A 57,671-nucleotide genomic window follows, 5' to 3' on the forward strand; every position below is an offset into this window, starting at 1 on the left:
GGTTTAATTAAAGATCATTTGCTACTTTTTCTACTTAATCCCACCATATATATGGTAGATTATCAACAACTTATTGAAAGAATTAAAAAATACAAGATCCCTTGGCGACCAGGACGTACCTTCCCTAAACCCAGACAGAAAAGTTCCCGACGAAAATTTCCTACTCATAAACGATCTGGATTGTAAACAGTCCTTAAGTTGACAGCATTGAGCGGACGCTGCGTTGGCAGGTAAAGCCCTGTTTGGGTACTATCACAAACCTGAACAAGTATCAATTTGCCCCAACGCAACGGACGTTGCTTTCATTTTAGGTCCGAACGGACGTTCGAACCAGCGTCTTTCTTTTTAAAACCTTCATTTCCAGATAAGATATCGGACACGATAAGGGCTTGTCCCTGTCCAGTTTCCCAACACAAACGTTTGTGATATTCCGAACCCTGTAGGGGCGACTGGCGGTCGCCCCTACAGGGTTCGGAACGCGAATGATCGGGTGTATCAGACAACCGTTTCGGATGTATCCTATGCCGTGCCTGTAGGGGCGATCTGCCAATCGCCCCTACAGAGGGTTGGTATAATTCCAATCATTCGGATGACAAACAGGCAATCACATCACCCTTATTCAAATCAAAACATATGGACAATCAGCCTGGTATTACTGCACAACACTGTTTACTCCCCAGAACTATAACTCACTACTGATCTCCTAAGCGCTTTTTCTCATCCGGAGTTTCTGTTTTACGGGAGGCACCTGCTTTCAGGCTTTTACCAAACCGATAGCTTACAGCCAGCGTAACACTTCGGGTATCCCATTTGCGATTACTATACCCAGTCACACCTGTCAGATTGCGGAAGTCCTGACGATCTACTCTCGAATAAAAGAGGTCCCGGATATTTACTTTCACAACGCCCTTATCTTTCCAGATTTTTTTACCAACACCCAGGTGTGTATACCAGCTGGCACCCTGTATGTATTGCCTGTAGATCTGTGGAGTCACATACTCTGTAATTACCTCAGCAGTCCATCCTTTCCGAAAACTGAATTGACTGACAGCCGTAGCACTCCAGTTGCTCCCTTTCATGTGTAGTTTGTCGGTATCTAAGACAGAGCGTAAAGAAGTATAGGTATAGGTGATCACAGGATTGACTGTCCACCACTGGGTCAGATTCCAGGTTCCATCCGCTGAAAACCCAATAATCTCCTGCTGCCCCAGGTTGGCAGGCTGACGATAAAACACATTCTCTTTTACCAGAATAGTTTCCTGAGCAATGTCTCTTGACTTTGTATAAAAAGGGCTCAGCGTCAATCTGTTTTTATACACATAGGAAAACTCAAGGTTCTGGGAAATCTGTGGCTTTAAAAACGGATTCCCCTGCCTGTATGTATAGTTATCCAGAGGCATGGCAAACGGATTCAGTATCGAGTATTCAGGTCTGTCAATTCGCCTCCCATACGAAAAATGCAACCAATGCTCTTTTTGCGAATCCAATGTATAGGATACATATACTGTCGGAAACACATTCAGATACGACCGTTCAAAAGACGAAGAGGTAACAGACTGCTGCTTGCCACTAGAAAGCGTATTCTCTACCCGGACACCTGATAGCAGAGACAATCTTCTATAAGTTAGCGAATAACTCAGATACAGTGCATGAATAGTTTCCTGATAAGTAAACCGGTTAGACAAATCGCTAAGCTGAGGGTTATCTCCGGTATAAGTAGCCAGGCTATTCACATGCGTAAAACTGGACTTATACCCCACTCCCAGTTTAGACCCATTGCGGAATGGATGTATATAATCTGTTTTTAGCGCATAAATGGCAATGCTATAAGGTAAATCTCCTGTGAAAGTCTCCAGTTTCGGATTATATCCATAGGCAGCACTGCTATTTGAAAAGTTATATCCCTGTCTGTAGGTAATATAATCCGCATCAGCTGTTAGCTCCCGGCCAGTGGTATCATATACATGCCGGAAGCTCAGGGTAACATTCGTGTTGTTGGTTAGGGTATTAGCACGATTATCTGATTTTACAAGAGTATATCCACTGGTTCGGTTGTATACCTGCGTATTTATCAGTGTTGTTTTCTCCAGCATATCCCGGTAGAGGTGGCTGGCAGAAATCCCCCAGGTGGTTTTAGGGGAAGCGTAGAAGTCCACTCCCAGCTTTCCGAACACCCGATGATTAGGGTTGCTGACAGACATATTTTGTGTGGCAGAAGCCAGGGAGTTAGCTTCATTTGCCTGATAGATTCGTTCACTGGTACTAACAGACAGTCCTGTACCATTGTAGTTAGACACATTCCCATATACATTTATCTTTTGAATACGAAAGTTGGCATTTAGGCTTTGTGAGATACGGGAACGTTTTCCACGTATATTTTCAGAAAGAATAGTGCCATTAAATCCCATTCTGTCATTCTTCTTTAGCCGTATATTGATAATACCTCCATTGCCAGCTGCTTCATAGCCGGCAGGCGGATTGGGAATAATCTCAATCTTATCCAATATATTGGCAGGTAAAGACTTCAGATAGTTTGCCAGATCGTTTCCCTGCAAATAGAGTGGTTTATTGTCTACAAATACAGATACATTCTGCTTTCCTTTTACACTCAGATTATCATTCACAACCTGTACCCCCGGTGACTGTTCCAGCATTTCCCAGGCATTTGTGCCCGCATTGGAAAGAATAGCATCTACATGAATCACCGTTCGGTCAATCTGCCGTTCTACTGCCTGTTTCTGGGCTGTTACACTTATTTCCCTTAAACCAATTACCTCTGTCTTTAGCTGTATATGGACATAAGAAGCCGTTTTGGATGAAACCGATACAGGCTCCGTATATCTTTGGAACCCTACACCTGAAGCCTGTAAAACGTAATTTCCTTCCTGAATATACAAAAACTCAAATCTCCCCTCCACAGTAGTAAGGGTAGACTTTACACTACTTGAATCAAGTATTTTCCGCAAAGCGATGGTGATAGAAGGCTGCTTCTCTCCCGCCTCGTTGGTAACCGTCCCTGTAATAGCACCTTCCTGAGCCAGTAAGGGTAGAAAGCCAGTACCAAGCAACAATAACAGCATTATCAACCTTGTCTGTACTTTTACATGTATAAAAACACAGGTTGCTACAAAACACAGGTTTCCAGATAGAACGCGGAGAAAAGGATGTATCATGACGTAGGATTTGTTATCTGGCACAAATCAATACGATAAAAACAGTCCGTTTTTTTATTTTAGCCCAACTACCCGAAACGCCCCCAATAGTACCTTTACACCACTCATTTAGTCATACACCACGAAAAACCTGCCGAAAACAAGCCAAATACCGCTGTCTATCGAAATACCATACCACACTATCCATTTATGATTAATTTGCCTTTTGACAGAGTTATCTTTTGACACAGTATACTATTCATACTCTTTTTGCTGTCCTTATCCTTTTCTCTGTCCTTCTGAAAGGAACTTGTGACAAATAGAGCTGCGTTCGGTTTCTGAAATATTCTTCCCCAGGTTGGTGTTATCACCAACCTGAATGGTGGGAAAGTGGTTGTTGGTGATAACACCAACAACGGGCACAAAAAACAAACTCCAGTCGGAAAGGCCGCCGGTCTTGTCACTCCTGTCCCGACAACAGCGGGAAGAGCCTTACAGGAAGACAGAGAAGAGGTATTTCTTCAAGAGGGCGAAATGTGAAGTGGACAAAGGAGAGAAAACACGCCTTCCAGAAGGAAAAAAGGATAAGAGAGCGGAAAGCGAAAGTAGAACAGCCAGGAAGAGTTAAAAGTTAATACGACTATTACAACTAAGTCATACACTACAAAGAGAGGTGTAACAAAGAGAGTTATGATAACTTCAATCGCGGCAGGTGGTATAGGTGCGCTGGCAATCTTTTCTCCGCGAGGTTGGCCTTTGGCCTGCGGGCGGGAGGATCGGAGAAAAGTGTCCTTTTTGGGGTACTTTTTTGGACAAGCAAAAAAGTACCATGGTAGGAAGAGTGATGTATTGAGGATAAAAACCTTTTTGGGCAAGAAAAGAAAGTGGCATGGCAGGAAGAGTAATGAAAAGAACAACAAACCAATTTAGGAAAGACAAGCAAAAAGTGACAAGGCGTGAGGACACGCAAAAACGCTGGACTATGAGAAACTACCGTAGAAAGCAAGCAAAAAAGTAAGACACATAATGAAACAACCCTTCTACATAGCTAACAACCGCCCACTCACCCATATCCTCTTCTGGATAGCCTACCTCCTGGTATACACAGGCGTCCACGCTGATGGAGAAGATTTTTTTCTAACCTACTTTCAGATCGAGTTACAAAAGCTCCCACCCGCTATACTGGTAGCCTACATCAATATGTATCTCCTGTTCCCGTTGTTCTTTATACAAAGGAAATATGTGGCCTACAGCCTATGGGCAGTTGTGTTATTATTTATAGCCTCCGTAGTTGGCCGTGCACTCATTGAAAGAGTCATCGAACCCCTCTTCTATGCTGATACAACCGTGGTTGAAGAGATTTTCATAGGATATCTTCTACTCAAAAGTATGTTGTGGTTTCTGAGTCCCATATTGTTATTTACACTTGTGCTTAAAGTATTCAGGCAGTGGGTTGATCAGGAACAGTACAATCAGGAAATGGCCAAAGAAAAACTGGCAACAGAGCTAAATTTCTTAAAAGCGCAGGTTCAACCCCATTTCCTGTTCAACACACTCAACAACCTCTATGCATTGACTCTCCAAGCTTCACCTGTCGCCCCAAGAGTTGTGCTAAAGCTTTCCGAGTTGATGAGTTATATGCTGTACGATTCTCAGTCAGACACTCTTCTGCTAAGCAAAGAAATTTCCCATATACAGAATTACATAGAACTGGAAAAACTTCGTTATACCAGTCGGCTGGACCTTTCGCTGAATGTGTCTGGCGATATACATGACAAACGGATTGCCCCACTCCTGCTCATTCCCTTTGTGGAGAATGCATTTAAGCATGGTGTCAGCAACGAGACAAATCAGATCTGGGTTACTATCGATATAAAAGTAAAGGACAACTGGCTAAGTGTAAAAGTAGAAAACAGTCATACAGGTGATGAAGTGGTAAGTTCTCTTTCCAATAACCATAATGGGTTGGGTTTGCAGAATATTGCCCGCAGACTAAAACTTCTGTATCCTAACGACCATGAACTGGTTATAAAAAAAGAGACAGATCGCTATCTTGTTGATTTAAAAATTAAAATAAGTTAACCGACATGGCAATCCATAAGATAAAATGCCTGATTGTAGACGATGAACCACTGGCTATAGACATTCTGGAGCGATACATAAGCCAACTCGATACACTATCCCTTCAGGGAAAATGTGATAATGCCATAGATGCATTAATATTCCTGCAGAAAAACAAGATCGACCTGCTCTTTCTTGATATTCAGATGCCTAAGCTATCAGGTCTGGATTTCCTGAAAACCCTGTCAAACCGGCCCAGGATCATCTTCACCACAGCCTTTCGCGAATATGCACTGGAAGGATTCGATATGAACGCACTGGATTATCTGCTGAAACCTATTTCGTTCGAACGGTTCCTGATTGCCATTAATAAATACCACACCCTGTATGATCCATCTGCTCAGTTGCCGGCCATGATCCAGTCAGCAGGCAACGATATGTTTGCAGAGGCTTTTATCTATCTAAAGGCCGACAAAAAGATGGTAAAGGTGTTTCTGAAAGATATTGTCTACATAGAAAGCCTGAAAGATTATGTAAAAGTGAAAACACAGGATCAGGAGATTATTACCTATCAGCGCATAACCTATCTGGAAGAAAAGCTACCTGACGATAAATTCCTCCGCATCCATCGTTCGTTCATTATTTCTCTGGCTAAAATAAAATCCTTTAACAGTACCCATATAGAGGTTGGAGATTGGGAATTACCGATTGGACGCCAGTACAAAGCTGAGGTTATGAAAACACTGGGGGTTATGTAATGCCCCTTAAATAAAAAAGCCTGCATGAGTACACATGCAGGCAGGTGGTTTCGCTGAATGATTACAGCATGTATTAATAGGCCTTTGGCATCAAGAAAGCAAGAACAATATAAACCAGCAAAGGTGAACCAAAGCCGAAAAAGAATGCCAGTACAAACAACACCCGAACCAATACCGGGTCCATGTTGATATATTCACCTAAGCCACCACACACACCTAAAAATACACTGTTGGCAAACGAACGTCTGAGAGTCTTTTCCATTGTTTTAGTTAAAGTTTAGTTACCGGAATTTCCATGGTAATATCCTGTTCATTATGGTACTTCTCTATGACATACCCACCGGGTTTTACTTTTTGTTCGGCGGCAAATTCATACAACTGAGCTTTGACCTTGTCTGGAGCAGGTGCTACCATGTAATGGGCTTTTATTTCTGCCCGTATTACATTACTTGATGGGAATTTCCGAAAAAGGTAACCTTTCGGTAAAACAATAGTTGTATCCGATACCAGTACTCCTACCCAAACTTCCAGTTTTCCTTTGGCTTCTTCAGGTATACTATAATAGACAGCAGCCAGTGTACCAGGAAGTTTTTGGGTGGTATGCAGATCTTTAATTTCTGAGAAGATAGTCATTAAAGTATCACTGGTAGCCCCTCCCTTAAATAATTTTCCGGCTACAATATATTCCGGAGCTTGTGCAGTTGAGATTTCCGGTTTGGAAAAACCTCCCATGATCGAAAACGCAATAGAGCCTACGAGTAACGCAACAACTACAATGATTCCTAATTTACGGGTCATACGTTCTTACTAAATATCTATATTGCCAGTCCTGATGTTTTATGAGCATCCGGCTTCTGGTAACTATCAACTATCTATTCTATTTTCCCCAGGTATCAGGGCTTTGACGCCATGAAGCAAGAGAAATTTTGTCTGCTTCGGTAATAATATTCAGATTTGATGCTTCTGTAAGCAGATAGGCATAATCACTAAGAGTCAACAACTCAACATTCTTCTCTGCAAAGTTCTCTTTTGCCACTGCAAATCCATAGGTAAAGATGGCCGCCATACCCAATACCTCTGCTCCTGCCTCACGTAAGGCATCCACCACTTTTAAGGAACTTCCTCCTGTAGAAATCAGGTCTTCGATTACTACTACTTTCTGTCCTTCAGACACTTTGCCTTCTATCATATTGCCCATACCATGTTCTTTGGGTTTGGAGCGAACATACAGAAAAGGCAATTCAAGTACATCAGCTACCAGAGCCCCCTGTGGAATACCGGCAGTAGCGACACCTGCAATGGCTTCTACGCCTGGAAATGTCTGACGAATCCGCTCTGCCAAAGCATTTTTAATATAAGTTCTGACAGCAGGATAAGACAATGCCAGACGGTTATCACAATAAATAGGAGATTTCCATCCGGAACTCCAGGTAAAAGGATCTGAAGGACGTAAACGGATCGCGCCTACTTCCAGCAGAGACGCTGCCACTTGCCGGGCAATGGTTTCGGTTGTATCTTGAATCATCATGCGGCGAAATTAAGAAAAAGTTACCAGTAGTTCGTTAACACTTTATTTTAGTTCTCGTTTCATCACACGGGTTACTGTAAGTCAGGTTTCAGGTATTAATCCCAGAGTAAGACAGGTAATTATACCCATAACGTCCTATCTTACTTAGTAGTTAACTGTTCGAATAATCTCTATACAAACCACTTGCACCTGATTCTCAGACATTTTCAAACCCACCTTTGTGTACCCTGGCACACTTTTCTATGTATATCCTCCTAAAACCGAAATTTGTTTTTTGTGGTTTTGTTAAAAATATGTTTCTTTTGTATCATCATTATTGTAAACCATACAGTTCTGCATCCTCATGAACCTCTTTGTTAACGACAAGCATGTGAAAGTAATCAACATGGATACCTTCGCAGCAAGTCAATCGGGCTACAATTACATTATTGACGGACAAACCCTTGAGGTTACGGCAGCAGAACTGGTAGGAGATGTGGCAGTAGTCAATCCCTCCGTTGTTTTGCTTTACAGGCTCTTTGCGTTATTACGGGACAAAAAATTAAAAAAACTAAATACACTTGTATTAGCTTCACCTGACAAAAAAATTCTGACTGATGTGATCAAAGGTCAGTACAAGATCGTGGAAGCAGCAGGTGGCGTAGTTCAGAAAGATGACAAGATACTAATGATTTTCCGTCTGGGAGCCTGGGACCTTCCTAAAGGCAAGATGGATAAAGGAGAGTCGTTTAAAGAGACTGCTCTGCGTGAGGTAGAGGAGGAATGCAATGTGAAAGTACAACTCGAACACAAGATATGTACTACATGGCACACCTATACCCAAAACGGTAATCGGATATTAAAACAAACCAAATGGTATGCCATGACCAATCTGGATGATAGCCGTGTAGCTCCCCAGAAAGAGGAAGGCATTGAACAGATTGTGTGGGTACGTGAGGCACAGGCAATGGAGCTGGCAGCTTCTTCTTACCGGTCTATCCAGTTTGTGTGTCGCAGGTTTTATGAAAAAAAGCGGGAAAAGATGCTTCTTGACTTTTAAAGAATATATTCAGTTAAGTTCTAAAAATTAAACAGAGCCTGCACTTTTACAAGAATGCAGGCTCTTTTTTGTTTTTCAACTTTGCTGTTTTTCAGTTCCTATTGGCTCAGTTTGTTTGCAACATTTACAGATCACCCTTCTATTTTCTCAGATTCTTTTACTTCTCAACTTGAGAGATCTTACTTCCTGAGTTTGCCTATTGTCCCTTTCATTATTCTTCCACTGGCTTCTTCATTTTTGCTTGTCCGTATCCAAAGTTGATCTATAGTCCAAAACCTATCTCTTCTTATCGCCCTGTCACTTTTTTTGCTTGCCCAAAAATAGGGGCACCAAATGAGAATTTGGTGAGCCAGATTGGTGTGTTAGTAAAAAAGGCACTTTTCTCCGATCCTTCCCCCCACAAGGCCAAAGGCCAACCTCGCGGAGAAAAGAAGCCCTACGCACCTACACTTCCTTTCGCGATTGAAGGCATCATAATTCTCTTTTTACCAACTAAGATACCTCCTCTGTCCTCCTGAAAGGATCTCGTGACAAGACCGGCGGCCTTTCCGACTGGAGAGAAGTATTTTTCTCAAAACCAAACGCGGCTCGATTTGTCACGAGTTCCTTTCAGGAGGACAAAAAGGTAATGATGTTTCTTTCAGGAAGACAGGAAGGGAACAATGATCCTTTCAGGACGAGTTTTCTATGTACTTCTCCCTTCAGTTAACAGCATCGAGCGGACAATTCAAAACGGGCATTGGTATACACCTATGTCAGAGGCTTTCTTTACAGATACCATTTCCAGAATAGTTATAGGATAATACTTACCCCACCCAGTTTCTTGATGTTAGTAAATTCACTACTATGCTTCTGTAGCGGTAAAAAAGACGGTAAAGTTTCTTTACTTATAGTAAAAAATCAACTGTATATTATACTTTTCCAATAAATCGATTCTATATATCTCTGCTTAGGCTACCGTTTACAGAGCGCAGCCATATCCTATAAACACACAAACACCAAAACAACATCTTATTCCGACATTACACACATTAGTAGAATTATATATCTTATTTAATAAAATTTATGATATATAATTTGCATTAATCAATAATACTTAGTTTATTTACTCAACAAGAATTCATTTTTAGTTTACGATTTACGAACAGCTTAATGCCGCAAACAAGCTTTCTAAGTCGGATATGCCTGTGCAATGGCGTGGGTAGAACTTGTACTTTTTTCATTACTGGTTTATTTCCTTTTTCATTTACAAACACACTATCTGCCCTCTTTTTCAAGAGGGATTGGGTATGCTTTATCTATTTAAAAACCAACTGTACAATCTTTATGAAACACAAACTCTACAAACTATCTCTCATCTGTCTTTTTGCATTGCTTTGGCATAGTGCGGCTGTTGCACAAAGCAAAACAGTTACCGGAAAAGTTACCGACAAGGCTGAACCACTGGTAGGTGTAACGGTGGTAGTAAAAGGCACTACCACGGGTACTGTCACTAACGAAAAGGGAGCCTTTTCGATCAAGGTTCCAGGCGATGATGCAATACTGATTTTCTCCTCGGTGGGCTATACCGCACAGGAAGTAGCCGTAGGCTCCAAATCAGAGATCGATGTTAGTCTGCTTAGTGACGGACTCGAACTCAGTGAAATCACGGTAGTAGGGTCACGGAACGCCAACAGGACTCAGTTGGAATCTGTAGCCCCGGTGGATATTATTTCCGTCAACCAGATGGCACAAAGCATGCCTCAACCGGATTTAAGTCAGATGCTCAAGCAGGTAGCCCCGTCTTTTAACGCCCTGCAACAGGTAGGTGGCGATCTGGACTCTCACGTAACTCCGGTACAGTTACGCAATCAGCCACCCAATCAAACTTTGTTATTATTAAATGGTAAAAGACGGCATGTATCCTCTCTTTTACAATTGTATAACCGTACAGGTCCGTCTACCTCTGCCGACCTGATGACAATTCCTACCCTGGCCGTTGAAAAAGTAGAAATCCTGCGGGATGGAGCGGCAGCACAATATGGATCTGATGCCATTGCAGGTGTAATGAACATTAACCTCAGAAAATCGGTCAATGAGCTATCAGCCAGCTACTATACATCCATTTACAAAGAAGGTGACGGAGTAACTCACCAGCTTATGGCTAACTATGGCCTGCCATTGGGTAAAAACGGAGGATTCATTAACATGACAGGTGAAATTACTTCCAGAGGAAGCACCACCCGTACTCCGGATGGAGGATATGATGGTGTTGTGTATGGTGATGATTATCTGAACAACCGCTTCAAAGATGCCAATGGACAATCCATTATTACCAATCCGGAAATTATTGCCAACCCTACCAATTCTGCCCTGCTTACAGATGATGGTTTAATGGAAGCACGTGGATTAACCCGTAAAAACTTCCAGATGATCAACGGTCTTAGCAAAATGACTAATTCTTCGCTGTTCTTCAATGCCGGTGTTCCATTAAGTGATAAGAGTCGTTTTTATGCTTTTGGTGGAATCAACTACCGCAATACATTAAGTGGTTGCTACTATCGTTTTCCTCGTCAGACAGACCGGGTAATTTATGAAGTATATCCCAATGGCTTCCTGCCTCAACTGACCTCTATTATTACCGACAAATCTGTTACAGCAGGTATTCAAGGGAAGCTGGGTGTGTTTGATGTAGATTTCAGCAACACATTTGGTAGCAGTAAATTCCGGTATGGCATGGTTAACACCCTCAACGCTTCCTATGGTCCTGAGTCACCAACTACCATGCGCCTGGGTGATAACATCTTTACGCAAAACACTACCAGCTTAGCCTTCTCGCATTATTTCAACAATCCGTTTGGCAGTGAGATCAAAGGTATTAACCTGGCGTTTGGTGCAGAGATGCGTATCGAAAACTTCCAGATCACCCCAGGTCAGGTTGAGTCATACACCAAAGGCACGTATGGTACCTTCACTTCGCCTTCCGACAATTACAACTATACCCAAAGCATAAATCCGGATGCTAAAAATGCCGATGGATCTGATATCATCCTACCCTACAGAGGCTATGTGTATGACTTCAACAACTACTCTCCCAACTGCCAGTGTTTCAGAGGATTTACTCCACAGCAGCAGGCAGATGCGTATCGTAACGTAGCAGCGGGCTACATAGATGTGGAAGCGGATTTAAGCCATAAATTTACGATCTCCGGTGCAGCTCGCTTTGAAAATTATAGTGACTTTGGAAGTGTAATCACAGGAAAAATCGCAGCTCGTTATTCTATCCTGGCGAATGTTCACTTGCGTGGATCTGCCAGCACAGGCTTCCGTGCACCAAGCTTACACGAACTGTATTATGCTCAGACATCTACCGTATTTACACCAGAAGGTGTACCCTTTGACGTAGGCTTCTTTACCAACCAGAGTTCAGCAGCCAAAGCATTGGGTATTCCTCAGTTAAAAGAAGAAAACTCTAAAAACGTAAGCTTTGGTATTGCCTTCGAACCTATGCAGGGCTTTGAGATCACAGCGGATGCTTACTGGTTCAGGGTAACTGACAAAATTATCCTGACGGGCAACTTTGATGGACCATCCGTAGGTGGAAACTTTAAAAATGTGATTGGAGCAGGTGCAGCTCAGTTCTTCACCAATGGTGCCGATGTGGAGTCCAAAGGATTGGATCTGGTAGCGAACTACACCAGAACACTTGGAAACTCCAAGTTAATTCTTTCTCTGGCGGCCAACTGGAATAAAGTTGAATTTGTAGCAGTACATCCGGCTAAATTAAAGCTTGGCCCGGATGCCACTCTGACCCCAGAGCAAATATCTGATCTGTATCTGAGTCGTTCTGTAAGAGGCAACTATGAGGAAGGCAATCCTCGTCAGAAATACATTTTGTCAGCCACCTTTATGCCTAAAAAATGGACGTTCATGGCTCGTACTATATACTATGGCTCAGTATGGTCGCGTAGTGCGTATGCAGATGAAACCACAGGCCAATACTATGATTATAAGCTGGACGGACGTGCTACAGTGGATCTGAGTGTAGGCTATACAATATTCAAAGGTCTGAATCTGTCTGTTGGTGGTGAAAATATCTTTGATGTATATCCAACTCGTATCCTTCCTGCCCTGACGGACAGTAATCGCTTTGGGTATGAAAACTATCAGATGGGCTTTCAGGGGGCTTATTATTATGCACGTCTTGGATTCAAATTCTAAAACAGTTTGAGGGATTGAATAGATTGTATTACGCTCAAACACCATGGATATGTTATATCCATGGTGTTTTTTATTGGAGAGTTATTTTACAAGGTAATAGTCTGCTTTCAGCAAAAGCATTTTTCTATTTTTCAGCTAATTTTTGAAGCTTCACTTCAGCTTCCAGCAAATACGAACGACATGCATTAATCAACTGAGTGGCTTCTTCAAAAAGACCAACTGAATCATCAAAAGGCTGATTGCCTTCCTGTAGCAGAGATTGGATGTCGCGAATGCGCGTGAGAGATTTTTCGAGATTAAAGGTATCGGAGGAATTCACAAACAAAGAATAAATAAGTATAACATAGCTTTGTTACAAATATAACTGCATAAAGGCCAGATCCAGCCATTTGTCAAATTTATATCCCACTTCTTTTAGCCGTCCCGTTTCCTGAAAGCCAAGTTTCCGATGCAGTTCACAACTGACTGCATTTTCTGCATCAATACCGGCAATCATGGTATGAAATCCTTGCTTACGGGCAGCCTCTATTAAGGCTTCCAATAACAGTTTCCCCACTCCTTTTCCTCTGGATTCTTCAGAAACATAGATGGAATGCTCTACACTGAAACGATAGCCTTCCCAAGGTCTGAAAATCCCATAGCTACCAAATCCTATTACTTTTCCATTGTAATCAGCCACTAGTACAGGCATGTTATCGGCGTGTTTCTTGTCAAACCAGGCTTGCTGAACTTCCAGCGACCGAGGTTGATAATCATACACAGCAGTCGTATGTGCTATAGCATGGTTGATAATAGCAAGAATAGCAGGTACATCGTCCGATGTAGCATCGCGTATAGTGGGTTCCATTCTGTATGGTTTTTAAAGATCAGGATGTTTGCAGTGACCTAGTAATCCGGGTCACTGCAAAAGTATAAAACTTTTGGATGTTTTGTGGAAAGGCAATTTAGAGAAGTGAGACAATTGTTGCGTTGTCATTCAATTGGAAAAGTACTAATCAGGTAGCTTCAAATAATGGGAAAGCTGATTAGCTCTCATATAGGCAATCCACTTATCTTCAAACTCGTCAGGCAAGGTTAGCTCACCTCTTTGCAGATCTTGTTCATAAATTATGTTTGAAAAGGCTTGCCGACGAGTGATATAATCATGATAGGTACTTGTATTGCCATCTCCATCGTTACTATCAAATGTATCTATAGATAACCACTGCTTTTTTTCTACCCATTCTTTCCCTTTTAAACTTGCAATAAGCTTTAATCTAAAAATTATTCGTTCTCTAATCCATATAGTAAAGTGCCTTTCCGCATCCAATAACACATCACTTGCTTCAAATATAATTACTTCGGGATCTTCATTCTCTGATTTGATAAGAGTAAATGAATCCGCATAACTTCTATACTTAATAGCAAGAAATAGATCATAATTAATAAGATCAAAATTTCTTTCGATTAATTCATCATTTGCTCTCTTACAATCACTGACAGTAAGTTTGTCTCCGTCAAATAGTATATGAGACATACTATTCCCGAAGTACTGAAGCCATACACTGTAAGCTATAGGTAAAGGTTTTCCAATGGCAGATTGAAGCAAATCAATTTGAATGCTTGAAGACCCTTCAGGGTTTGTCTCAAAATCAATAGCTATCAAATATTCACGTATTTTAAGAAAATACGCTTCGTATAATTCTCTCCTCATTCCAAATTATAATCTCATCTATAATACAGAGTGGAATAAATGTTAATTCAAACGTTTAATATGATCACTTCACTATCGACGTCACACGGCCATCCTGTAAGACGGTTTCAATCTCATCTCCCTTCTGTAATTCCTCAGAAGAAAGTATCTTCTTGCCATCCTTCAGTGTAATGGAATATCCCTGGGTCAGGAAGGCTTTGGGATTTTGTATCTGAAGTTGGGCTTCAAGTAAATCCAGCTGGCTTTTGTTGTTTTGTAACAAGCGACTCATCTGCCACCCTAACCGTTCAGTAAAGTCATCCAGAAACTGTTCACTTTCATTCAGTTGCTTTTGCAATAGTTCCAGAAAATAGATCTTGGTACTATCCAGTGCATTCAGTAATTCAGCCCGGTCGGGTGTGGTGAGTTCGGCAGCCGCTGTAGGTGTAGCAGCTCGTACATCGGCTACAAAATCGAGAATGGTAAAATCAGTTTCGTGTCCAATGGCTGACACTACAGGAATAGCCGAATCAAAAATGGTTCGGGCAAGACGTTCATCATTAAACCCCCACAAGTCTTCTGTAGACCCCCCACCCCTAGCAATAATTATCACATCCAGATCAGGCTCTTCCTGAAGTCGCCGAAAAGCCCGGATCACAGACTCGGCTGCTAAGTCGCCCTGAACCAGAGAGGGAGACAGTATCACCTCAACACAGGGATAACGACGTTCAAATACCCGCAACATGTCTTGTATCACCGCTCCGGTTGGCGAAGTCACTATACCTATTTTCTGCGGAAAGGCAGGCAAGGGCTTTTTATGCTCCCGCTCAAACAACCCTTCCTCTTTGAGTTTTTCTTTGAGCAATAAAAACTGTTGAAATAAGTCGCCAATTCCTGCATCCCGGATACTCGTTACCTGCATCTGGTATTGACCACGCGATACATAGACAGTCACATCACCCTCTACCACCAGTTTGGCTCCTGCTTTGAGCAAAGGTCGTATCAGTGGACTAATCTGCCCGCGAAACATCACGCAGGAAATTTGCGACTCTTCATCTTTCAGGGTAAAATAGGCATGTCCGGAAGAGTGGATTGTCAGGTTGGAGACTTCTCCTTTTACTGAAATCTGTTGTAAGTCCGGATCTTCTTCCAAAATGGCTTTAATCACATGAGTCAGGTCACTGACCGAAAGTATGTCATTCACGATGATATATCTCGAAAATAAAAATTTAGAATAAATAATTCAAAGCAAGCTTGTACAAGTAGCGACTGAGGATACTTATCACTAGTTAAGCTTCTGTCAATTCAGAATCGGAAGTGGATTTTTGTTCGGTTAAACTGCGATGAGCATTGCCCCAGTCAGACATCGCGCCCAGCATAGGTTTCATGGTATTCCCTAACTCAGTGATCTCATATTCTACCCTTGGCGGAACTTCGGCATATACTACTCTGCGCACTATCCCATCCTGCTCCAGTTCACGCAGTTGAGCCACGAGCATTCGCTCAGAAATCCCTTCTATCGATTTTTTCAACTCACTGTAACGCATAGTACCATACACCAGCCGACACAAAATGGCTGGCTTCCATCTGCCACCGATTACCCGTAAAGAAACCGCCATACCGCACGTGTCTATAATGCGTTTTTCATTCAAAGCGTTGGTTGAGTTCTCTTTTCTCATTTCTTACTTTTTTGTTAGTACCTAACAATTTGTTGCTTACTAGCAAAGGTAACGTAATGCGCTTACGTTTGTATCATGAGTTGAAAATAAATAAAAATCATCATGAAAAAGTTAGCAAACAAAATAGCATTAGTAACTGGCGGAAGCCGTGGAATAGGGGCTGCAATTGTACGTCGTTTAGCGGCCGAAGGAGCAAGTGTAGCTTTTACATATAGTCAGTCAGCAGAGAAAGCCCAAACCATAGCCAATGAAATCAATGCTGCCGGTGGTCATGCCATCGCCATAGGAGCAGATAGTGCCCGATCAGCCGATATTATCCAGGCAGTAAGCCAAACTGTTGCTGAATTTGGAGGCCTTGATATATTGGTGAATAATGCGGGTATTTACATTGGTAAAGACTTTCACCAGCATACTATTGATGAATACGATCAGATAATGGATGTAAATGTAAAAGCGGTGTATGTAGCCACATTGGAAGCTGTAAAACACCTGAAAACCGGTGGACGAATCATCACCATAGGAAGTAACATGGCCGATAACGCTATAGGAACGCAAACCACACTCTATACGATGAGTAAATCAGCCTTACAAGGTTTTACCCGTGGACTGGCACGTGATCTAGGCCCAAAAGGGATTACTGTCACACTGGTGCAGCCAGGTCCAACCAATACAGATATGAACCCAGCAGATACTGAGCACGCCGACTATGCACGCAGCCGGATGGCTCTGCCCAAGTATGGTACAGTGGAAGATGTGGCAGGCCTGGTAACATTTTTGGCAAGTGAAGAGGGGAAACAAATCACGGGCTCATGGGTAACTATTGATGGCGGCTTTAATGCCTGATTAGTTACCAGAGATTTATCTCACACTTACAGGTAACATACGCTCTTTATAGTTTATTTTTACCTGTAAGTGCTAGCTAGCACAAGTGGCTACTTTTGCGTTGTGCTCAACTGTATAGAATTACAAAATCTCCGTTAATTATGATATATTGAACATAATTAACGGAGATCTATAGAAATTTCAATAAGGCATTACTTAGTTATCAGAATCTTTCTCAAAGTTTTCTTTCGCCTCTTCAAAGCCTCTATCGAGTTCATCTACAGCTCTTCGGATACCTGCCTTCATATCCTGCCAGGCATTTCCCGAGGATCTGCGTAATTTCTCAATATCTCTGTTTAATTCATCCCGTTTTACTTCCAGTGCTGCGATCTCTGCTTTTACTTTTCTGTCAGCTTTCTTACCCTGTCTATCGATCTTTGCTTCTAACTCGTCAATTTCATTATCCAGTTCCCGGGATCTATCTTGCATCTTTGCCACAAATTCATCTTTGTTTTCCTCCAGTTTATCACCAACAGAATCTGTTTTTCCTTCTATTTTATTAGCCAGATCTTTGGCATCTTCCTGAATCGCTTCTCCAGTTTCTTCCAAAGCTCTTTCTGTACGTGTTTTGTCTCTGTCCTCATTACAGGAAAGCAATAATCCGGACACAAGTGTTATGCATGTAGCATATTTCAGATAAGCAACCAATGTTTTCATATCGGTATAATGTATAAGTGTATAGTGTACTATGTATGCAAAGTGTGTATGCTGAATACAACGTATAATACAGCAGTATGGTTACAAATGTAAAAATTCTATGCCTTTCCTGCCCATTCGTTTACTTCAGAGAGCAATTTCCACAATTTACGAACTTCTCATTACCCAGATAGGTTATGATAGTAGATAGTTTTGGGGATCTTTCTGGTATCGTATAAAGGCTAGACCTCCACTTCTATATACAAAATGCTTTATCTTATGAATGCTATACATACAGTAAGTGCTGAAATACAAAAGAAATCCATCGATGGACGTTTGCTTGCCAAATATGCCCAGCTTGAAGAAAATGATATTGTGGTAGATCTGACTAGTAGCACGGATACTAATATAGCTATTTTCAAAGATAGTGTAGCTCCTTATGGCAAAGTAATCGGAATTATACCAATAACGGTATTTGCCACAACAAATGTCACAACCCGAACAACTGGCTTCGTAAGTATCGAATTTCGCCAGGGGAATGCAGAAGAATTGCCACTAACCGGATCTTCTGCGCATGTTATTACCAACAGTCAGGTACTGAATCTAACACATAACGCTGAAAAAGTCTTCTCTGAAATCTTTAGGATACTGAAACCAGGGGGTAGATCGGCTATTACAGCGATTATTCAATATGCAGCTTTGTCTGATTATCTGGCAGCGATTGAGAAGCTGGGATTTGAAAATATACAGGTCAAGCAGCAACAGGCTGTTTCTCTTACAGACTTGACGTTGAATGGATATTTGTCTGAACAGGAAATAGTGGCTATTCCAAAAGAAACAACAGATTTACTCTATCTTACTGTCTATGCAGAAAAGCCGGGTAATGGAATGGGTGTACAGTCTTGTGTTTGTTCATAAGAGGTTTTATCTAACAAAGGCTTTAATTTGTTAGTAAAGATGGATTGTCAACATTGCTGATCTAGATTCTGGACTATCTTTCTATCTGCAGTATTGTAGCGATCACGCTGCCTAAGTTTTATTAGATTCCCTTGTATTATTCTGCTTGTGGCATGGTACTTTTTTGCTTCCTATGTCTCATATTTCTCCAAAGATCCCTCTCCCTGCCATGTCACTTTCTTTGCTTGCCCAAAGAAAGTAACCAAAGAAAAGGCACTTTTCTCCGATCCTTCTGCCCACAGGCCAAAGGCCAACCTCGCGGAGAAAAGAAACCCTACACACCTACACGACCACTCACGATTGAAGTTAATTTCGCTCTCTTTGTGTAGCACCTATCCTCTTGAAAGAAACCCGTGACCTATGGATTTGGAGAATATTTTTCTCTCCGAACCCAAACGCGGCACAATTTGTCACAAGTTCCTTTCAGGAGGACAAAATGGGGAGTAGTCATTCTTCAGAAGAGACAAGGAGATCAAATTATTTGAGAATGATAAAACATATAGACAGGGATGAATAAGAGGAAGAGATTCTTCTGTTTACAGTATTGATCACATCCTACTTGTTACTTTGTTAGATTAAGTTTTCTTGCGGTGACTTTAAGAATTATCTACCTTGCATTGACTCTATATCTCTTTGACAATGAATAGATACGCCGCTTTCATTTTTCTATTATTAGTTACTCCTATATTTGGTCAGATACGACTGCCCCGACTCATTAGTGACGGACTTGTTTTACAACGGGATAAACCTGTAAAACTTTGGGGCTGGGCATCTGCGGGTGAAACTATCACTCTTACCTTTAAAGGTAAATCCTACCCAACCAAAGCTGATCAAACGGGCAACTGGCAGATTCAGCTTCCAGCCCAATCTGCGGGTGGTCCCTTTGAGATGGTATTCAAAGGAAGTAACGAGGTAAAGATTCAAGATGTGCTGTTTGGGGATGTATGGATTTGTTCCGGACAATCGAATATGGAACTGCCCATGGAGCGGGTAAAAGAAAAGTACAGCTCAATTATTCAGACAGCAAACCAGCCAACCATCCGGCAGTTTCTGGTACCTGATAAATATGATTTCAAAAAAACGCATACAGATCTGGAATCTGGTTCCTGGGTTACAGCTACACCACAAAATGTACTCTCATTTTCGGCTGTAGCCTATTTTTTTGCCAGAGAACTACAAACTTATCACAATGTTCCTATTGGCTTGGTCAATTCCGCTTTAGGAGGCTCTCCCGTAGAAGCCTGGATAAGTGAAGATGCCTTAAAACCATTTCCGAAAGCGTATGAGGAATTACAAAAGTTTAAAAATGACAGCCTTATTCAGGCAATTGAAGCCAGCGACAGATCCAGAACGGCTGCCTGGTATCAGTCACTCAATCAAACAGACATGGGTATTACCAGTCAACCACGCTGGACAGCCCCTGAACTAAATGACAGTGACTGGGCAGAGATGTCAATTCCTGGCTATTGGGCAGATGGGCCAATGGGAAAAAAGAATGGAGCAGTATGGTTTCGCAAAACAATCACAATACCCTCTTCGTTTGTGGGCAAACCTGTCAAACTATGGATGGGACGCATTGTAGATCAGGATTCTGTGTTTGTCAACGGGCAGTTTGTAGGTACAACTGGCTATCAATATCCTCCCCGCCGGTATGAGATCAAACCAGGAATTCTGAAAGAAGGTCAGAATACTATTGTAGTTCGTGTTATCAACAATGCAGACAGGGGTGGGTTTATTCCTGACAAACCATACTACCTGGCAGTTGGAGCAGACACGATTGACTTGAAAGGCACCTGGAAATACAAATTGGGAACATCTATACCTCCCCTGCAAAGTCAGACATTTATCCGATGGAAGCCTGCCGGATTATACAACAACATGATAGCCCCCTTACTAAACCTCTCCATCAAAGGGGTGATCTGGTATCAGGGTGAAGCCAATGCCAATGCACCTCAGGAATATGCCCAAACGTTTCCTGCAATGATCAAAAACTGGAGAGACAAATGGCATCAGGGCGACTTCCCCTTTCTATTTGTACAACTCGCGAATTTCATGGAAGAAAAACCTACTCCACAGGAAAGCAACTGGGCCAAACTCAGACAATCTCAGGATCAGACGTTATCACTCCCCAATACAGGCATGGCAGTTACCATAGACCTGGGTGAGTGGAATGATATTCATCCATTAAACAAACAGGATGTGGGTAAGCGACTGGCCTTACAGGCCCGAAAAATAGCGTATGGAGAGAAAAATCTGGTAGCTTCCGGCCCCACAGCAAAACAGGCTATATTTAAACCAAATCAGGTTACAATTACTTTTCAACATACAGGTAATGGATTACTTACCAGAAAGAATGCTAAGCTGAATGGGTTTGCTATTTCCAGCGATGGAAAAAACTTTGTGTGGGCAGACGCGGAGATAAAAGGCAATACTGTGGTAGTATCTAATAAGACGATAAGCAACCCAACCATAGTTCGCTATGCATGGGCAGACAATCCGGCAACTGCCAATCTGATTAACAAAGAAGGATTGCCAGCTACTCCGTTTGAACTAAAAAAGAAATGAACACAATGTAGGCAGGCAACATACTGTTATATATTTTCGCAACCGTCTTTATAATTTTATTTCATTCTATTCTTCTATCACTGTTTTATGACAGATTTATTATCTACCTCTCTGGGAAGACTTCGTGTAATCGGATTTATAGAGGGTGTATCCTTTCTTGTGATCTTATTTGTTACCATGCCATTGAAATATATATTTCATATGCCGGAAGCCAACAAAATATGTGGTATGGCCCACGGACTTCTCTTCATTGCATATGTGATTCTGGTCATTATGGTTGCAATTGAACACAGATGGAATTTCCGAAAAACAGGACTGGCACTGGTGGCTTCTATTATTCCGTTTGGTACCTTCTGGGCTGATGCGAAATTATTTCGCAAGGAAGACTAGTCCTGAATACAAATCATTCTTAATTTCAACTGTGCGTTTATGTCTGATTGACCTTTACATTTATTGGTTCAGCTTTCTTCCTTTCTTTCCGTAAATTCCCTAACTTTCTTTTACTTGTGGCATGGTACTTTTTTGCTTGTCCAAAAAAGTACCCCAAAAAGGACACTTTTCTCTGATCCTTCTGCCCGCAGGCCAAGAGCCAACCTCGCGGAGAAAAGATTGCCTACGCACCTGCACCACCATTCACGATTGAAGGCTTCTTTGTTCTCTTTGGGACATTTGTTATTACTTTCTCCATGACAGTTTTCACTCAAATTCATGTTGGTGCATTGTAAGCGAATACCTATCATTCACTTTTCAAATTATTGAGGTATATAAAGTTACAAATACTGGTATATAGCAGACAAATAGATAGAAACACGTTGCCCATTATGCATCTTATGAAAAGACGAAAGCTTATGTATCTGGCAGGAGTTGGGATTCTGGGTGGCTTATATACCTGGCAGGTTGAGCCATTCTGGCTGGAGTTTGTAAAACTGAAAATGCCTGTCCGCAATTTACCTGATAACCTGATTGGTAAAACCGTCATGCAGATCAGTGACATTCATATAGGCAAAAGGTTTGATCATCGTTTTGTGATTGATTCTTTTCAGAAGGCACAGGCATTTAATCCTGACTTTGTTGTATATACAGGCGACTATGTAAGCACACACAAAGACCAGGTTCTTTATCAGGAATTAAGCGAGGTACTTACACATTGTGTAAAAGGAAAACATGGTACAGTGGGCATTCTTGGTAATCACGATTATGGAAAAAACTGGTCTCAGCAAAATGTAGCTGATAACATTTCAGAAATGCTGGAACAGAATGGTGTATATGTTTTGAGGAATGCACAAACAGAAACTGCTGGTCTTACCTTTATCGGCATTGATGATTACTGGGGCCTTAACTTTCACCCCAAACATGCAATGAAAGAGTATGATAACACCAAGCCTACCATAGTATTATGTCATAACCCGGATGTATGTGATCTGGATGTATGGAATAACTATGCAGGCTGGATTTTATCCGGCCATACACATGGAGGTCAATGTAAACCACCCTTTTTACCTCCCCCTGTCATACCTGTAAAAAACAAAAAATATACAGCTGGCAAAATCGAACTAGGTAATGACCGAATAGTATACATTAACAGAGCTTTGGGCAACTTAAGGCAGATCCGGTTTAATGTACGCCCTGAGATTACCTTATTTGAACTGGAAAGAGCCTAAACTAAAAGACCAGCCCACTAACAAAACAGCCGACTTCAATGAAGTCGGCTGTTTTGTTAGTATATTTTCGCACCTGTCAAGGTACATTTCGGAGATTCCTATTACAATGCATTTATCTTACATATTAATACCAAAGTGCGCCTGATCGGCTATCCATTGCTCAAGTAAGGCAAAGGCATGCTGAAAAGCCGCCGCTTCCGCATCAAGCCGAGTGTGGAAACCTTCACCACTGAGTTCGTCTACACTTTCAGAGGAAATCTGGTAGTTGCGGTTGCGGTCCTGCGCCAGATGATAGCTGTAGGTCACTTGCTTGTTCTGGAGTACTCCTGTAATGTTGACCACAATTCCTCTGTATACAAAAAAGTCGTAGAGCATATTACTATAGCGTCTGTCAACACCCCGCATGGATTCAACCATCCTGACCCGGTCGCCATCTGGATGAGCCTGTAACCAACGTAAGAAGCGATTGTAAGCTGTTACATATTGCTCTGGCATCTTCAGGAAAAGGTGATAGGCAGACCTGTAACTATTGTGATATTCATCATGAGATTGAGACAGCGGATCGGAATAGGACATGGTTTCAAAAGGAATTTACACAAACAATGAATTAAACTACAAGACACCTTTGCAAAATGCATAAGAGCATTTTTAATGCTATCACAGATTAACCTTGGGGGTACTTCAATGACACCTGTTTAAATGCATTAAAACTCACCTAATGCTGTCTGAAAGACTTTACAAGCAATAGCCAATGCTATTTACACCAGGCCTTAAAAATACAAAACAAACCCCGATCCGTCAAGTTTATTTTTATAATCTTTAATCGCTCAACTCATATTTTGCCAGAGTATTTTCTCCAATAAAAAACTTTAAAGGTGCTTATTTAAAGAGCTTTTTTGAATACTCCTATAATTATCAGCATTTCAGCCACTTATAAACTAATTAGAAAACAACTAACAAAGCTACTTGCCAGGATCTTTATTTTATACTATTTCTAACAACCATCTATTTGCTTTTCTCCACAGCCAGAGGTCTCACCTCGTTCAGCAAGGATAACAGCATCTTTCCTGGCTCTTCCAATGGAATCAGGTGGGCAGAATTTTCAAACCAGATCCCTTTTTTAATAGGTGCTTTTACTTGTTGCAACCAGTGTTGTGTAGGTTCTGAAGGGGTTGTATAATCATGTCTGCCCATAAACATAAACACAGGAACAGGAAAGGCCTTAACAGGTTTAAAGTCGACCTTTAAGAATTCGGGCAATATTTTTTCCAGTGTAAAGAGACTTCCCTTATCAATAGATGTAATATCACTTCTCGAATAATCAGGGGAAAGATAAGGTGCATTAAAGTAATAGTCTGAGGTATTTCTGTAAGCAGACAGCCCACCATAATATTGAGGCCACTTTCGGGCAATAATAATTCGCTCTCTTGTGATCGGCTGATTACCAGGATAGGGAGCAATAGACTGTAACTCTTTCAATGCGACTTCATTATGCAGCCGGCTAGCTTCCTTTACAGCAAATTCATAGCTAACCCGTTCATTGTCTACAGTATTTATTACCTGCCCTACACCAACATAGGCATAAAACAGATCGGGTCTTTTCAAGGCAGCATGCATAGAGACAATCGTGCCCCAACTATGTCCCATCAGAATCACCTTTTTCTTTTTGTATTTTTTTGTAATAAACTCAGCCAGCTCGATGGCATCCTTTACATACTGACTAATGGTGATAGTCTGACCTAGTGAGAGTGTATCATTGGAGATAAACGTTCTTCCGGATGCTCGTTGGTCATAGTTAACGACTGTAAAATACTCTTCTACAGGTCGTTGAAACATCCACATCACAGGTGACATAGGAGAAGCAGGTCCTCCATGTACAAACAACAGAATCGGATTGTCTTTATTTTGTCCACGCACATATACCCATTGCTTTACCCCTCCAATGCTTACCGGATAGGTTTCCTGAATGCCATTGGGAGCAACAATAGAATCCAGATCCCGGATAATAGATCTTGCTTTAAAGTAAGCATCATCCGATGGATTACCTTGTCCAAAGGAATAGACTACACTAAAAAAAATAGCTACTATTAAGAATGGTATTTTCATACAGATATGTTTAGGATATCTTCTTATACAGAGTGATGAAGTACATTTCACACCATAAAACTAGAAAAGAGTCATATATTTGGAAGAATCAAAGCAGGATAAAATGATTTCTATTAAAATAATAGAAAAAGAAGATAGTCATAAAGATCTCCAACTAGAAATCGGAGACTTTAAACAAATAGCAGACTCATACTATTTTTTCCTTGACGATACTACTGAAACAACATACAATGAAACCACATTACGCATACTTATTGAGAAATTAATAAAATCCTGGAAAGAATCTCTAAGTAAACTTCAAACAGGAGACAAAACATATATTCCATTTGATTTTTCTGATCAGTATATAGGTTGTATACAATGTATTCTTGCACCGACAGATAGATTATTAATCAGATATGGGGTTACTACAAAGTTCACAGGTTCAGGAATAAACCCAAGCCAGATGCATCTGTTTTCACTAAATGAATCTGACTTTACGGCTATCACAGAAACGTTTCACTACTCATTGTCTGATCTTTTACAATACCCTATTCTGAGTATAGCATAGGCTTTAAAAGCATCTTGTCACTGAGTATGAATCAGTTAAAATATCCCTATTTGTAACCTACTCTCATTAATTACGTATAGGCACAGGTCGAATATCTTACCATTTTCCTGTGCCTGTAGAAATACCCATTTCAGAAAAGTATATTCCTTATATGTATAGTGTAAAACGGTAGATAAATTACACCTTGCTAACCCTATGAGTATCAATAAAAATTGACTACCCTTGATGTTGCAATACAATAATAAAATAGTAATTTCGGCCCTGAATTTTTATACTTTCTACCAACCTGATCGTTTTTACTCATTATTTAAGTCATTGTTTCCGTATTTCACCTGATGAAACACAAGTTTTCTATTGCCAGACAGTTACTGGCTTCTCTTTTTCTTTTTACCTCTTTTTCCATTCTGTTTATAGCCTGTAGTCAATCCAAATCACAGGATAAGACTACATCAACGGATACTACGGCTCAGGTAGCTAAAGTAGATTCGGTTGCTACAACAGATAGCAGTGCTGAAAAAGCAGTAACTTATCCCCCACTTGATACAGCGCTGTATAGCCAGAAAGTCGCCTTTCTGTCACGGGCAGATACAACTGAATACTGGCCGGTAAAAGCTCCTTATCCAAGAGCAGGTGCCATTCTGCCATTCTCACGTATCGTGGCTTATTATGGTAACCTATACTCCAAACAAATGGGTATTCTGGGAGAATATCCTGAAGAGGAAATGCTGAGACGTCTGAAAGAAGATGTAAAGAAATGGGAAAAGGCAGATCCTGAAACCCCTGTAATTCCAGCTCTTCATTACATTGCAGTTACAGCACAGGGATTACCTCAGAAAGATAATACTTACCGTTTACGGATGCCTCATCATCAAATAGATAAGGTAATTGAAATGGCTAAAAAAGTAAATGCCATTGTATTTCTGGATATTCAGGTAGGTTTCAGCAAGGTTCAGGATGAAGTACCCAAACTGGAAAAATACCTGAGCATGCCCAATGTACACCTGGGTATCGATCCGGAGTTCTCCATGAAAGGAGACAAACGTCCTGGTAAAGAAATTGGGACATTCGATGCAGCCGATATCAACTATGTAACAGAGTATCTTGGTAAACTGGTAAAAGACAACAATATTCCTCCAAAGATTCTGGTAGTACACCGGTTTGTAAAACCGATGATCACTAACTATAAAAAGATTAAAACATCTCCAGAAGTACAGATTGTCATGCACATGGACGGCTGGGGACCGCCTGCGAAAAAACGCAACTCGTACCGGATCGCGATTACACATGAACCTGTACAATTTGCCGGATTTAAAATATTTTACGGCAATGATACCAAACGGGTAAATCAACCACGGGTTATGTCGCCAGAAGAGATGCTGACCCTGTATCCACAACCAATATATATTCAGTATCAGTAATAGTTCTCAAAATGCCTTTTCAAAGTATGAAAAGGCATTTTGTTTTATAGGCGTTTTGCAAAACAACAGCAACAATCATCTTTCTGGCTGATTTCTATTGGTAGTTACATATACTAAGTAATAAGAAAGTTTAGTAGCTTGTATTTTTCAAAAACAGGCTCTATGCAGACACACTCAGAGAGTACACTTCATCATCCAAAAACCTTTTTTACCCGCATCCAGGATTATCTGGGTGAATTTGTATTTGGAGGTATTGATGGCAGTGTAACTACCTTCGCTGTTGTAGCAGGTGCTACAGGCGCTAATCTCTCTTCTTCTGTAGTGATCATTCTTGGGTTTGCCAATTTGTTTGCAGATGGATTTTCTATGTCTGTAGGCAGCTATCTTTCTGCCAAGTCAGAACGGGACAATTACGAAAAACAGAAACGGATTGAATATTGGGAAGTAGATCATATGCCAGAACGCGAAAAAGAAGAAATTCGGGAGATTTTTGCTGGTAAAGGTTTTGAAGGTGAAACCTTAGAACAAATTGTCCACGTCATCACATCGGACCGCGACCGATGGGTGGATATCATGATGAAAGAAGAACTGGAGATGATTCCCAGCACAAAGTCTCCCCTTATAATGGCACTGGTCACATTCGTATCTTTTCTGATGGTAGGATTTATTCCCGTGCTTCCCTATATACTGGACTATATCACTCCGTTAAACAGAAATAATCTTTTTACTATATCCTGTGTACTTACCACGGCTGCCTTTGCCCTAATCGGATTTTTAAAAACCTATGTAACGGAAACCAGTCGATGGAAAGGTATCGCAGAAACAGTTTTATTAGGCATTTCTGCAGCACTGGTAGCCTACTATGTAGGAGATTTTCTAGAGAAGATTGTAGCTGAGTAACCACTGTAATTACATATTTACATTAACACAGTTTGTTCACTAATAGGTAACTATGTAAAAGTTACTTCTGTGAAAACAAATCTATTCATTGTGTGCCTTATTTGGTTTTGCCAGTTTGCCCCTGCCCAACAGCCCACTGTTGCAGTTCCGCAGACACTGGACTCACTACAATGGTTTCTGCGTACTCAACCTATGGATACACTGTATGCGATTGCCATGAAAGACTGCAGTTTCCAATATATTATCAAAGGTGAATACGACCGGGCTGATTCTTTATGTCAGAAATTAGTCTCATTACAAAGTCAATTAAAAACATATGTACCACTGGAATATTGTATTTCATTTCTGAAAGGAACTATTGCATACCACAAAGGAGACTATTCACTCACACTTAGCTACTTTCTGAAAGCATGGGAATCTATCCGGAAAAATCCATCTAAATTTAAGGTTAAGGTAAAGATAGCAGCATTGGGAAATCTGGCTCTCGCCTACAAAAAGGTAGGTGATCTGGATATGTCAATGAAATATAGTCTGGAATCTATTCAGCTTCAGGAGAAATATAATCAGGAAATTGCCAGCGAATACCAAAATATAGGCAATATTCTTGCCCATTCTAAGCAATATAATCGAGCTATCCTCTACTATCGGAAAGCACTGGCCATTGGAAAAGAACAGAAAAACCTAACAAGCATTGCGATTACAGAAAATCTGCTCGGGAATTTATATGACAATACGGGCAAAACAGACACTGCTATTTACTATTATAAAAGTGGATTGCAGTATGCAGAACAAGCCGAATACAGATTACTACAAACAGATCTTTTGGTAAACCTGGGATTAGTATATACAAGAAAAAAACAATACAAGTTGGCAGAGTCTTATCTGAAAAGAGGAGAAAATCTGTCACGAGAACTGGAATCCCCTGGTGCGTTGCGAGTTAATTTACACAATCAGGGTGAAATGTACAGAGAATTACAAAAATTCGATCTGGCAGAAAAATACTATCTGGAAGCACTGGAACTAGCTAAAAAGACACAGGATCAGGATGATTTGTATACATCTAACATGGCATTAGCTGAACTCTATGTAGACACAGATAACTACAAGAAAGCCTATCCATTTTTTAAGGCAGCATCTGTTGCTAAAGATTCTATATTTCAGGCTCAACTTACAGGCAAAACTCAACAATTGCTGGCGAAATATGAAGCAGATAAACGCCAGCAGGAGATTGCTTTACTAAATGAAAAAAATCGTTCGCAATCACTGGAACTAGCCGTACAACGTCGCAATGTATTTTTGCTGATTGCAGGCCTGTTGATGAGTGGCATAGTGGGAACAGTAGGGTATCGACGTTATCAACTTCGCAAACGACTGGAAATGGAGCAAATACGGAATCGTATTGCAGCAGATTTTCATGATGAACTGGGAGCCAATCTGAGTAGCATTGCTCTTTATAGTGATTTGTTAGTAAAAAATGCTGCCAAAGAAAAAGAACAGACTCTGCCTATTCTGGAAAATATCAGTCACCAGGCACACGGCAGTATCTCGTCTATCAATGACCTGATCTGGACTATCAAACCGGACAACGATATTCTGGAACGTACAATCGTGCGTATGAAGGAATTTGCGATTCCATTATTGGAAGCACGTAATGTACGTTGTGTTTTTCTTGCGGATGATTCGCTCTCTCAGGCACAGCTAAGTATGAACATGCGTAAGTTTCTCTATCTGATCTTTAAAGAGGCCATCAACAATGCTAGTAAATATGCTCAGGCAACAGCTATTACGATCCAGTTACAGGAAATCCGTGGCACTATTGTTCTGGAGATACAGGATGATGGAATAGGCTTTGATCCGAAAATAATCAAACGTGGAAATGGCCTGAATAACATGAAAACCAGGGCAAAAGAACTCAGTGGTCAACTCACTATTAATACCGCTCCCGGACAAGGAACCCAGATTATACTTTCTTTCAAGCCTTAATATATTTACCAGATACAAAACAAAAAACAGGTTTCTTTATTTATATAACGTATTTTTATCTTTTCTTAGATTACAAAACACATTTTCCAAAGCCTGTTCAATTAAGTACCCACCATGAAAAATGCCCCATTGAGAGTTGCCATTGCAGAAGATAATCATTCATACAGAGAAGGACTGGTATTTATGCTTCAACTCTCTGACAATTTTGAGTGTGTGGGCAATTATTCTTCTGGTGCGGACCTGCTTAGAGACTTACCACATATTCAACCGCAGGTAATTCTGATGGATATTGAAATGCCGCACATGGATGGTATTACCTGTACACAAAAAATAAAGGCACTGCCAGCCTTTCAACATGTTCATATAGTGATACTAAGCATTTTGGAGGAGAATGACAAAGTTCTGGAAGCTATTGTAGCAGGAGCCTCAGGCTATCTGCTCAAAGGTGAAAAGCCAGAAAATATCCTGATTGCTCTCCAGCAAGTATACAATGGGGGTTCGTTTATGAGTGCCAATATTGCCCGTAAAGTACTCTCACTGATTCGTCTTTCCCACCAAATTCCTGCTGAAAAAATAGAACTGAATGAACGGGAAACGCAGGTACTCAACGGCCTGGTAGAAGGATTAAGCTACAAAATGATTGGGGATAAGTATGCCATGGCGATAGATACAGTACGTGGATATATTAAACGCATCTATGAAAAGCTACAGGTTCATTCCCGCTCAGAAGCCGTAGCCAAAGCATTGAAAAACAAATTGGTCTAGCCACCTGTAGTATACTGGTTTGCCATGACAACTATATGTGTATAAGCTTTTATTTTACTACGGTTCCTTAAGTAAAATACTCCATTGCAATAGCACTTCTTTATAAAAGAATAAAGGGAACATAGAAAGAGATTTACCCCTTACTATATTCCCCACTCAGACGGATAAAAAATAGTTAGTTACCAGAACATTATCTATCAAAGAAAATCGAAACGTCCAAAAAATAGCAAACCCAGTAAAGATAAAGCATAAACTACTTTTAGTCTCCCAGCAACCAATGCCTAATTGTTTTCTAACAATGGAATCAAGTGCTCCCATTCGAGCTGTCTGGCAAAGTCAAGCGCCGTTTTACCGCTGTGGGTTCTGGTATGCACATCAGCTCCAGACTGTAACAACACCTCAACAGAAGTTCGGTTACCGGCAACGGTCTCTCTATGCAAAAGAGTATAGCCACTTTCATCTTTATGTGAAATCTCCTGAGGATATTGCTTCAGAAAGTCCATCAGTTTATCTTTCATATTGACGCTCATGGGATGTTCTACCAGATTTTCAGGGTGGCCTTTTTGTCCGGAAACTACTTCAATATCATTATAGTCGCCAAAATCCAAACCCCAAGCCTCATCATGCTCTTTTAATTCTTCAGGCAGCATCCGGGAACGCATTAGTTGGATAGTAAATCCACCATATGTCTTTCCATTGGAGGCGAACAGCCAATCGCTTACCTGACCTAAGGGAACATCAATAAAATCACCATTTTTTACATTGGTAAGTAGATCCGGATCATTAATTAACGTACCAGTGACTGTATCCCCATCAAATCCTATGTCATTAATCCACATATATTCCACAATAGGTTCCTCTCTACTCACCTCCTGCATAAATGCAATTTTCACACATGCCAGATCTAGAGCAGGCACAATTCTGCGAAACTCCCAGTTAAGCTCTCTCCAGAAATATTTGAATGTTTGCTGTGCTTTTTCAAAAGCCTTGATCATTTCAGGATCATTACCACTAGCATAAATAATGTTGTTTTCAATCATGTTGCGTTTATTATAGTTCTGATATTACCCAATTGGGTGATCTTTGGATCATTTCGGTTTGCTTTAAAAGTAAATTTTATTCGTGATATACCTATACTCATACGATTATTTTTCCTTCCTATAACCTGATTATAATTCACTAGTAATATAGCCTCTATTCTATTGCTTTCTAAAACAGATACTTAACTACACATTAACTAAAAGACAACTTTTTTCAAGCATCAATTACACATATTCATGTCTTGAATGGCCTCCATACCCATTCTACCTTTGTCCTGTTGCCTGATTAATGTATCAGATGCAATAATTCCAAACACAATCACTCATACTATCTTTTCACTCAATGATCTTCAATCCGCTTATGAAACTATTGTCAAAAGTATTTACCGTATGTTTTGCTTTTTGCCTATTAACAGCCTGCGATACGGTAGTAGAAGTATCGCCAGGTAAGGACCTGGATACGGATAAGCTAGCAGATCTGATCGAACAACGTCTCAAAGGAAATTGTGTAGGCTATCAGTTCACTATTGGCTTTAGAGGAGAGAACAAAGTTATGCGGGCAGGCGGTGATGCCCGACTTGCTCCTGATGCTAATCCAAGAGCTATGCTGATTACAGATCGATATACTCTGGCAAGTGTAAGCAAAAATATAACAGCTACAGCTCTTATGCAGCTACTGGCCGCCAAAGGGCTTACCCTGGATACCAAACTAGCACCTTATCTGCCTGCTCACTGGAAGGTATCTGCTTCCTTACAAACAGTTACATTCCGACAATTGCTTACACATACATCCAATCTCTATGATACCCAAACAGATTACCAAACATTGAAAAATTTTGCTGATACAGCAACACGGAATTCCCCTACAGGCTATCGTAATGTAAACTATGCATTGTTGCGGTTTGCTATTGTACAGCTTTCAGGTAAAACAGTCACCAGCCTTCCTAACAATGCTACTTCCAGTCAGCGACAACAAGTAGAGGCCAAACAGTCACAGGAATATGGAGACAACTATGTAGCTTATTGTCAGGAAAACATCTTTGGAAAAATAGGTTCCTATCCTAATGTCAACTGCAAACAGTTACCGGATAGTGATAATCCAGGTCTATGTTATCAATTTCCCAAAGATGGTAAAAGTGGCGAACCCTGGTTTGACTTCACTACCATGGCAGGGAGTCAGGGCTGGTATATGACATCAGCTCAACTGGCTAGTTATTTTGGGAAACTTATGTACTCAACTCAGTTATTGCCATCAGCCACCACGACTCAAATGAGGACAGAAAGCATGGGCTTCTTTTCAAGTCAAACACCAAAAGGATTAGCCTGTTATTATCATAATGGTTATTATCCAGGTCAGGGATATGGCAACAAAGGAGAATTAAATACCATTATGATTGGCTATGATAATGGTATCCAGATTGCGCTTATCATTAATTCACAATATACTAATCCAACCTTCAGCAATAACTATGGATTGGCTCTTCATGATGCCATAGATACCTGGAACAAATAATTACTATCAATACAACATAATTTTAACAGGCTCATTCTTAGTCAGCTATAGACTCAGAATGAGCCTAATCTTTTGTCATAAACTGTCTTAGTTTGTTAATCTGGTAAATATGAGAAACCCTCCTGTCCAAAAGATTATAATACCAGACAAACAGCGAAAAGCTAAAGGCTATCAACAAATCAATGGCAACTTCTCCAAAGCTGATGTTTAACCGCAGGATTTTCGGAATAGAAGCCAATACCCCCATCACGAACGCGCTTACCCAGATAACCAGTGAAGAAACCGTAAAAGACTTTCTGTTAGATAAGGTTAAATATTTATCAAGTATCATGGAGTCAATGATGCTTCCTGTGAAATTATAAAGTTGACCCTGTTGCTTGCTCCTAAAGTATCGGTTACAGGCGTAAGCGATTTGCCAAGTAATTTCTTATAGTGGATTTCCGTTTTTTGTTGATTGTTGCCGACCTCCAGTATTTCAACAGCTAAAAGGTCGCCGGGAATATTAGCCCCAAACCAATGCTTGTCAGATTGTTGTTTCCATGTTACCAAGGTAAACTTTTCGCCCGGGCTTGGCTTTTTCAAATGTTGCATAGCAGATCGATATGCTATTTCATTTCCGTAAAGAAGTGACGTGGTACTATCGTGACGATTCAACATAGTAGTTATCACCTTCAGGTTTTTTCCAGCTATATCAAATGTTTCCGGAATAGACGCTTTTGTGTTAATCAGTTCCTCTTTTTGCTTAGTAGGTCCGCAGGAAAAAAGAAATAGCACAACTATACATAGTGTTGAATGTGATTTCATGAGTTAATTTTTAATAGGAAAAGTGAATACCAGGTCATTACCGCTCATAGGCTTATGACAGTTGATACATTCTTGTGTAAACAGTATAGTTTTGCCGTAGGGAACCAGCTTAGGCGTTTTAAAGCGGGCAAAGCCCCAACCGCTTGTTTTGGAAAAGCGTTTGCTGTCCTTGATCATATATTCAACTTGCTTAAATGCCCCGGTCTTAACATTTCCGTCTTTATCTTCAAGTTCATCCCAAGCAGCTTTGGCGAAGATAGTTCCGTCTGGCCATGGATTGATGTTATGCGATCTTACAGCTTTTATCGCGATATCATTACCATAAATAATTCTTATAGTACTGTTGTCAAATCGCTCGGATGTGCTGATGACCTGCCAGTTCTTGTAGTCAGGAATATAGGTAATGCCATTTAAAGACTTGGGAAGTGTCTCGTCTGAACCTGCATTAGAGTGATATTGTTTGTGTAAATCATTCAACTTTGAGGTATCACCTATATCTCTTTTAACCATTCCCTGTAAATAGTTTTTAAGAATCGACAGATCTTGCGCTGAAACATGGGAATCCTGATGAACAAACGAGTAACTTGCTATTGGCATTGCTCCTTGTTCAATTTGGTTGATGGATTCCCAAAGTTTCGCCTTTTGATCTGGCTTAGCTAATTTATCCCACTCGGAAAAATTCAAAACCTTTCTACCATCTTTAATGTGGTTCGACACCGTCGAATAAATTGGTTGAATCTGGTCATACCAGCGAAGATTAGTTTCATTCGAATGACAATCATAGCATGCTCGAACCAAAATATTCTTCACTTGCAGTGGTGCCGTAAAATCATGTGTAACAGGTGGATTTTCAATCTTTGGCCGGAATAGCTGCATAATCGCAAAAACCCCGCCAAGGAATAAGGCTGAAATGATGATTATTCTCTTCATAAATCTAAATCAGTAATTGAATGACAGTACAAAGGATAAATAAGTTTTCCAAAGAATAAAGTGTAAAACCTTAAAACTGGCGAATTGAACACTCAATCCGGCAATTTAAAAGGCCATCTGGCTCCAATCTCAACTTAGATTTGCAACTGGGCTACTTGATCGTCCAGATGTTAAAACCTAGAATACTGCAACAATGCGATTTATTCATTTCCGGCTTTAAACGACAAATTGGCCGACTTAACGTCAGTTTTTGTCTATCCATTAAGTTTCCTATTCTCAAGAAAGAATGATGTGTAAATCTATAGCAAGTAAGCTGGATTCAAATTTGGCAGTTCACTCAAACATCCTGCATTTACATTTTAAGTAAACTACTCTTTTGTTCCATCTGTAATCCACACATAATTATGTGGCTTTTATTGAGTCATTTATAGACTTTAGAGTCCTTCCCTTTGCAAACGTTTCTCCCTTAAATTTTCCTTTCTGACAACATGGTAATAATGTAGTTGTCAGCAAATTTATTTTCATATCAACCTCGTTCATAAGCATTTACACATATTCATGTCTTGAATACGCTTTATAGTAATCTTACCTTTGTTATGTTCTCTGATCATTCTATCAGAGAAACAATCCTAAGCAGTTCTCTAATTATTTCACTTTTCTTCCTAAATCTTATGAAAACTTTTCACATCAAAACAAACGTATTTCAGGGAGCCTTTCTATTGGTTCTGTTTCTGCTCACCGCCTGTCAGAAAGACAATGAAATCAAACCTCAGACATCAGACGCAAGTTCAAGAATCAGTCCGGACATTATCCTCATTGATCAGGGGTATCTATCCAAAATTACGCTGGCCAGTGATAAGTCCATTACCTTTGCCTATCGCTCAGGAAGCACCAGGCCTAATTTATCGAAGGTAACAGATGGAGCCACTACACATACCTGGTCTTTCATATACAATAACACAACAGGTTTTTTGCAACAGGTTAAACGCGAAGACGGCGCTATCATCAACGTTTCTACCAATGCTGCCGGAAAGATCACAGGATGTAATTTTACAGTGAATGGAAGTTATGTATTTAGTAACTCTATTACCTATGATGCATCCAACCGAATCAGTACGCTAGGATGCGGTTATGCAGGTGGATATAACAATTATCAGTTTACCTATTTATCCAATGGCAATCTCGACAAAATGTCACTGGTTCAGACTGCAGGAGGAGGCCACTATACTATTCAGGCAACAGGGTATGACACCAAGTTGACACCCTGGTCGTCTGTCAATGGCAATATCGCACTCTGGTGGCTCATTACCATGAATTGGGGTTTGCAGAATTCACCAGCACAATGGCTCTCCTATAAGAATAATGTAACAGCCTATACATTTACCCCTTTGAATACAGCTAGCGCCTATAATGCTAAGATAACATATGGCTATGAAAATTACGGATATGCCAATCAGATGACTGCCGTAAACCTTGCTACAAATGCAACTGTTGCGGGACCCTACTCATTCACTTATTTCTACCAGTAAGTACTAGAAAATCACTAGTTAATACTGCTATAACATGCTATCAACAGGTTTATTCTGCCTTTGCATTTGGGCAAGAATAAACCTGTATTTTTTGTCGCAAACTACCCTTTAAAATGCCGTAAGAGCACCCCATGAAAGTGGCAGGGATTCGCTTACTTTGTATTAATCAAAAACAATACGGACATGAAAACAACCAAACGAATTTACTGGACAGCCACTGTAATTTTATTTTTACTGGAAGGGCTTATGCCTGCCCTAACGTCTCATACCCAACTGGCCATAGAAGGGATCCAGCATCTGGGCTATCCGGATTACTTCAGGGTGATGTTAACCGTATTTAAAGTAGCAGGAGCCTTGGCACTGGTGTTGCCGTTTGTGAAAGGTAATGTAAAAGAATGGGCGTATGCCGGATTTGGATTTACACTCATCAGTGCCTGTGTTAGTCACTGGGCAGTAGATGGCTTTACTGGACAAACTATATTTCCATTAGTAGTATTCGCTATCCTGGTAGTTTCCTATAAATCGTATCATAAACTTATGGCATTTGCTAAACAGGATGCGTCAACACAAGAGAAGGAATCCAGTACAGCCCAACCCAATGAATTGATAGTATCAGGTGCATCCCGCTAATCCTGTTGGTAAGATAATTATATAGCCTGATTCGAATTCTGTTCAAACACATCTAACAAAAGTTGAGACAGGTTTATCAGTTGGAAATAAAAAATGATCAGTATTCGGATCATTTTTGCTTTTGACCGGAATACTGATCACTTTCAAGAAATATTCGAATAATGGTCATTTTTTTATTTGACCTGAATTTAGTTCAAACTTGTGTTTGACTGGAGTTCCGGTCAGATCAGAGAAATATCAAAATACTGATCACTATTCAGGAATATCACTATTTCGATCAGTCTGAAAAACAATCGAAATAGTGATATTTTTTTATTTTAATCAGACACAGATAATACCTGTAAGAAATTCAGAACTATCCTTATTGGTGATTCGCTATCAGTTCTTTTGCCAGTTGTCCTAATGTCTTTAAAGCCTGTTCAGTTTGCTCACTAGTTACAGAGCCACAGCTTAATCGCAGAAAGTGTGAGTGTACCATGCCTGTCGAAAACAAATGTCCGGGAGTGAATCCAATCCCTTGCTGTAAGGCAACTTTATACAGTTCCATTGAAGAAACTTTCTCAGGGAGCTCTATCCATACCACATATCCTCCCTGCGGATGAGAGATACTGGTTCCTTCTGGAAAATACGCTTCTACAGCAGCTTGTACTTCTGTCATTTGTAGAAACAGTTTACTTCGCATTCGTTTCAGATGTCGCTCAAAACTACCGGCTTCCAGCAAACGGGCTATAACCAGTTGAGCCACTGTCGTAGCAGCAATATTGGTCATAAACTTAAGACGTTCAACAGACTGGCGAAAACGCCCCCCTGCCACCCAGCCTACCCGAAGTCCGGGAGCCAGCGTTTTGGAAAAAGAAGAACACACAATCACCCAGTCTTCTTTATCGTACATTTTCAGAGAGGTAGGCCGTGTGCCCTGAAAATACAGCTCACCATAAATATCATCTTCAATCAAAGGCACCTGATAACGGGTAGTCAGTGCCACCAGTTCTTTCTTGCTTGAATCAGGCATCAAAGAACCAGTAGGATTACTGAAGTTTGGAGTAACAATACAGGCTTTAACAGGATATTGTTTGTACACATCTTCCAGATAATTTAGATCAATACCCGTTTGGGCATGGGATGGGATTTCGATAACCTGCAACCGTAGCCCCTGTATAGCTTCCAGAAACCCATAATAACAAGGTGATTCAACGGCTACAATATCTCCCTGTTGTGTAGTAGCCCGTAAGGCAAGGTGAATCGCCTCCAGGCATCCGGATGTAATACAGATATCTCTGGCAGTAAGCATTCCACCCCACCCCATCGACCGTTTGGCAATTTCATTTCGCAGCCGATCATTCCCCTGAAGCTGTGTATAATTCATTACTTCATATTCATCTATACGAAGCACCTCCAGCATATTCCGTTTCAGAATCTTGCCAGGAATCAGATGATTACCCGGTATAGCCCGCGAAAAAGAAACCACTTCTCTGATAAACCGCTCCTGCATGATTGTCTCCAGCAAAGAGTCAATTACTACAGATTCCGGTTTCAGAGCTGGAATCACCTGAGAAGGTACTTGTTCTTTGGTACGTCTCTTACCACTGACATAATATCCGGACTTCTCCTGTGCCACAATTAATCCTCGATCTTCCAGATGGTGATAAGCTTCCAGTACTGTTGATATACTGATTCCCTGTTCTTCGTGTATGCTACGTACAGAAGGTAGCTTCTCCCCTGCTTTATACGTTCCATTTTCAATATGCTCTTCTATTCGCTGTGCAATCTGCAGATAAAGATAGTTAGCCATATGAATAAGTAAGATTATAATCTGTTATGGAAAAATATACAAAAACTGTATCTGTTCTGCTATAAAGATAAAGTAGAAATTTGTCAGAACGAATCGCAGTCTTGATTTCTCATTTATCCTATCCAATACAACACTATGAAAGTCACTATTGTAGCTTTTGACCAATGTACAGACATTGATGTATTTCTTCCCTGGGATTTGTTTAACCGGGTGCGCCTTATTCATCCTGACTGGAATATCCGGATTGTAGGAACTAAAGCGGTTCACACTTCTGCTACCGGATTACCTGTTACTGTACATGGTGATATCGAAGAATGTAACACAGCTGACATTGTCTTTTTCAGTAGTGGAGCAGGTACACGCTCTCTAATAAAAGACCCCACCTATCTGAACCGCTTTACACTCAATCCTGAAAAACAATTAATTGGCTCTATGTGCTCAGGTTCCTTGCTGTTGGCAGCCTTGGGATTACTGGATGGACTCACAGCTACTACCTATCCTTCTGTGCAACACATACTGGAATCAATGAGTATAACAGTAGTCGAAGAACCACTGGTAGTACATGGAAACATTGCGACTGCGGCAGGTTGTCTGGCCGCTCTGGATCTGGTTGGCTGGATGGTTGAAAAGGCTGTCGGCACAGAAACAAAAGACCGTGTACTAGCCTCTGTGCAACCTATTGGCAAACTAACCTGTATCTATTAATCGCTATTCGTTGAGTAATCCATGAACCCTACATTGCAAACAGATTTACAGTCGCTGGACACTATTTTACAAACTACACAGGCATATGCTCTGTCTTTTCTGAATGAAATAGAGACCATCGCACCTGGAAAATCATTTCCGGAACGCTTACCAGATACTATTCCAGAGAAAGGCGAAGGATTTACTACCGCGCTGCAAGAGTTTCATCACACATACCGTGATGGCATTACAGCAGCAGCAGGACCGCGATACTTTGGATTTGTCACAGGAGGCGCTACCCCCGCAGCTTTGGCAGGTGATTGGCTTACCAGTGCTTTCGATCAGAACTCTACCAACAGCAGTCAGAGCGCAGCGGCTCAGGTAGAGATTGAAACCATCCATATGCTCAGACAACTTTTTGGACTACCGGAAAGCTTCTTTGGAACCTTTGTGTCAGGAGCAACCATGTCCAATTTTGTTGGATTGGCATTGGGCAGACAATGGGTTGGAAAACAATCAGGGATCAATGTAGCACAGGAAGGAGTAGCAACATTACCCCAACTAAAAGTATTGAGTGCAGCTATTCATGCCAGTGCTGTGAAATCGCTGGCTATGCTAGGCATGGGACGCAATAGCCTCCTTACCATACCCACACAACCAGACAGAGAAGCCATTGATCTGCAAAAACTGGAAGAAGCGTTACAGTCTCTGCAAGGCACACCCTGCATTGTTGTAGCCAATGCCGGAACGGTAAACACCGTTGACTTCGACGATATTGCAGCCATTGTTCAGTTACGAAATCGCTATCCTTTCTGGTTACATGTAGATGCAGCATTCGGTGGATTTGTAGGCTGTACTCCTGTTTATAGCCACTTATTAAATGGATGGAAGGAAGCAGACTCTATCACCATAGATGCCCATAAGTGGCTCAATGTTCCTTATGATTCTGCCATGATTTTTACACGTCACAAATCGCTTCAACTGGAAGTCTTTCAGAATGCCAACGCCAAGTACCTTGGTGATCCGGAAGCTGATTTTAACTACATCAATTATACTCCTGAAAACTCCCGCCGATTTCGGGCATTGCCAGCCTGGTTTAGCCTAAAAGCCTATGGAAGAGATGGCTATCGGGATATTGTAGAAACAACTATCTCACTGGCTCAACAATTAGGTGATTTTATAGAAGAATCTGAAGCATTTACATTGCTTGCGCCTGTTCGTATCTGTGTGGTATGTTTCACTATAAACACTCCTCATACTGAGAACCTGCAAAAGCTGGTTAATCAGTTTCTGGAAAAGCTGGTTCAGCATGAAAAGGTAGTACTTACTCCAACAGTTTACAAAGGTATACCTGCTATGCGGGCCGCACTGGTTAACTGGCGTACCACACAAAAAGATCTGGAGATAACAAAATCCGAGTTGATGCAGGTAGTATCACAATTGTTGTTTACCTCAATACCAGCCTAAAGCAGAAGGCTCCAATATTTTTAACTACTGGAGCCTTCTGCTTTTCAATAAGCTGGTTTTGTTAGGGTTTCAATACCACTTTTACACAATTATCTTGCTTCTTATTAAAGATGTCATACATTTTGGGAGCTTCACTCAGCGAAACTTTATGTGTAATGATATCATCAAGCACTACCTTACCTTCTACAACCAATGAAATCAGTTGGTCGATATACCGATGAACCCAGGCTTGTCCGCCCATTAGTTTGATGCCTTTATCAAAAAACTGATGTAAAGGGAAGTTATCAAACGTAGTACCATATACACCAACCACAGTTACCACTCCTCCTCTCCGTACGGCATCCATACATTTTTCCAGTACTTTCATAGTCCCCTTTTCCACCTGGATCACATTCATTGCTTTTTCCAGTATGCTGCGTTCAGCTTCCAGCCCTACCGCATCAACACATACATCCGCACCATACCCTCCTGTCATAGAACGTATAGCATCTACCACATCCACCTCACTGGCATTTATGGTCTCTACCTTTGCAGCTTTTTTAGCCATCTCTAAGCGATAAGGCTGAATATCCACTCCGATTACTCTGCCTGCACCTTTTATCCAGGCCGACTTTTGTGCCATAATTCCAACAGGACCACACCCGAAGACCACTACTGTTTCTCCCCCTTTCAGTTCAGCCCAGTCTATAGCTGACCAGCCTGTCGGAAAAATGTCTGTCATAAATAAGATTTGCTCATCGGTAAGTCCTTCCGGCACTTTACGCGGGCCGACATTGGCATAGGGCACCCGCACATATTCGGCCTGTCCTCCATCATAGCCACCATACAAGTCTGTATATCCAAACAAAGCCCCACCTTTCCCTTTTAATAATCCTCCCTCCGGACCATAATGCTCAGGATTAGAATTCTCACAATGGGTAGGTAATTCCATAGAACAGAATTTACAGTGACCACAGGCAATCGGAAATGGAACAACTACTCTGTCTCCTTTTTTAAGTTTAGAAACCCCAGGTCCTACATCTTCTACGATACCCATAAATTCATGACCTAGTATCATATTGCGTGGCTGTGGAAACATACCATTATAGATATGCAGGTCTGAACCACAAATAGCGGTAGAGGTAACCCGGATAATAGCATCATCTGATGCTTTCACCTTTGGATCTTCGACTGTTTCAACGCGAACATCCTTGGGATTGTGAAATACAAGCGCTTTCATGAGATTGTAATTGGTTTTATAAAAAATGAAAAAATAAGATCAGCAAAACAACTACCTGATCTACAACTACATATATTTCACAATTTGCTAAAAAAACAATACCCTTATCCGAAAAGCAGAGTGTATTCTTATACATTTCTGCCCAAGAATCACTGTTATTTTCACCCTAAAAAAATATTTTAAAAAATTTTTATTCTGACATGGGGGTAACAGGGGATTACATCTGTCATAGTGATACCTGGCCGGTAATCAAACCATACAAAACCTAAATAAAGTAATCCGTAAGCCATGCCTGATTTCCATTTTTAGATTATTCTACACATTCAGCCTGAAGCAGGCTCATATGTTGTCAGATTTTATTCCTGTGGTCTGTCCGGTTATGCAGACAAGCGCATTCTTGTACTTCTAAACACCTTATTTCTTATCTAAAACCTTTTTTCACAGAAAACACTGTGGGCTGGAAAAACTATGCCTTTAAAACCTATGAAACAGCACATTTTTATTTTTCTTATCTGCCTTGGCACTACTCTATCTGGCTGGGCACAAACTAGAGTTACTATTAGCGGATACATGCGTGACGGTGCCAATGGAGAAGGCCTCATTGGCGCTACAGTTCAGATCAAAGGACAAACTACCGGCACTGTAACCAACGAATATGGATTTTATTCTCTTACAATCCCTCAGGGAAACTACACCCTGGTATATCAATACATTGGATATCTGAGTCAGGAAAAAGCTGTCACCCTGCAGGCAAATCAGAAAATAGATATTCAGCTATCAGCAGACCAGGTACAGATACAAGAGGTAGTTGTTACTGAAACACGTCCGGATAACAACGTTCGCAGTATGGATATGGGTGTCAGCAAACTGGAAATGAAAGCTATCCGGTCAATGCCTGCTCTGTTAGGTGAAGTGGATGTAGTTCGCAGTATTCAGTTATTACCTGGTGTTAGTACGGTTGGGGAAGGGGCTTCAGGATTCAATGTTCGTGGTGGTGGAGTAGACCAGAATCTGATCCTGCTGGATGAAGCTCCTGTCTATAACTCTTCACATCTTATGGGCTTCTTTTCTGTATTTAATCCAGATGCGGTAAAAGATGTAAAACTGATCAAAGGAGGTATACCTGCTCAATATGGAGGACGTCTCTCTTCTCTGCTGGATGTACGGATGAAAGAAGGCAACAACAAAAAGTTTGGTCTTTCTGGGGGAATTGGTACTATTTCCAGCCGCCTCACAGTAGAAGGCCCTATTCAGAAAGACAAAAGTTCATTTATTATCTCAGGTCGCCGATCCTATGCAGACATGTTTCTGAAATTATCTTCTGATGAGGATCTCAAAAACAACCAGCTTTATTTTTATGATCTGAGTGCCAAGGTAAACTTTACACTTAGTCCCAAAGATCGTCTGTTTGTATCAGGGTATTTTGGCAAAGACGCTTTTAAATTTGAAGATGCCAGTGGCAATTCAGGAGGATTCAAAATGAACTGGGGAAATAAAACAGGTACAGTACGCTGGAATCACCTGTTTAGTGACCGGATGTTTGCCAACTTTACAGCTGTATACAGCGACTACGACTATCAGCTGGGTGTTCTTAGTGGATCACAAGCTTTTGAATGGACATCTCATATCTATAATTATAGCGGCAAAGCGGATTTTTCGTACTATCTCAATGCCCGTAATACCATTACATTTGGTATAAGTGCTATCCGCTATCAGTTTGAACCTGGTAAGGCGATTCCAAAAAGTGAAGAATCTATCTTTAACCCATTGGAACTGGCACATCAGAACTCCATTGAATATGCAGCTTATATTGATAATGAACAACAGCTCACTCCTCAGTTGTCAGTGCAATACGGACTTCGGTTCTCTGCTTATAACTACCTGGGAGCTATGACTGTATATGATTATGTAGGCGAAAACAACGAAAAGAAAGTTCCGGTAAACCAGCGAACCTATGGCAAAGGTGAATCTATTAGCTTCTATACGAATCCAGAGCCTCGTTTTTCTTTGCGATATAATCTGAACGAACGTAGTTCCATTAAGGCTAGCTATAATCGTATGGCACAGTATGTACACCTGATCTCCAACACCACAGCAGCTTCACCACTGGATGTATGGTCCCCTACCACCAACAACATCAAACCGGAACTGGCAGACCAGATAGCCGTAGGGTATTTCCGCAATTTCAAAAACAATATGTTTGAGACTTCAGCAGAGGTATTTTACAAAACCATGAAAAACCAGATCGACTATCGTGATGGAGCTGAAGTATTGCTGAATCAGGAACTGGAAGGTGATTTATTATATGGAGATGGCCGTGCGTATGGACTTGAGTTATATGTTAAGAAAAACTCAGGCAAGCTAACAGGCTGGGTAAGCTACACGTTATCCCGTTCAGAACGTAAGATTGACGGTCTGAATATGAACAAAGAAGGAGAAGCTCAATGGTATGCAGCCAAATACGACAGAACACATATTCTCTCTGCAGTAGGCATTTATACATTGAACAAAAAGTGGAGCTTTTCCAGCAACTTCTCCTACACAACAGGTGTAGCAACCACCTTCCCTAATGCCCGATACGAGGTAGAAGATGGCACACTGGTAGTACCTCATAATACAGAGGGCACACGCAATAATTACCGTGTTCCGGCCTATCATCGTCTGGATTTATCAGCAACCTTAACACCTACCAAGAATGAACATCACCGCTGGAAGAGTGAATGGGTATTCTCGATCTACAATGTATACGCCAAACGGAATCCATTTACTGTGTATTTCCGCCAAAACGACGAAAACAATGCTTCGAAGATACAAACAGAAGCTGTCCGCCTGTCAATCTTCGGTTCTATCCTACCTTCTGTTACCTATAACTTTAAATTCTAATTCCATACATTATTTAATCTGAATTCCCTATGAAACGATATATTTTGCCCGTACTGATTTTGTTGTCTGTAATGCTAACCAGTTGTGAAGATGTTATTGATGTAGATCTGAAACAAGGAGAAACCCTTTTAGTTGTAGATGGCTGGGTAACCAATCAACCAGGTCCCTATAAAGTTCGTCTCACATCAACAGCACCCTATTTTACCAATCAGGAAACTCCCAAAGTAACCGGAGCCACATTGATTATCAGCGATAGTGAAGGTGTAACAGATACATTAAAAGAATCTGAACCAGGTATTTACCTGACTCAGCATTTGCAGGGAAAAGTAGGCAATACCTATACACTCAAAATACTTTCCAATGGAGAGGAATATATGGCTCAGACAGAGATAAAACGTGTGCCCCCTATTGATTCCTTAACAGTGAAATACCATGAGGAGTCAGCCTTTTATGAAGAAAGCGGATATTATATCTATTACAATGGACCGGAGCCTGTCGGTATTGGAGACTTTTACAGATTTAAAATTTATCAGAATGATACGTTATTAAGTGGTCCGGGCGACCTCACCTTTGCAGAAGATAAACTGGTAGATGGCAATTACATCGGTGACCTTCAAATGAATGATGATAAAGCATTTCGGAAGGGTGACACTATACGCGGAGAAAACTGGGCTATTACAGAAGACAATTATCGCTACTATGTGGAGCTTTCTGCTCAAATCAATAACGGAGGACTATTTTCCAATCCGCCAGCTAACGTACGCACTAATATTCATAACAACAATAGCAAAGGGAAAAAAGCAGTTGGTTGGTTTGGAGGTGCAGGTGTATCCAGCAAAGAAATTGTCATTCAATAAGTGCTGCTGATTATTTTTTAACTGCATATTTAGTATTTACACTAACAGCAAGCTAATCAGCCACATAATATCTTATTACTTAATGGTTCATGTACATAGTTGTATATGAACCATTATTTTTATCACACAACTGTTTATTATCATCCAGTTCACAAATTTTCATAAACACTACACCAGGTCATTCTAAAAGCAGCGGATATTTATTTTTTACAAAAACCACATAAGATAAATACAATTCCCCTGTAATCTCTAAAAATGCACAATAAGTGACTCATCCCATAAAGAATACAATACTTCGCAAAAGTGTATTCAGGATATTTTTATCAAAAGCTATCAGATCTCTGCTTTTTAGCGAATTATAGGCTCTCATGCCCTGAAAAAGTACTTACATCTATTTTCACCTACACATATCTTTACGAAACCCTTAACAATAGAATTAAAACATTAACAATCAGCATATTACACAAAAAACAGACTGATACATATTTTTTATCAACTGTTAAGACCGTGACAAATAGAAGCGATTTTTGACAAATTCCAGACATTTCTTACATCAATTTGTAGAACTTTTATCTTCTAATTTATTTTTTTCCAGCAGCTTGAGCGATCTGTATTATATCCTACTTACACATTTTTTTTATTTTTCCTTTCTAAAAGAAATTATTAGAAAACGACCAATAGCATATTGGATAAATACAAAACCTCACTAAACAAATTTGACATTACCTTGAAAAAGATTGTACATTTTCAGGACATAGGAGTATGCATACATACCAACTATAACTTTCTTTTTTTGAGATGTCTTTCTGACACAAATCCACAATTGCACTATTCTCAGTTAGAGGTAGCATATTTTTGACACCTGTCTACTACTTTTTTGAATTTTATTACGAAAGCCCCTTCCTGACTCCATTGCACTTTTTTTATGCCAAAGCTGCAGTACCTTTGTATCGTTGGTTCTGACAAGAGCCACACATTCAAAAGCAAATCAAAAAAATTATTATATAAAAAATCATTCATTTTATAACTATCGAAAAACTATGAAAACGTCAATTCTAACTTTCGCTCTTGGTCTGGTTCTTAGTGCTAATGTGTTTGCTGCTGATGATCTGGAAAGCGCTTCAACTGCGTCAATCAATACAACTAACCGTGTATCTGTTTATAACTTAGTATATGCTTCAGCAAAAACAGGTCTGGTAACTGTAAGCATCAAAAATCAGGATGGACAAGTAGTATTACAGGAACAAATCTTCAACGATAAAAAAGGATTTATTCGCCCATATAACTTCTCTACCATGCCTGAAGGAAGTTATACATTAGAAGTAAAAGATGCGGCTGGTAAATCTGAACTTTCTCTTGCTTATAGCAATGTAGCAGTAAATGCAGTACGTAAAGCTGAAATCAAAGCATTGGAGAGCAATAAATATCAATTACGTCTGGTAGGTAACACAGCGGATGCAGTAGAAGTATCTATCTATGATCAGTTTGGTTCAACTATCCACAGCGAATCGTTATCTCAAAAAGGTAGCTTCACTCGTATCTATGACCTAAGCAAACTGAAAAATGCTAAAGGTGCTATCGAAGTGAGAGCAAATGGTAAAGTAGTAAACCGTGTAGAATTATAATAAGTAGCGTAGCTGCAAAAAATATAAATCTGATCCTTCAACAGCAAGCCCTGGTATTATAACCAGGGCTTTTTGTTTTTAATACCTTCCCTTCTCAACCTCCTGATTAAAGTTATTCTCTCTATCCCACCAATCCTTCTCCACGGCTATATGAGAAAATCATCTACACTACTCAATAATTTGAAAAGTTATGAGCCAATTACGAAAATAATCTGAGCTTTTTACGAAAGCGAAAGTCACTCACCCATGCTACTTTTGTAAAGTGTTTGGGAAGCCGGCTCTCAGATTATTTTCAATAATAAAGCCCAAAACAATGAAGACTATTTTTATTACAGGAGCTTCCAGTGGACTTGGAAAGGCTGCTGCCAGATTATTTGCATCCAAAGGTTGGAAGGTAATTGCAACGATGCGTACCCCAGAAAAAGAAGCAGATCTGAATCAACTATCCAATGTCACACTTTTGCCAATGGATGTGACAGACCACAAACAGATCAATGCAACAGTAGCCAAGGCCATATCACTTGGAAAAATAGATGTAGTGTTTAACAATGCAGGTTATGGTCTTATGGGTCCTTTGGAAGGAACATCAGAGGAACAGATTCATCGCCAACTGGATACAAATCTTATAGGAGTAATCCTGGTCACACAAGCTTTTATACCTCATTTTCGGGAGAATAGAGATGGCCTGTTTCTGACTACCACTTCTATTGGAGGTCAGATAACGGTTCCCTTCTCTACTTTATACCATGCAACAAAATGGGCATTGGAAGGATTTAATGAGAGCCTTGCGTTTGAATTACAGGAATTTAACATTCGTGTAAAAACGATTGCTCCAGGTGGAATTGCCACTGATTTTGCCGGACGATCCATGAATCTAAGTACACATGAAGCATATCAGGAAACGTTCGACAAAATGCTGAAGGTTCTATCCGGATCTTCTATATTTGAATTCTCAACTGCTGAGAAAATTGCAGAGGTTGCCTATGAAGCAGCTACTGATGGCAAAGATATAGTAAGATACCTCGCAGGCCCGGATGCACATACATTATCTATGCAAAGAGCACAACAAGGTCCGGAAGTTTTTCGAAAAGAAATCGCCAAAGCATTGTTGAGTTAATAGAACACTACTCTTGCAGCAATGGGAGAACAAACCAAAGATCTGGGTGGAATTATTTATTCCACCTATACAGATGCTAACCGATCCGGAGAGCAATTTATCCATGAACACCATTTAGCCTATATTATCTCTGGAAGTCTGTCCATCATTGATGGTGGTCGAACTGATACATTCAATGCAGGTGATATAGTATTGCTGCGAAAAAATAATCTTGGAAAGTTTATTAAGCAGCCTGCAAAAGACGGGCATTTTATTGCTATTACCATTCTTCTCGACAATGAAACTTTAGTAAATGCCAGTAAAGGGCAACAGCTTGCCGAAGAAGTATATGCTTCTTCGCAAGCTGTTTTATCTATAGGCCCGGATGTATTGCTAACAAATTATTTTCACTCGCTGCTTCCTTACTTTGAAGAAGTATTGACAGAAGATCTGATACACTATAAAAAGCAGGAAGCGATTTTATTACTGCTAAGATGTAATCCTTCCTTAAAAAATATTCTCTTTGACTTTGGCGTTCCAGGAAAAATAGACCTGGAAGAATTTATGAATCGTAATTTCCGATATAATGTCTCTCTCGACAAGTTTGCGTATCTGACAGGAAGAAGTCTGGCATCTTTCAAACGAGACTTTGAAAAGATATTTAATACCTCTCCTAATCGCTGGATACAACAACGCAGGCTCAAGGAAGCTCATTATCTTATTAGAGAAAAGAAGCTAAAACCATCAGATGTATACCTGGAGGTAGGCTTTGAAAGCCTGTCACATTTCTCGTATTCTTTCAAGCAGTTTTTCGGAAAGAACCCTTCCTCTCTGTGATAAGTAACTAATACACTTATGATATCTCAGACATTTTTATTTATCAGGCAATTACAGCATCTTCGTTATGCAGCCATGCTTTTTTAGCTAATAACTCATCTTCTGTTTCCTGATAGTCAGGGTCTTCAACACAGCAATCTACCGGACAAACAGCTGCACATTGAGGTTCTTCATGAAATCCTTTGCACTCTGTACATTTTCCGGGTACGATATAATAGAAGTCATTGGAAACAGGTTCCTGAGGATCGCGTCCTCCCAGTTTGGAGCCGTCTTCCAATTCGATAAACTGTAACTGCGTTCCTTCGCCCCAGGTCCACTCCGCACCTCCTTCGTAGATAGCAGTATTTGGGCATTCCGGTTCACATGCCCCACAGTTAATGCAATCGTCGGTTATGATAATAGCCATATTTCTTTTCTTCCAGGTTTTCTTTTACAAGTTTACACGTCATCTCTATCAATTACTAATCAGAAAAAATTATAGGCTATTACTTAAAGTTATAATGACTCATGCAAAAACGTTTAAACAACAGTACCAGTTTATTGGTCTGGCCATGCAATTGAATAAATTGAAATGTACGGTAAATATCAAGGCTTTTTATATCAAGAATACTAAGTTGGTTTTGATGTAGTTCGGAAGTAATCGAATGAATAGAGAGAAAGGCAGCACAGTTAGAATGCATCAGGTATTGTTTAATGCTTTCAGTATTTTCCAGCTGAATTTCAATGTTCAGTTCTTTTGGGTGTATGTTGATCTGAGCAAGAGCCTGATATACAACATCCAATGTACCTGAACCATGTTCCCGTAATACCAGAGGGATGGTGTGCAGTTGTTCAGCCTTCGTCTCCGCTTTAGCAGCTAATTTGTTGTTGGTTCGGGTCACCAGCACTATCTCATCTTTTACAAACGGTTCATACATAATTTGCGGATGGTGTGAGATACCTTCCACCAGTGCCACATCTATCTTTTCATGTATAATCTGCTGTTCAATCTGTTCGCTGTTGCCTGTAAAGAAGCTGATCTGGACAGAAGGATGCGTGGATTTAAACAGAGCAAGAATTTTAGGAAGTACATATTGAGCTAGAGTAGTACTGGCGCCAATCCGGATATTTCCACTTGTTTCAGCACTGAACTCAGCCAATTCATTTTCCAGAGCAGCGTACATTTGAAAAATCTGTTCAGCATATCGCACCAATACCTGTCCGGGCAGGGTTAATGAGATACTATTCCCATGCCTTTTAAAGAGAGCTACTCCCAGTTGATGCTCCAGTTCATTGATATGTTTCGTTACAGCTGGCTGTGTAATAAATAATTCATTGGCGGCTTTCGTAAAGCTCAGCTTCTGGGAAACTGTATAAAATACCTTTAATCTAAAATCAAAGATCATGTATGTGAATTGTAATCTATAGGGATGTAGAAACCATTGATTTACAAATCAACCCACAACTAGTTGATAATTCAACTCTTATAGCAGATTATATTCATTCATTCTGCTGAATGTTTCCAAATTCTTTGAATGCATCAGGTCCTTTTTTCTTTTCCAACACAGCATTCATATCTTTCAATACCAGATCCAGTTCTTTAGTTGTTCCGATTAGTTTCTCTATATACATTCGTTCTTCTTCCGGCTCGGAAAATCGTAAGACCTCCCCTAAACCAAGAATACGTGCTACAGGCGTTCGGAGGTTATGTGCTGTCATAAATGCCAGCTCTTCCAGATGATGGTTATATTCAAGCAATTTGTGTGTTCGCTTTCTGACCTCTTCTTCCAGTGTCTGGTTTTGTGTGCGGATTTCTTCATTCTGAAGGGCAATGATATCATGTGCCTGGTATAAGTCCTGATTTTGGATAGTCAATATATCCCGTTGAGCCTCTATCTCTTCTCTGCTCTGAAACAGTTCCTCGTTCTGCGCTTCTATCTCCTCCTGTTGCTGTTGCAGCATAGTATTTCGTTCTTGAAGCTCTCTCTTCTGATGTAGCAGCAATTTATTGAATCGGACCTTCTGCATAATGCGTAATCCAAGAATGGTAGTAGCCGCCACCAAAATTATGACAATTCCCAATCCGATGTATAACTGATCTTTTTTCTGGGTCAGAATCTGTAGTGTTGTGATTGCACTTCGATGTTTCTGCAGATCAAATGCCGACTGGATCTTTATTGCTTCTATTTCTTGGGTATGGTGGGCTAGCGAATCATTAATCTGAGTGAAAAGTTTCAGATAGTAGTGTGCTTTCTGAAAAGCTTTTTCCTGTTCATAAAACTCTGATAATAATAAATATATTTTCTTCTTCGAAGTTGTTCCATGCCCTTTTAGTGCCAGCTCCAATCCTTTTTGGAGATAATAAAGGCCCATAGATCTTTGGTTTTTATGCAGATATATTTCTGCAATAGAGCGAGCAGTGGAAGCTGCTGAGGCAAGTTCATTGTAGTGGATACTGCTGTTCAAATCATATACCAGATACGCCATCGCTTCATCATACTTTCCAGTCAGAACCAGCACCTGGCCGATATTACCCATAGTTAGTCCAATCCAGACAGAATCTTTATAGGTAGTTGCCAGTGCAAGTGCCTTTTTATAATAGTCAATAGACCTTTGATACTGTTTACCTTCCTCATAGACCATGCCTATTGAATTATAATCATTAATCAGCTCCCGCTTTGTCAGAGAGTCTTTACCCAGATGTATCGCCTGTAAAAAATAAGGAACACTATTTCCTTCTTTGGCATGATAGCTGATTAATCCCAGTTTTGATTGCATTAATGCAGCTAATCGGATATACCCCCACTTATAATACAGCTGATAGGCTTGTTTCAAATAGTCTATGGACTCAGAATATTTATAAATGTCACTATATAAGTCACCAAGATCCTTTAAGGTTTCTGGCTCTTCATAGTTTAGTTGCTGTTCCTGTGTATAGAGAAGAGTCTGTTGCAGTACACTATCTGCACTATGATATTTCTTTTTTGCCTTAAATAATCTGCTTATGGTACGTCCAAAATAGTAAGGAATCCGAACATCACTCAAATTCTCTGTATTTGCCTTCAACTCAGCTACCAAAGCCAAAGCACTATCCAGAGGCAACTCCTTTAGCCGAATATCCACTGAAAAGAAAAAGTCACTATACTCTCTGGGTTCCAGCACTAAAAGTTCTTTTGACAAACTATCAGAAGAAACAGATATAGCCTTACTTTCAACCCCCAAAAAGAATACAATCAAAATGAAACCAAATACCCTCATATTCTACCAAAACTGGAGGATTGAATAATCTTAAAAATATGATCAGAAAACTTTTAGAATCTATAGCTATATAAATAGGCATAAAAAGTTATCCTATCCTGAATAAAGGAAAGATATATCCACAAACAAGCTACATTATTTATAGTATCAAGACTGACAGATTTACTTATAGAGAAATGATTGTCAGAGCATTTTTCAATTCTACAATAATGGCAAGCAAAATGCGGATTCCCATCTTAAAAAGAGAGATTATCTTACCTGATAAGATCCCTAAAAAGAATAGCTGTCCAAAAAAGCAACCGTGGTAACAGAAGTATACTTGCAGGCACTCGTATTATCTGCAAAATCATTACTGTATTTTCAGACTAAATCTCTCATAATCAAAACTGATCTACACACATACATTATCATATGTATGTTTAAGAATATTCTATAGCTACTGCTCAGAGAAGGAAACAGAAGAGAGATGTAAAAATTGCTTCTCTCTTATGAATGTCAAAATATACACATACTTAGAGAAAAAAAAATATATTTACTACATTTTCATTACCACGAACGGGAAAAATTAACAGGCAAAATCTCTGTTATTAAATACCCTTCTAGCAGGCTAGCGTTGAGTTATGGGATCTTGACAGGCTCTCTCAGTATGGTTTTTAGTTTCTCTGGTAACGTTTTCCTAAAATCTGATAAATAGATTTCATGATGTTCTCCTGCTTTCTGCAGATTATGCTCTACAGCAAAAGCCATTATTTTTTCCAGACTTCTGGGTTCATCCGAGAAAGGCCCTACATGTAGTATCTGGACTACAGTACCTTCTTCATACTGAAATCCTACAACCTGTTTGACAAGACTTGTTTTTTTCTTTTGCCAGACAGCTTCCTTCACCGTATCTATATCATTCTCTGTGACGAAGCCTGGTAGTTGAATCAACAACTTCCATTGCCATTCTACACGAGGAACCATCACAGGAGTCTGAGCAGCATCCAGGTCCGAATATTTCTCTGTATCAAACCACAACAAGCTTTCCAGTTTAGGAACCACAAAATCTTTCTGTTGTTTTTTTGTATGAAATTTTATGCCATACGCTACACTGTACAAAGCCTGTAGGTGTTCTGCATAATGCGTTGAGGAAGGATCGCCTTTCCCTTCAATAGCTAAGAAATTTTTCCGAGGGATTTTGACTAGCTCAGGAAGTAGTCCTGCTGAGTAATATGCTTTGTCTTCTTTGGTAAGGTCTGTCTTTTCCATAATTTCCGGATAGAGTGAAGACACAAAGAAAATACAGGATATGACAGCCCTATGTCAGCAGGGTGAATCAAACAGGATTATTGTTCTCTGGTTCTACATGCCTGTAGGTTTTCCATCTAAGCTGTATCTGTTTTTCCGGTTCCAGTATTCTTCTATCTTCTCAGGCCCTTGTTTCTCTGCCCAATGCATTAACTCTTCTCTTTCAGATTGAAAATCCATAAAAGGAACAGCCATTCCACAGGAAGACTGTACAAGGTCAACCGATACATCAATAATCTGACGGGCACCTGCAATAGGTGGAAACAATGCAATTAAGTCGGCCCATGCATCATCTTTTGCATAGACAAGGGAAGCGGTTCCATATAATCGCAGAATATTGGGTTTCCCCTCAAAAGCACAAAACATCAGAGTCATACGATTACTTTCCTGCAGATGGGCGGCAGTTTCATTTCCACTTCCTGTCAGGTTCAACCAAACAACCCGATTACTTCCCAGTACCCGTAATGTGTCCATTCCTTTGGGAGAGACATTGACTCTACCATCGGGAGCCGCTGTACCTACAAAGAATATTTTTTGATTCTCAATAAATTCTCTTGTCGATGCATCAATTTCAGCAAATTGCTTTCCCATATGTGTATTGTTAAAGTCGAATTGATCTGTAGCTTCAAAAATACAAAGAGCAAATTATCTATTGCTACTCTCTGCGATCTATTTCTTTGATACCCATATAGATATTTCATAAAATCATTTCTTATCAAAATATATTTATTGTTTACCCGTCTTTGCTTTCAGTAGCAACAATAAAAGATATCTCACAGCAGGAAACTGCCATTTTATTCTATTTTTGCAACAGACTGCTTACTATACATTCCGATGCAAAAATTTAAACTAAATGGCCGAATATGGATTGAAGGAGAGGAACGTTTTATGGGTATTGGACGCATGGAACTTCTGGAACATATTCAGCGGACAGGCTCTATCTCGCAGGCGGCAAAGGCGATGCAAATGTCATACAAACGTGCATGGGAGCTGGTAAGCTCTATGAATACTCAGGCCAGCAAGCCATTGGTGATTACTCAGACAGGTGGAGAGAAAGGAGGTGGTGCCATAGTTTCAGAAGAAGGTGAGAAGTATCTGGCTTTTTACAAAGAACTCCACAAACGTTTCACAGAATTTATGTGTATCGAATCTGAACATATACCATTCTGATTTGTAGTATTATGATGAATCAAAAAATCAAAGCCATTGTCACAGGTGCCACCGGAATGGTGGGAGAAGGTGTACTCCATGAATGCTTGCAACATCCGGATGTTGAATCTGTTCTGGTTATTGCACGCAAGCCTTCTGGTGTAACACATCCGAAACTGAAAGAAATCATTCATACTAACTTTCTGGACATTACTCCTATAGAAAATCAGCTTAACGGATATAATGCCTGTTTCTTCTGTCTGGGAGTATCTTCTGTGGGAATGAAAGAACCTGAGTACTACAAGCTAACCTACACCTTAACCCTACATGTAGCTCAGATACTCAGTAAAGCTAATCCGGACATGACATTCTGTTATATTTCTGGCAGTGGAACAGACAGCACAGAAAAAGGCAGATCAATGTGGGCCAGAGTGAAAGGCAAAACAGAAAATGACCTGACGAAACTTCCCTTCAAGGCGGTATATAATTTTCGCCCTGGTTACATGCAACCAACTAAAGGGTTGAAGTATACTCTTCCCTATTATAAATACGTAGACTGGCTATATCCTTTCTGGAAATTTGCATTTCCTAATTTCGTTACTACACTCAGTGAACTAGGTCTGGCTATGATACATGTAGTATCCCGTGGATATCACAAGTCTGTTATCGAAGTGAAAGATATTCTAATTCTGGCAAAACCTGTCTGATTATATATGCAGCAACACCTTGCTCTTGTGACATTGCTGGTAGAGGAGTATGATGAGGCGATTGCCTTTTACACAGAGAAACTGCATTTCTCGCTACTTGAAGATACTCCACTCAGCGAAACCAAACGATGGATAGTGGTAGCACCTCCTAATTCTACAGGTTGTAGTCTGCTACTTGCTAAAGCGGCAACAGAGCAACAAGCACGCTACATTGGTAACCAGACAGGAGGGCGGGTATTTTTGTTTTTATATACAGATAACTTCTGGCGGGATTATCATCAGATGAAGTCCAATCAGATCCAGTTTGTGAGAGAACCTAAAGAAGAACCGTATGGAACTGTAGCCGTATTTGAAGATTTGTATGGGAATCTCTGGGACTTGCTTGAGCCAGCTACAAAATAAAATAGCTGGAAAGGGTATTCTTCCAGCTATTCAACAGAAAATATTGTCAACATGAGATAACTTTTAATTCATGACACTCAGTAATATCCGGAAATTCGAATCGTTCAAACATATTCAGAATCTTACTGTCAGGTACCCGTGCCTCATCTTCCCGTTTTGCATTATCAGATAAAATCTGACCGATGTTTTTATGCAAATGGATAATATGAATCTTTGGCTTATAAGGCAACCACATCCCAATCAAAGTTGATCTGATCTGTACATTGATATTGGTAGCATTCCAGACAAAAGACTGCCGTTTACGACAAAACTCCTTGCTTCGTTCTCTGCTAATTTGAATTACCTGTCCCTGATTATCAGTTGGATCAATATCAAATTCTTCCCGAATGCCGTCCAGATGTACCTGAGGCAAATCGGTCAGATGTTTTCTCAGATAACTGTCCTTACCAGCTGCTGGCAATCCACACATCAGATAGATGTTCAACGCATAGTCTGGATACAGTTGTGTATCAGGATAAGCACTATCTACATTAAAGTAATGAAACCGATCATACTCTGATGCAAACTGTTTGGTTTCGCCATAGATATTGTGCTCTATACAAAACTCTCTAAAAAGCTCCAGATTATACAACATCTCATTATGTGTATTACAAATCCGTCCCAGTAAATCAGCTTTGGCAAAAATATATAACCATTTTGTATTCGTTAACAGACTCAGCCGGATAGCATCTTTCAGTGGGTTTTCACGATTTAACACCCAAAATGGATAGCCATGAAAACGTACCAGTGAATATACTTTGGAAATAAAATCCAGCGACTCGTTTTCTTTATCCAGAATCTGACGTGTCAGGGTTGCACCCCTCAGTGCATGGCGCGGATGAGAAATACGACCAGCTTCTCCTGGCCAGGTTTGCATAGTGTCTGGTTTGCAGATGTCATGAAAGACCGCAGTATAAGTAAGTATACGTTGTTCATACTCTGACAACTCCTGAAATTCAGGTAAACTCAGCAGGGCATTTAGTACCATCTCCGTATGGATATATACATTTCCTTCCTGGTGATGCACAGAATCCTGAGGGGTATTCTTCATCCAGTCAAACCGACTCTGGTACTTTCTGACAATAGCAAACTCTGCCAGTTCTTTTTGCAAAACATTCATAGCATTCATCCATTAATTACTGAAATATATTTACACTGAGGCAAATTGCGAATGGATATCCAATACTCTTCCTGTATATCTCTGTCAATTTCGATAGGTAACCGTTCACCATATAGTCGATCTGCTCCATCTTTTCTGCAACCGGAGATCCAATATTCCTCTCCTGTTTCACTCTCATAATAATTGGCTTTAAAGCCAGAGAATCTCTGAAAATGCATTCCATTATAATACAAACTTTTTCCTGATTTAGAGAAAGTTACTTTTCCAATACGTGCATCTCCTGTAAGACTCTCTGCTTTCCGCTCTATATAC

General features: G+C 40.3%; 54 protein-coding genes (1 of these 54 running past the window's edge). 28 read left to right on the forward strand and 26 right to left on the reverse strand.

Going from position 1 to position 57,671, the window contains the following annotated elements:
* A partial coding sequence (locus QNI15_RS32290) for a hypothetical protein (RefSeq protein ID WP_314035913.1) occupies positions 1-186 on the forward strand: 186 nt, incomplete at its 5' end.
* A 116-nt stretch (positions 187-302) separates the two neighbouring features.
* Here the strand turns inward: QNI15_RS32290 and QNI15_RS32295 are convergent.
* On the reverse strand, positions 303-581 hold the full coding sequence (locus tag QNI15_RS32295; protein ID WP_314035915.1) for a hypothetical protein: 279 nt from the start codon (positions 579-581) through the stop codon (positions 303-305).
* Between the two features lie 111 nt (positions 582-692).
* Entirely contained in the window at positions 693-3,173 is a 2,481-nt protein-coding gene (locus QNI15_RS32300) for an outer membrane beta-barrel family protein (RefSeq protein WP_314035917.1), read from the reverse strand.
* A gap of 1,005 nt (positions 3,174-4,178) precedes the next feature.
* Between QNI15_RS32300 and QNI15_RS32305 the strand changes: the two genes are divergently transcribed.
* Both QNI15_RS32305 and QNI15_RS32310 read left to right on the forward strand, forming a co-directional pair.
* Positions 4,179-5,234, forward strand: a complete 1,056-nt coding sequence (locus QNI15_RS32305; RefSeq protein ID WP_314035918.1) for a sensor histidine kinase — start codon at positions 4,179-4,181, stop codon at positions 5,232-5,234.
* A gap of 5 nt (positions 5,235-5,239) precedes the next feature.
* Complete coding sequence (locus QNI15_RS32310; protein WP_314035919.1) at positions 5,240-5,971, forward strand: LytR/AlgR family response regulator transcription factor; 732 nt, start codon at positions 5,240-5,242, stop codon at positions 5,969-5,971.
* 73 nt (positions 5,972-6,044) lie between these two features.
* Here the strand turns inward: QNI15_RS32310 and QNI15_RS32315 are convergent, their stop codons facing one another.
* The 3 genes from QNI15_RS32315 to pyrE all read right to left on the reverse strand — a co-directional run bounded on the left by QNI15_RS32315 (position 6,045) and on the right by pyrE (position 7,499).
* Positions 6,045-6,233, reverse strand: a complete 189-nt coding sequence (locus QNI15_RS32315; RefSeq protein WP_313978505.1) for a PspC domain-containing protein — start codon at positions 6,231-6,233, stop codon at positions 6,045-6,047.
* An 8-nt stretch (positions 6,234-6,241) separates the two neighbouring features.
* Entirely contained in the window at positions 6,242-6,769 is a 528-nt protein-coding gene (locus QNI15_RS32320; protein WP_314035921.1) for a hypothetical protein, read from the reverse strand.
* 79 nt (positions 6,770-6,848) lie between these two features.
* On the reverse strand, positions 6,849-7,499 hold the full coding sequence (gene pyrE / locus QNI15_RS32325) for an orotate phosphoribosyltransferase (protein WP_313978510.1): 651 nt from the start codon (positions 7,497-7,499) through the stop codon (positions 6,849-6,851).
* A gap of 343 nt (positions 7,500-7,842) precedes the next feature.
* Between pyrE and QNI15_RS32330 the strand changes: the two genes are divergently transcribed.
* A complete protein-coding gene (locus QNI15_RS32330) occupies positions 7,843-8,538 on the forward strand; it encodes an NUDIX hydrolase (protein ID WP_313978512.1) in 696 nt (231 codons plus the stop codon).
* Between the two features lie 1,326 nt (positions 8,539-9,864).
* Complete coding sequence (locus tag QNI15_RS32335) at positions 9,865-12,738, forward strand: TonB-dependent receptor (protein WP_314035923.1); 2,874 nt, start codon at positions 9,865-9,867, stop codon at positions 12,736-12,738.
* Positions 12,739-12,862: 124 nt separating this feature from the next.
* Here QNI15_RS32335 and xseB read toward each other — a convergent pair whose 3' ends face one another.
* The 5 genes from xseB to QNI15_RS32360 all read right to left on the reverse strand — a co-directional run bounded on the left by xseB (position 12,863) and on the right by QNI15_RS32360 (position 16,089).
* A complete protein-coding gene (gene xseB, locus QNI15_RS32340; RefSeq protein WP_314003879.1) occupies positions 12,863-13,057 on the reverse strand; it encodes an exodeoxyribonuclease VII small subunit in 195 nt (64 codons plus the stop codon).
* Between the two features lie 33 nt (positions 13,058-13,090).
* The gene (locus QNI15_RS32345; protein ID WP_314003881.1) at positions 13,091-13,585 is read right to left on the reverse strand and encodes a GNAT family N-acetyltransferase; all 495 of its coding nucleotides are present in this window, start codon (positions 13,583-13,585) and stop codon (positions 13,091-13,093) included.
* A 144-nt stretch (positions 13,586-13,729) separates the two neighbouring features.
* Positions 13,730-14,431 (reverse strand): hypothetical protein, encoded by a 702-nt coding sequence (locus tag QNI15_RS32350; protein ID WP_314003883.1) that lies wholly within the window; start codon positions 14,429-14,431, stop codon positions 13,730-13,732.
* Positions 14,432-14,495: 64 nt separating this feature from the next.
* A complete protein-coding gene (xseA, locus tag QNI15_RS32355) occupies positions 14,496-15,614 on the reverse strand; it encodes an exodeoxyribonuclease VII large subunit (RefSeq protein ID WP_314035925.1) in 1,119 nt (372 codons plus the stop codon).
* Positions 15,615-15,699: 85 nt separating this feature from the next.
* Positions 15,700-16,089, reverse strand: coding sequence for a winged helix-turn-helix transcriptional regulator (locus QNI15_RS32360; protein WP_313987066.1), 390 nt, complete (start codon positions 16,087-16,089; stop codon positions 15,700-15,702).
* Positions 16,090-16,191: 102 nt separating this feature from the next.
* On the opposite strand from QNI15_RS32360, the gene QNI15_RS32365 reads away from it, so the two are divergent.
* On the forward strand, positions 16,192-16,932 hold the full coding sequence (locus QNI15_RS32365; RefSeq protein WP_314003887.1) for an SDR family NAD(P)-dependent oxidoreductase: 741 nt from the start codon (positions 16,192-16,194) through the stop codon (positions 16,930-16,932).
* A 195-nt stretch (positions 16,933-17,127) separates the two neighbouring features.
* Here the strand turns inward: QNI15_RS32365 and QNI15_RS32370 are convergent, their stop codons facing one another.
* Entirely contained in the window at positions 17,128-17,628 is a 501-nt protein-coding gene (locus QNI15_RS32370) for a hypothetical protein (RefSeq protein WP_314003889.1), read from the reverse strand.
* A gap of 246 nt (positions 17,629-17,874) precedes the next feature.
* On the opposite strand from QNI15_RS32370, the gene QNI15_RS32375 reads away from it, so the two are divergent.
* The 4 genes from QNI15_RS32375 to QNI15_RS32390 all read left to right on the forward strand — a co-directional run bounded on the left by QNI15_RS32375 (position 17,875) and on the right by QNI15_RS32390 (position 22,790).
* Positions 17,875-18,525 (forward strand): methyltransferase domain-containing protein, encoded by a 651-nt coding sequence (locus tag QNI15_RS32375; protein ID WP_314035927.1) that lies wholly within the window; start codon positions 17,875-17,877, stop codon positions 18,523-18,525.
* A gap of 678 nt (positions 18,526-19,203) precedes the next feature.
* Complete coding sequence (locus tag QNI15_RS32380) at positions 19,204-21,129, forward strand: sialate O-acetylesterase (protein ID WP_314035929.1); 1,926 nt, start codon at positions 19,204-19,206, stop codon at positions 21,127-21,129.
* 87 nt (positions 21,130-21,216) lie between these two features.
* Positions 21,217-21,519, forward strand: coding sequence for a DUF3817 domain-containing protein (locus tag QNI15_RS32385; RefSeq protein WP_314003895.1), 303 nt, complete (start codon positions 21,217-21,219; stop codon positions 21,517-21,519).
* 440 nt (positions 21,520-21,959) lie between these two features.
* Positions 21,960-22,790 (forward strand): metallophosphoesterase, encoded by an 831-nt coding sequence (locus QNI15_RS32390; RefSeq protein ID WP_314003897.1) that lies wholly within the window; start codon positions 21,960-21,962, stop codon positions 22,788-22,790.
* A gap of 117 nt (positions 22,791-22,907) precedes the next feature.
* Here the strand turns inward: QNI15_RS32390 and QNI15_RS32395 are convergent, their stop codons facing one another.
* Together QNI15_RS32395 and QNI15_RS32400 are read right to left on the reverse strand one after the other, a co-directional pair.
* Complete coding sequence (locus tag QNI15_RS32395; protein WP_314003899.1) at positions 22,908-23,366, reverse strand: hypothetical protein; 459 nt, start codon at positions 23,364-23,366, stop codon at positions 22,908-22,910.
* A 429-nt stretch (positions 23,367-23,795) separates the two neighbouring features.
* Entirely contained in the window at positions 23,796-24,896 is a 1,101-nt protein-coding gene (locus QNI15_RS32400; protein ID WP_314003901.1) for an alpha/beta hydrolase, read from the reverse strand.
* Between the two features lie 103 nt (positions 24,897-24,999).
* On the opposite strand from QNI15_RS32400, the gene QNI15_RS32405 reads away from it, so the two are divergent.
* The 5 genes from QNI15_RS32405 (at position 25,000) to QNI15_RS32425 (ending at position 30,512) form a co-directional block, all read left to right on the forward strand.
* Positions 25,000-25,446 carry a hypothetical protein gene (locus QNI15_RS32405; RefSeq protein ID WP_314035931.1) on the forward strand — a complete coding sequence of 149 codons (447 nt, stop codon included), beginning with the start codon at positions 25,000-25,002 and terminating at the stop codon, positions 25,444-25,446.
* 335 nt (positions 25,447-25,781) lie between these two features.
* On the forward strand, positions 25,782-26,864 hold the full coding sequence (locus tag QNI15_RS32410) for a hypothetical protein (protein WP_314035933.1): 1,083 nt from the start codon (positions 25,782-25,784) through the stop codon (positions 26,862-26,864).
* Positions 26,865-27,026: 162 nt separating this feature from the next.
* Complete coding sequence (locus QNI15_RS32415; protein ID WP_314003907.1) at positions 27,027-27,764, forward strand: VIT1/CCC1 transporter family protein; 738 nt, start codon at positions 27,027-27,029, stop codon at positions 27,762-27,764.
* Positions 27,765-27,833: 69 nt separating this feature from the next.
* Positions 27,834-29,747 (forward strand): tetratricopeptide repeat-containing sensor histidine kinase, encoded by a 1,914-nt coding sequence (locus QNI15_RS32420; protein WP_314035935.1) that lies wholly within the window; start codon positions 27,834-27,836, stop codon positions 29,745-29,747.
* A 114-nt stretch (positions 29,748-29,861) separates the two neighbouring features.
* The gene (locus tag QNI15_RS32425; RefSeq protein WP_314003910.1) at positions 29,862-30,512 is read left to right on the forward strand and encodes a response regulator transcription factor; all 651 of its coding nucleotides are present in this window, start codon (positions 29,862-29,864) and stop codon (positions 30,510-30,512) included.
* A 281-nt stretch (positions 30,513-30,793) separates the two neighbouring features.
* Here QNI15_RS32425 and QNI15_RS32430 read toward each other — a convergent pair whose 3' ends face one another.
* Positions 30,794-31,552: a DUF2314 domain-containing protein gene (locus QNI15_RS32430; protein ID WP_314035937.1), complete on the reverse strand. Its 759-nt coding sequence runs from the start codon at positions 31,550-31,552 to the stop codon at positions 30,794-30,796.
* A gap of 361 nt (positions 31,553-31,913) precedes the next feature.
* Here QNI15_RS32430 and QNI15_RS32435 point away from each other — a divergent pair, with 361 nt between their 5' ends.
* Positions 31,914-33,065, forward strand: a complete 1,152-nt coding sequence (locus QNI15_RS32435) for a serine hydrolase domain-containing protein (RefSeq protein ID WP_314035939.1) — start codon at positions 31,914-31,916, stop codon at positions 33,063-33,065.
* 64 nt (positions 33,066-33,129) lie between these two features.
* Here the strand turns inward: QNI15_RS32435 and QNI15_RS32440 are convergent, their stop codons facing one another.
* Genes QNI15_RS32440 through QNI15_RS32450 form a run of 3 tightly spaced genes read right to left on the reverse strand, consistent with a single transcriptional unit; the run spans position 33,130 to position 34,799 of the window.
* The gene (locus QNI15_RS32440) at positions 33,130-33,396 is read right to left on the reverse strand and encodes a hypothetical protein (RefSeq protein ID WP_314035942.1); all 267 of its coding nucleotides are present in this window, start codon (positions 33,394-33,396) and stop codon (positions 33,130-33,132) included.
* Positions 33,393-33,869, reverse strand: a complete 477-nt coding sequence (locus QNI15_RS32445) for a hypothetical protein (protein WP_314035944.1) — start codon at positions 33,867-33,869, stop codon at positions 33,393-33,395. The genes QNI15_RS32440 and QNI15_RS32445 overlap by 4 nt, the downstream gene beginning before the upstream one ends.
* Positions 33,870-33,872: 3 nt before the next feature.
* Positions 33,873-34,799 carry a heme-binding domain-containing protein gene (locus QNI15_RS32450; protein ID WP_314035945.1) on the reverse strand — a complete coding sequence of 309 codons (927 nt, stop codon included), beginning with the start codon at positions 34,797-34,799 and terminating at the stop codon, positions 33,873-33,875.
* A gap of 671 nt (positions 34,800-35,470) precedes the next feature.
* Between QNI15_RS32450 and QNI15_RS32455 the strand changes: the two genes are divergently transcribed.
* Positions 35,471-36,328 (forward strand): hypothetical protein, encoded by an 858-nt coding sequence (locus QNI15_RS32455; RefSeq protein WP_314035946.1) that lies wholly within the window; start codon positions 35,471-35,473, stop codon positions 36,326-36,328.
* A gap of 183 nt (positions 36,329-36,511) precedes the next feature.
* The gene (locus tag QNI15_RS32460) at positions 36,512-36,958 is read left to right on the forward strand and encodes a DoxX family protein (protein ID WP_314035947.1); all 447 of its coding nucleotides are present in this window, start codon (positions 36,512-36,514) and stop codon (positions 36,956-36,958) included.
* Between the two features lie 361 nt (positions 36,959-37,319).
* On the opposite strand, the gene QNI15_RS32465 is transcribed toward QNI15_RS32460, so the two are convergent.
* On the reverse strand, positions 37,320-38,750 hold the full coding sequence (locus tag QNI15_RS32465; protein WP_314035948.1) for an aminotransferase-like domain-containing protein: 1,431 nt from the start codon (positions 38,748-38,750) through the stop codon (positions 37,320-37,322).
* A 135-nt stretch (positions 38,751-38,885) separates the two neighbouring features.
* Here QNI15_RS32465 and QNI15_RS32470 point away from each other — a divergent pair, with 135 nt between their 5' ends.
* Together QNI15_RS32470 and QNI15_RS32475 are read left to right on the forward strand one after the other, a co-directional pair.
* Positions 38,886-39,455, forward strand: coding sequence for a DJ-1/PfpI family protein (locus QNI15_RS32470; RefSeq protein ID WP_314035949.1), 570 nt, complete (start codon positions 38,886-38,888; stop codon positions 39,453-39,455).
* A gap of 21 nt (positions 39,456-39,476) precedes the next feature.
* On the forward strand, positions 39,477-40,901 hold the full coding sequence (locus tag QNI15_RS32475; RefSeq protein ID WP_314035950.1) for a pyridoxal phosphate-dependent decarboxylase family protein: 1,425 nt from the start codon (positions 39,477-39,479) through the stop codon (positions 40,899-40,901).
* Positions 40,902-40,962: 61 nt separating this feature from the next.
* Here the strand turns inward: QNI15_RS32475 and QNI15_RS32480 are convergent, their stop codons facing one another.
* The gene (locus tag QNI15_RS32480) at positions 40,963-42,120 is read right to left on the reverse strand and encodes a zinc-dependent alcohol dehydrogenase (protein WP_314003930.1); all 1,158 of its coding nucleotides are present in this window, start codon (positions 42,118-42,120) and stop codon (positions 40,963-40,965) included.
* 483 nt (positions 42,121-42,603) lie between these two features.
* Here QNI15_RS32480 and QNI15_RS32485 point away from each other — a divergent pair, with 483 nt between their 5' ends.
* The 5 genes from QNI15_RS32485 to QNI15_RS32505 all read left to right on the forward strand — a co-directional run bounded on the left by QNI15_RS32485 (position 42,604) and on the right by QNI15_RS32505 (position 49,418).
* Entirely contained in the window at positions 42,604-45,003 is a 2,400-nt protein-coding gene (locus QNI15_RS32485) for a TonB-dependent receptor (RefSeq protein ID WP_314035951.1), read from the forward strand.
* Between the two features lie 29 nt (positions 45,004-45,032).
* On the forward strand, positions 45,033-45,860 hold the full coding sequence (locus QNI15_RS32490; protein WP_314035953.1) for a DUF4249 domain-containing protein: 828 nt from the start codon (positions 45,033-45,035) through the stop codon (positions 45,858-45,860).
* A gap of 1,040 nt (positions 45,861-46,900) precedes the next feature.
* Complete coding sequence (locus tag QNI15_RS32495) at positions 46,901-47,485, forward strand: hypothetical protein (protein WP_313987131.1); 585 nt, start codon at positions 46,901-46,903, stop codon at positions 47,483-47,485.
* 313 nt (positions 47,486-47,798) lie between these two features.
* On the forward strand, positions 47,799-48,602 hold the full coding sequence (locus QNI15_RS32500) for an SDR family oxidoreductase (RefSeq protein ID WP_313987132.1): 804 nt from the start codon (positions 47,799-47,801) through the stop codon (positions 48,600-48,602).
* 21 nt (positions 48,603-48,623) lie between these two features.
* Complete coding sequence (locus QNI15_RS32505; RefSeq protein WP_313987133.1) at positions 48,624-49,418, forward strand: AraC family transcriptional regulator; 795 nt, start codon at positions 48,624-48,626, stop codon at positions 49,416-49,418.
* Between the two features lie 43 nt (positions 49,419-49,461).
* Here the strand turns inward: QNI15_RS32505 and QNI15_RS32510 are convergent, their stop codons facing one another.
* The 5 genes from QNI15_RS32510 to QNI15_RS32530 all read right to left on the reverse strand — a co-directional run bounded on the left by QNI15_RS32510 (position 49,462) and on the right by QNI15_RS32530 (position 54,533).
* Complete coding sequence (locus QNI15_RS32510; protein ID WP_314035955.1) at positions 49,462-49,824, reverse strand: 4Fe-4S dicluster domain-containing protein; 363 nt, start codon at positions 49,822-49,824, stop codon at positions 49,462-49,464.
* A gap of 79 nt (positions 49,825-49,903) precedes the next feature.
* Positions 49,904-50,803 (reverse strand): LysR substrate-binding domain-containing protein, encoded by a 900-nt coding sequence (locus tag QNI15_RS32515; protein ID WP_314035957.1) that lies wholly within the window; start codon positions 50,801-50,803, stop codon positions 49,904-49,906.
* 94 nt (positions 50,804-50,897) lie between these two features.
* Positions 50,898-52,577 carry a tetratricopeptide repeat protein gene (locus QNI15_RS32520; RefSeq protein WP_314003944.1) on the reverse strand — a complete coding sequence of 560 codons (1,680 nt, stop codon included), beginning with the start codon at positions 52,575-52,577 and terminating at the stop codon, positions 50,898-50,900.
* A gap of 696 nt (positions 52,578-53,273) precedes the next feature.
* Entirely contained in the window at positions 53,274-53,903 is a 630-nt protein-coding gene (locus QNI15_RS32525) for a GyrI-like domain-containing protein (protein ID WP_314035959.1), read from the reverse strand.
* 93 nt (positions 53,904-53,996) lie between these two features.
* Entirely contained in the window at positions 53,997-54,533 is a 537-nt protein-coding gene (locus tag QNI15_RS32530) for a pyridoxamine 5'-phosphate oxidase family protein (protein WP_314003950.1), read from the reverse strand.
* 243 nt (positions 54,534-54,776) lie between these two features.
* On the opposite strand from QNI15_RS32530, the gene QNI15_RS32535 reads away from it, so the two are divergent.
* Genes QNI15_RS32535 through QNI15_RS32545 form a run of 3 tightly spaced genes read left to right on the forward strand, consistent with a single transcriptional unit; the run spans position 54,777 to position 56,200 of the window.
* Positions 54,777-55,112: a winged helix-turn-helix domain-containing protein gene (locus tag QNI15_RS32535; protein ID WP_314035961.1), complete on the forward strand. Its 336-nt coding sequence runs from the start codon at positions 54,777-54,779 to the stop codon at positions 55,110-55,112.
* Positions 55,113-55,123: 11 nt separating this feature from the next.
* Entirely contained in the window at positions 55,124-55,798 is a 675-nt protein-coding gene (locus QNI15_RS32540; RefSeq protein ID WP_314035963.1) for an NAD-dependent epimerase/dehydratase family protein, read from the forward strand.
* Between the two features lie 6 nt (positions 55,799-55,804).
* Entirely contained in the window at positions 55,805-56,200 is a 396-nt protein-coding gene (locus QNI15_RS32545; RefSeq protein WP_314003958.1) for a VOC family protein, read from the forward strand.
* A 46-nt stretch (positions 56,201-56,246) separates the two neighbouring features.
* Here the strand turns inward: QNI15_RS32545 and QNI15_RS32550 are convergent, their stop codons facing one another.
* Complete coding sequence (locus QNI15_RS32550) at positions 56,247-57,359, reverse strand: AAA family ATPase (RefSeq protein ID WP_314035965.1); 1,113 nt, start codon at positions 57,357-57,359, stop codon at positions 56,247-56,249.
* A 5-nt stretch (positions 57,360-57,364) separates the two neighbouring features.
* Positions 57,365-57,671, reverse strand: the 3' portion of a protein-coding gene (locus QNI15_RS32555; protein WP_314035967.1) for a hypothetical protein. It continues 17 nt past the right edge of the window; the window shows 307 of its 324 coding nt (coding positions 18-324); the start codon falls outside the window, past its right edge; its stop codon occupies positions 57,365-57,367.

The sequence above is a fragment of the Xanthocytophaga flava genome (assembly GCF_030068545.1).
In the GTDB taxonomy this organism is placed as follows: Bacteria; Bacteroidota; Bacteroidia; order Cytophagales; family 172606-1; genus Xanthocytophaga; species Xanthocytophaga flava.

What these genes read in the sequence shown, in the direction of transcription:
- QNI15_RS32300 (WP_314035917.1), bottom strand. Translation starts at nt 3,173, where the DNA reads ATGATACATCCTTTTCTCCGCGTTCTATCTGGAAACCTGTGTTTTGTA.
- QNI15_RS32305 (WP_314035918.1), top strand. Translation starts at nt 4,179, where the DNA reads ATGAAACAACCCTTCTACATAGCTAACAACCGCCCACTCACCCATATC.
- QNI15_RS32310 (WP_314035919.1), top strand. Translation starts at nt 5,240, where the DNA reads ATGGCAATCCATAAGATAAAATGCCTGATTGTAGACGATGAACCACTG.
- QNI15_RS32315 (WP_313978505.1), bottom strand. Translation starts at nt 6,233, where the DNA reads ATGGAAAAGACTCTCAGACGTTCGTTTGCCAACAGTGTATTTTTAGGT.
- QNI15_RS32320 (WP_314035921.1), bottom strand. Translation starts at nt 6,769, where the DNA reads ATGACCCGTAAATTAGGAATCATTGTAGTTGTTGCGTTACTCGTAGGC.
- pyrE (WP_313978510.1), bottom strand. Translation starts at nt 7,499, where the DNA reads ATGATGATTCAAGATACAACCGAAACCATTGCCCGGCAAGTGGCAGCG.
- QNI15_RS32330 (WP_313978512.1), top strand. Translation starts at nt 7,843, where the DNA reads ATGAACCTCTTTGTTAACGACAAGCATGTGAAAGTAATCAACATGGAT.
- QNI15_RS32335 (WP_314035923.1), top strand. Translation starts at nt 9,865, where the DNA reads ATGAAACACAAACTCTACAAACTATCTCTCATCTGTCTTTTTGCATTG.
- QNI15_RS32345 (WP_314003881.1), bottom strand. Translation starts at nt 13,585, where the DNA reads ATGGAACCCACTATACGCGATGCTACATCGGACGATGTACCTGCTATT.
- QNI15_RS32350 (WP_314003883.1), bottom strand. Translation starts at nt 14,431, where the DNA reads ATGAGGAGAGAATTATACGAAGCGTATTTTCTTAAAATACGTGAATAT.
- QNI15_RS32360 (WP_313987066.1), bottom strand. Translation starts at nt 16,089, where the DNA reads ATGAGAAAAGAGAACTCAACCAACGCTTTGAATGAAAAACGCATTATA.
- QNI15_RS32365 (WP_314003887.1), top strand. Translation starts at nt 16,192, where the DNA reads ATGAAAAAGTTAGCAAACAAAATAGCATTAGTAACTGGCGGAAGCCGT.
- QNI15_RS32370 (WP_314003889.1), bottom strand. Translation starts at nt 17,628, where the DNA reads ATGAAAACATTGGTTGCTTATCTGAAATATGCTACATGCATAACACTT.
- QNI15_RS32375 (WP_314035927.1), top strand. Translation starts at nt 17,875, where the DNA reads ATGCTTTATCTTATGAATGCTATACATACAGTAAGTGCTGAAATACAA.
- QNI15_RS32380 (WP_314035929.1), top strand. Translation starts at nt 19,204, where the DNA reads ATGAATAGATACGCCGCTTTCATTTTTCTATTATTAGTTACTCCTATA.
- QNI15_RS32385 (WP_314003895.1), top strand. Translation starts at nt 21,217, where the DNA reads ATGACAGATTTATTATCTACCTCTCTGGGAAGACTTCGTGTAATCGGA.
- QNI15_RS32390 (WP_314003897.1), top strand. Translation starts at nt 21,960, where the DNA reads ATGAAAAGACGAAAGCTTATGTATCTGGCAGGAGTTGGGATTCTGGGT.
- QNI15_RS32395 (WP_314003899.1), bottom strand. Translation starts at nt 23,366, where the DNA reads ATGTCCTATTCCGATCCGCTGTCTCAATCTCATGATGAATATCACAAT.
- QNI15_RS32400 (WP_314003901.1), bottom strand. Translation starts at nt 24,896, where the DNA reads ATGAAAATACCATTCTTAATAGTAGCTATTTTTTTTAGTGTAGTCTAT.
- QNI15_RS32405 (WP_314035931.1), top strand. Translation starts at nt 25,000, where the DNA reads ATGATTTCTATTAAAATAATAGAAAAAGAAGATAGTCATAAAGATCTC.
- QNI15_RS32410 (WP_314035933.1), top strand. Translation starts at nt 25,782, where the DNA reads ATGAAACACAAGTTTTCTATTGCCAGACAGTTACTGGCTTCTCTTTTT.
- QNI15_RS32415 (WP_314003907.1), top strand. Translation starts at nt 27,027, where the DNA reads ATGCAGACACACTCAGAGAGTACACTTCATCATCCAAAAACCTTTTTT.
- QNI15_RS32425 (WP_314003910.1), top strand. Translation starts at nt 29,862, where the DNA reads ATGAAAAATGCCCCATTGAGAGTTGCCATTGCAGAAGATAATCATTCA.
- QNI15_RS32430 (WP_314035937.1), bottom strand. Translation starts at nt 31,552, where the DNA reads ATGATTGAAAACAACATTATTTATGCTAGTGGTAATGATCCTGAAATG.
- QNI15_RS32435 (WP_314035939.1), top strand. Translation starts at nt 31,914, where the DNA reads ATGAAACTATTGTCAAAAGTATTTACCGTATGTTTTGCTTTTTGCCTA.
- QNI15_RS32440 (WP_314035942.1), bottom strand. Translation starts at nt 33,396, where the DNA reads ATGATACTTGATAAATATTTAACCTTATCTAACAGAAAGTCTTTTACG.
- QNI15_RS32445 (WP_314035944.1), bottom strand. Translation starts at nt 33,869, where the DNA reads ATGAAATCACATTCAACACTATGTATAGTTGTGCTATTTCTTTTTTCC.
- QNI15_RS32450 (WP_314035945.1), bottom strand. Translation starts at nt 34,799, where the DNA reads ATGAAGAGAATAATCATCATTTCAGCCTTATTCCTTGGCGGGGTTTTT.
- QNI15_RS32455 (WP_314035946.1), top strand. Translation starts at nt 35,471, where the DNA reads ATGAAAACTTTTCACATCAAAACAAACGTATTTCAGGGAGCCTTTCTA.
- QNI15_RS32460 (WP_314035947.1), top strand. Translation starts at nt 36,512, where the DNA reads ATGAAAACAACCAAACGAATTTACTGGACAGCCACTGTAATTTTATTT.
- QNI15_RS32465 (WP_314035948.1), bottom strand. Translation starts at nt 38,750, where the DNA reads ATGGCTAACTATCTTTATCTGCAGATTGCACAGCGAATAGAAGAGCAT.
- QNI15_RS32470 (WP_314035949.1), top strand. Translation starts at nt 38,886, where the DNA reads ATGAAAGTCACTATTGTAGCTTTTGACCAATGTACAGACATTGATGTA.
- QNI15_RS32475 (WP_314035950.1), top strand. Translation starts at nt 39,477, where the DNA reads ATGAACCCTACATTGCAAACAGATTTACAGTCGCTGGACACTATTTTA.
- QNI15_RS32480 (WP_314003930.1), bottom strand. Translation starts at nt 42,120, where the DNA reads ATGAAAGCGCTTGTATTTCACAATCCCAAGGATGTTCGCGTTGAAACA.
- QNI15_RS32485 (WP_314035951.1), top strand. Translation starts at nt 42,604, where the DNA reads ATGAAACAGCACATTTTTATTTTTCTTATCTGCCTTGGCACTACTCTA.
- QNI15_RS32490 (WP_314035953.1), top strand. Translation starts at nt 45,033, where the DNA reads ATGAAACGATATATTTTGCCCGTACTGATTTTGTTGTCTGTAATGCTA.
- QNI15_RS32495 (WP_313987131.1), top strand. Translation starts at nt 46,901, where the DNA reads ATGAAAACGTCAATTCTAACTTTCGCTCTTGGTCTGGTTCTTAGTGCT.
- QNI15_RS32500 (WP_313987132.1), top strand. Translation starts at nt 47,799, where the DNA reads ATGAAGACTATTTTTATTACAGGAGCTTCCAGTGGACTTGGAAAGGCT.
- QNI15_RS32505 (WP_313987133.1), top strand. Translation starts at nt 48,624, where the DNA reads ATGGGAGAACAAACCAAAGATCTGGGTGGAATTATTTATTCCACCTAT.
- QNI15_RS32510 (WP_314035955.1), bottom strand. Translation starts at nt 49,824, where the DNA reads ATGGCTATTATCATAACCGACGATTGCATTAACTGTGGGGCATGTGAA.
- QNI15_RS32515 (WP_314035957.1), bottom strand. Translation starts at nt 50,803, where the DNA reads ATGATCTTTGATTTTAGATTAAAGGTATTTTATACAGTTTCCCAGAAG.
- QNI15_RS32525 (WP_314035959.1), bottom strand. Translation starts at nt 53,903, where the DNA reads ATGGAAAAGACAGACCTTACCAAAGAAGACAAAGCATATTACTCAGCA.
- QNI15_RS32530 (WP_314003950.1), bottom strand. Translation starts at nt 54,533, where the DNA reads ATGGGAAAGCAATTTGCTGAAATTGATGCATCGACAAGAGAATTTATT.
- QNI15_RS32535 (WP_314035961.1), top strand. Translation starts at nt 54,777, where the DNA reads ATGCAAAAATTTAAACTAAATGGCCGAATATGGATTGAAGGAGAGGAA.
- QNI15_RS32540 (WP_314035963.1), top strand. Translation starts at nt 55,124, where the DNA reads ATGATGAATCAAAAAATCAAAGCCATTGTCACAGGTGCCACCGGAATG.
- QNI15_RS32545 (WP_314003958.1), top strand. Translation starts at nt 55,805, where the DNA reads ATGCAGCAACACCTTGCTCTTGTGACATTGCTGGTAGAGGAGTATGAT.
- QNI15_RS32550 (WP_314035965.1), bottom strand. Translation starts at nt 57,359, where the DNA reads ATGAATGTTTTGCAAAAAGAACTGGCAGAGTTTGCTATTGTCAGAAAG.